This window comes from Egibacter rhizosphaerae, assembly GCF_004322855.1.
GTDB lineage: Bacteria > Actinomycetota > Nitriliruptoria > Euzebyales > Egibacteraceae > Egibacter > Egibacter rhizosphaerae.
The window spans coordinates 285,504-341,516 of record NZ_CP036402.1 but is presented as its reverse complement, the minus strand read 5'-3'; the positions used below and the strand labels follow the sequence as shown (position 1 = coordinate 341,516).

At 68.8% G+C, this 56,013-nt stretch carries 57 protein-coding genes and 2 pseudogenes (2 of these 59 running past the window's edge); 32 read left to right on the top strand and 27 right to left on the bottom strand.

Annotated features, from left to right (window positions below; all coding sequences use genetic code 11):
• Together ER308_RS01535 and ER308_RS01530 are read left to right on the top strand one after the other, a co-directional pair.
• On the top strand, positions 1–18 hold the end of the coding sequence (locus tag ER308_RS01535) for a hypothetical protein (protein WP_131153379.1). Its footprint begins 345 nt before the window's first position; 18 of the gene's 363 nt are visible here — the last part of the coding sequence; its start codon lies beyond the left edge, outside the window; it ends in the stop codon at positions 16–18.
• Positions 19–70: 52 nt separating this feature from the next.
• The gene (locus tag ER308_RS01530) at positions 71–430 is read left to right on the top strand and encodes a c-type cytochrome (protein WP_165491729.1); all 360 of its coding nucleotides are present in this window, start codon (positions 71–73) and stop codon (positions 428–430) included.
• Between the two features lie 62 nt (positions 431–492).
• Here the strand turns inward: ER308_RS01530 and ER308_RS22990 are convergent, their stop codons facing one another.
• The 5 genes and pseudogenes from ER308_RS22990 to ER308_RS01505 form a co-directional block, all read right to left on the bottom strand.
• Positions 493–894: a cupin domain-containing protein gene (locus ER308_RS22990; RefSeq protein WP_420826235.1), complete on the bottom strand. Its 402-nt coding sequence runs from the start codon at positions 892–894 to the stop codon at positions 493–495.
• A 278-nt stretch (positions 895–1,172) separates the two neighbouring features.
• Entirely contained in the window at positions 1,173–1,532 is a 360-nt protein-coding gene (locus ER308_RS22185) for a hypothetical protein (protein ID WP_131153376.1), read from the bottom strand.
• Positions 1,533–1,702: 170 nt separating this feature from the next.
• Positions 1,703–1,855 (bottom strand): annotated as a pseudogene (locus ER308_RS22985) (hypothetical protein); the annotation flags it as partial.
• A gap of 59 nt (positions 1,856–1,914) precedes the next feature.
• Positions 1,915–2,637 (bottom strand): hypothetical protein, encoded by a 723-nt coding sequence (locus tag ER308_RS01510; RefSeq protein ID WP_131153375.1) that lies wholly within the window; start codon positions 2,635–2,637, stop codon positions 1,915–1,917.
• A 10-nt stretch (positions 2,638–2,647) separates the two neighbouring features.
• Positions 2,648–4,273 carry a BCCT family transporter gene (locus ER308_RS01505; protein WP_205745829.1) on the bottom strand — a complete coding sequence of 542 codons (1,626 nt, stop codon included), beginning with the start codon at positions 4,271–4,273 and terminating at the stop codon, positions 2,648–2,650.
• A gap of 195 nt (positions 4,274–4,468) precedes the next feature.
• On the opposite strand from ER308_RS01505, the gene ER308_RS01500 reads away from it, so the two are divergent.
• Positions 4,469–5,488 (top strand): SDR family NAD(P)-dependent oxidoreductase, encoded by a 1,020-nt coding sequence (locus ER308_RS01500; protein WP_165491726.1) that lies wholly within the window; start codon positions 4,469–4,471, stop codon positions 5,486–5,488.
• A 147-nt stretch (positions 5,489–5,635) separates the two neighbouring features.
• Here ER308_RS01500 and ER308_RS01495 read toward each other — a convergent pair whose 3' ends face one another.
• The 3 genes from ER308_RS01495 to ER308_RS21255 all read right to left on the bottom strand — a co-directional run bounded on the left by ER308_RS01495 (position 5,636) and on the right by ER308_RS21255 (position 8,221).
• Entirely contained in the window at positions 5,636–6,064 is a 429-nt protein-coding gene (locus tag ER308_RS01495; protein ID WP_131153373.1) for a CBS domain-containing protein, read from the bottom strand.
• A 75-nt stretch (positions 6,065–6,139) separates the two neighbouring features.
• Positions 6,140–6,772, bottom strand: coding sequence for an HAD family hydrolase (locus tag ER308_RS01490; protein ID WP_131153372.1), 633 nt, complete (start codon positions 6,770–6,772; stop codon positions 6,140–6,142).
• Between the two features lie 36 nt (positions 6,773–6,808).
• Positions 6,809–8,221, bottom strand: a complete 1,413-nt coding sequence (locus ER308_RS21255) for a DUF2254 family protein (RefSeq protein ID WP_165491725.1) — start codon at positions 8,219–8,221, stop codon at positions 6,809–6,811.
• Between the two features lie 210 nt (positions 8,222–8,431).
• Between ER308_RS21255 and ER308_RS21250 the strand changes: the two genes are divergently transcribed.
• Both ER308_RS21250 and ER308_RS01480 read left to right on the top strand, forming a co-directional pair.
• Positions 8,432–9,226: a hypothetical protein gene (locus tag ER308_RS21250; RefSeq protein WP_165491724.1), complete on the top strand. Its 795-nt coding sequence runs from the start codon at positions 8,432–8,434 to the stop codon at positions 9,224–9,226.
• 81 nt (positions 9,227–9,307) lie between these two features.
• On the top strand, positions 9,308–9,757 hold the full coding sequence (locus ER308_RS01480; protein ID WP_131153370.1) for an SRPBCC family protein: 450 nt from the start codon (positions 9,308–9,310) through the stop codon (positions 9,755–9,757).
• A 100-nt stretch (positions 9,758–9,857) separates the two neighbouring features.
• On the opposite strand, the gene ER308_RS01475 is transcribed toward ER308_RS01480, so the two are convergent.
• From ER308_RS01475 to ER308_RS01460, 4 genes are all read right to left on the bottom strand, one after another.
• Complete coding sequence (locus tag ER308_RS01475) at positions 9,858–10,391, bottom strand: universal stress protein (protein WP_165491723.1); 534 nt, start codon at positions 10,389–10,391, stop codon at positions 9,858–9,860.
• Between the two features lie 214 nt (positions 10,392–10,605).
• Positions 10,606–10,806, bottom strand: a complete 201-nt coding sequence (locus ER308_RS01470) for a hypothetical protein (RefSeq protein WP_131153368.1) — start codon at positions 10,804–10,806, stop codon at positions 10,606–10,608.
• A 406-nt stretch (positions 10,807–11,212) separates the two neighbouring features.
• Positions 11,213–11,497 carry a hypothetical protein gene (locus ER308_RS01465; RefSeq protein ID WP_131153367.1) on the bottom strand — a complete coding sequence of 95 codons (285 nt, stop codon included), beginning with the start codon at positions 11,495–11,497 and terminating at the stop codon, positions 11,213–11,215.
• Positions 11,494–12,030: a hypothetical protein gene (locus tag ER308_RS01460; RefSeq protein ID WP_131153366.1), complete on the bottom strand. Its 537-nt coding sequence runs from the start codon at positions 12,028–12,030 to the stop codon at positions 11,494–11,496. The genes ER308_RS01465 and ER308_RS01460 overlap by 4 nt, the downstream gene beginning before the upstream one ends.
• Before the next feature lie 217 nt (positions 12,031–12,247).
• Here ER308_RS01460 and ER308_RS01455 point away from each other — a divergent pair, with 217 nt between their 5' ends.
• From ER308_RS01455 to ER308_RS22980, 6 genes and pseudogenes are all read left to right on the top strand, one after another.
• Positions 12,248–13,468: a glycosyltransferase gene (locus ER308_RS01455; protein WP_165491722.1), complete on the top strand. Its 1,221-nt coding sequence runs from the start codon at positions 12,248–12,250 to the stop codon at positions 13,466–13,468.
• Positions 13,469–13,526: 58 nt separating this feature from the next.
• Complete coding sequence (locus tag ER308_RS01450; protein WP_165491721.1) at positions 13,527–14,846, top strand: NAD(P)/FAD-dependent oxidoreductase; 1,320 nt, start codon at positions 13,527–13,529, stop codon at positions 14,844–14,846.
• A gap of 101 nt (positions 14,847–14,947) precedes the next feature.
• Positions 14,948–16,921, top strand: coding sequence for a hypothetical protein (locus ER308_RS01445; RefSeq protein ID WP_131153363.1), 1,974 nt, complete (start codon positions 14,948–14,950; stop codon positions 16,919–16,921).
• Positions 16,922–17,438: 517 nt separating this feature from the next.
• A complete protein-coding gene (locus ER308_RS01440) occupies positions 17,439–17,912 on the top strand; it encodes a transposase (RefSeq protein ID WP_165491720.1) in 474 nt (157 codons plus the stop codon).
• A pseudogene (locus ER308_RS01435) lies at positions 17,912–18,577 on the top strand (IS3 family transposase); the annotation flags it as partial. The gene ER308_RS01440 and the pseudogene ER308_RS01435, both read left to right, overlap by 1 nt.
• Before the next feature lie 34 nt (positions 18,578–18,611).
• Positions 18,612–18,827 carry an integrase core domain-containing protein gene (locus tag ER308_RS22980; protein ID WP_420826191.1) on the top strand — a complete coding sequence of 72 codons (216 nt, stop codon included), beginning with the start codon at positions 18,612–18,614 and terminating at the stop codon, positions 18,825–18,827.
• A gap of 15 nt (positions 18,828–18,842) precedes the next feature.
• On the opposite strand, the gene ER308_RS01430 is transcribed toward ER308_RS22980, so the two are convergent.
• On the bottom strand, positions 18,843–19,565 hold the full coding sequence (locus tag ER308_RS01430; protein WP_165491719.1) for a transposase: 723 nt from the start codon (positions 19,563–19,565) through the stop codon (positions 18,843–18,845).
• A 254-nt stretch (positions 19,566–19,819) separates the two neighbouring features.
• The gene (locus tag ER308_RS01425; RefSeq protein ID WP_205745828.1) at positions 19,820–19,972 is read right to left on the bottom strand and encodes a hypothetical protein; all 153 of its coding nucleotides are present in this window, start codon (positions 19,970–19,972) and stop codon (positions 19,820–19,822) included.
• A gap of 58 nt (positions 19,973–20,030) precedes the next feature.
• On the opposite strand from ER308_RS01425, the gene ER308_RS22975 reads away from it, so the two are divergent.
• A complete protein-coding gene (locus ER308_RS22975; RefSeq protein ID WP_420826234.1) occupies positions 20,031–20,369 on the top strand; it encodes a group II intron maturase-specific domain-containing protein in 339 nt (112 codons plus the stop codon).
• A 112-nt stretch (positions 20,370–20,481) separates the two neighbouring features.
• Here ER308_RS22975 and ltrA read toward each other — a convergent pair whose 3' ends face one another.
• Both ltrA and ER308_RS01410 read right to left on the bottom strand, forming a co-directional pair.
• On the bottom strand, positions 20,482–21,924 hold the full coding sequence (ltrA, locus tag ER308_RS01415; RefSeq protein WP_131153358.1) for a group II intron reverse transcriptase/maturase: 1,443 nt from the start codon (positions 21,922–21,924) through the stop codon (positions 20,482–20,484).
• A 261-nt stretch (positions 21,925–22,185) separates the two neighbouring features.
• Complete coding sequence (locus ER308_RS01410) at positions 22,186–23,133, bottom strand: reverse transcriptase domain-containing protein (RefSeq protein ID WP_131153357.1); 948 nt, start codon at positions 23,131–23,133, stop codon at positions 22,186–22,188.
• Positions 23,134–23,348: 215 nt separating this feature from the next.
• Between ER308_RS01410 and araB the strand changes: the two genes are divergently transcribed.
• The 12 genes from araB (at position 23,349) to ER308_RS01345 (ending at position 38,952) form a co-directional block, all read left to right on the top strand.
• Positions 23,349–25,091 (top strand): ribulokinase, encoded by a 1,743-nt coding sequence (araB, locus tag ER308_RS01405; RefSeq protein ID WP_131153356.1) that lies wholly within the window; start codon positions 23,349–23,351, stop codon positions 25,089–25,091.
• Positions 25,088–25,765, top strand: coding sequence for an L-ribulose-5-phosphate 4-epimerase (locus ER308_RS01400; protein ID WP_131153355.1), 678 nt, complete (start codon positions 25,088–25,090; stop codon positions 25,763–25,765). Before araB ends, ER308_RS01400 begins: the two co-directional genes overlap by 4 nt.
• 220 nt (positions 25,766–25,985) lie before the next feature.
• Positions 25,986–27,407 carry an ABC transporter substrate-binding protein gene (locus tag ER308_RS01395; RefSeq protein ID WP_131153354.1) on the top strand — a complete coding sequence of 474 codons (1,422 nt, stop codon included), beginning with the start codon at positions 25,986–25,988 and terminating at the stop codon, positions 27,405–27,407.
• Positions 27,408–27,547: 140 nt separating this feature from the next.
• Positions 27,548–28,501: a carbohydrate ABC transporter permease gene (locus ER308_RS01390; protein WP_131153353.1), complete on the top strand. Its 954-nt coding sequence runs from the start codon at positions 27,548–27,550 to the stop codon at positions 28,499–28,501.
• Positions 28,502–28,549: 48 nt separating this feature from the next.
• Positions 28,550–29,455, top strand: a complete 906-nt coding sequence (locus ER308_RS01385; protein WP_131153352.1) for a carbohydrate ABC transporter permease — start codon at positions 28,550–28,552, stop codon at positions 29,453–29,455.
• A 93-nt stretch (positions 29,456–29,548) separates the two neighbouring features.
• The gene (locus ER308_RS01380; RefSeq protein ID WP_131153351.1) at positions 29,549–30,607 is read left to right on the top strand and encodes an arabinan endo-1,5-alpha-L-arabinosidase; all 1,059 of its coding nucleotides are present in this window, start codon (positions 29,549–29,551) and stop codon (positions 30,605–30,607) included.
• Between the two features lie 171 nt (positions 30,608–30,778).
• A complete protein-coding gene (arfA, locus tag ER308_RS01375) occupies positions 30,779–32,287 on the top strand; it encodes an arabinosylfuranosidase ArfA (RefSeq protein WP_131153350.1) in 1,509 nt (502 codons plus the stop codon).
• A gap of 29 nt (positions 32,288–32,316) precedes the next feature.
• Entirely contained in the window at positions 32,317–33,408 is a 1,092-nt protein-coding gene (locus ER308_RS01370; RefSeq protein WP_131153349.1) for a LacI family DNA-binding transcriptional regulator, read from the top strand.
• 230 nt (positions 33,409–33,638) lie between these two features.
• Positions 33,639–35,150 (top strand): L-arabinose isomerase, encoded by a 1,512-nt coding sequence (araA, locus tag ER308_RS01365; protein ID WP_420826233.1) that lies wholly within the window; start codon positions 33,639–33,641, stop codon positions 35,148–35,150.
• A 60-nt stretch (positions 35,151–35,210) separates the two neighbouring features.
• Positions 35,211–35,780, top strand: a complete 570-nt coding sequence (locus ER308_RS01360; RefSeq protein ID WP_131153348.1) for an aldose epimerase family protein — start codon at positions 35,211–35,213, stop codon at positions 35,778–35,780.
• 365 nt (positions 35,781–36,145) lie between these two features.
• Positions 36,146–37,864, top strand: a complete 1,719-nt coding sequence (locus tag ER308_RS01350) for an IlvD/Edd family dehydratase (RefSeq protein ID WP_131156842.1) — start codon at positions 36,146–36,148, stop codon at positions 37,862–37,864.
• A 269-nt stretch (positions 37,865–38,133) separates the two neighbouring features.
• A complete protein-coding gene (locus ER308_RS01345) occupies positions 38,134–38,952 on the top strand; it encodes a cytochrome c oxidase assembly protein (protein ID WP_165491718.1) in 819 nt (272 codons plus the stop codon).
• 226 nt (positions 38,953–39,178) lie between these two features.
• Here ER308_RS01345 and ER308_RS01340 read toward each other — a convergent pair whose 3' ends face one another.
• Positions 39,179–39,985, bottom strand: a complete 807-nt coding sequence (locus ER308_RS01340; protein WP_205745822.1) for a hypothetical protein — start codon at positions 39,983–39,985, stop codon at positions 39,179–39,181.
• A 146-nt stretch (positions 39,986–40,131) separates the two neighbouring features.
• On the opposite strand from ER308_RS01340, the gene ER308_RS01335 reads away from it, so the two are divergent.
• From ER308_RS01335 to ligD, 4 genes are all read left to right on the top strand, one after another.
• Positions 40,132–41,139 carry an ABC transporter ATP-binding protein gene (locus ER308_RS01335; RefSeq protein ID WP_165491716.1) on the top strand — a complete coding sequence of 336 codons (1,008 nt, stop codon included), beginning with the start codon at positions 40,132–40,134 and terminating at the stop codon, positions 41,137–41,139.
• The gene (locus ER308_RS01330) at positions 41,136–42,338 is read left to right on the top strand and encodes an ABC transporter permease (RefSeq protein WP_131153344.1); all 1,203 of its coding nucleotides are present in this window, start codon (positions 41,136–41,138) and stop codon (positions 42,336–42,338) included. The genes ER308_RS01335 and ER308_RS01330 overlap by 4 nt, the downstream gene beginning before the upstream one ends.
• 118 nt (positions 42,339–42,456) lie before the next feature.
• Entirely contained in the window at positions 42,457–42,864 is a 408-nt protein-coding gene (locus ER308_RS01325; RefSeq protein WP_131153343.1) for a four-helix bundle copper-binding protein, read from the top strand.
• 77 nt (positions 42,865–42,941) lie between these two features.
• A complete protein-coding gene (ligD, locus tag ER308_RS01320; RefSeq protein WP_131153342.1) occupies positions 42,942–44,906 on the top strand; it encodes a non-homologous end-joining DNA ligase in 1,965 nt (654 codons plus the stop codon).
• A gap of 69 nt (positions 44,907–44,975) precedes the next feature.
• Here ligD and ER308_RS01315 read toward each other — a convergent pair whose 3' ends face one another.
• Complete coding sequence (locus tag ER308_RS01315; RefSeq protein WP_131153341.1) at positions 44,976–45,179, bottom strand: hypothetical protein; 204 nt, start codon at positions 45,177–45,179, stop codon at positions 44,976–44,978.
• Between the two features lie 223 nt (positions 45,180–45,402).
• Between ER308_RS01315 and ku the strand changes: the two genes are divergently transcribed.
• On the top strand, positions 45,403–46,362 hold the full coding sequence (gene ku / locus ER308_RS01310) for a non-homologous end joining protein Ku (RefSeq protein WP_131153340.1): 960 nt from the start codon (positions 45,403–45,405) through the stop codon (positions 46,360–46,362).
• A 24-nt stretch (positions 46,363–46,386) separates the two neighbouring features.
• Here ku and ER308_RS01305 read toward each other — a convergent pair whose 3' ends face one another.
• Positions 46,387–47,682, bottom strand: coding sequence for a GAF domain-containing protein (locus tag ER308_RS01305; RefSeq protein WP_131153339.1), 1,296 nt, complete (start codon positions 47,680–47,682; stop codon positions 46,387–46,389).
• 216 nt (positions 47,683–47,898) lie between these two features.
• A complete protein-coding gene (locus ER308_RS01300; protein WP_131153338.1) occupies positions 47,899–48,879 on the bottom strand; it encodes a YeeE/YedE thiosulfate transporter family protein in 981 nt (326 codons plus the stop codon).
• A 205-nt stretch (positions 48,880–49,084) separates the two neighbouring features.
• On the opposite strand from ER308_RS01300, the gene ER308_RS01295 reads away from it, so the two are divergent.
• Positions 49,085–49,801 carry a hypothetical protein gene (locus ER308_RS01295; protein WP_131153337.1) on the top strand — a complete coding sequence of 239 codons (717 nt, stop codon included), beginning with the start codon at positions 49,085–49,087 and terminating at the stop codon, positions 49,799–49,801.
• A 12-nt stretch (positions 49,802–49,813) separates the two neighbouring features.
• Here ER308_RS01295 and ER308_RS01290 read toward each other — a convergent pair whose 3' ends face one another.
• Entirely contained in the window at positions 49,814–50,008 is a 195-nt protein-coding gene (locus ER308_RS01290; RefSeq protein ID WP_131153336.1) for a DUF2795 domain-containing protein, read from the bottom strand.
• 230 nt (positions 50,009–50,238) lie between these two features.
• Between ER308_RS01290 and ER308_RS01285 the strand changes: the two genes are divergently transcribed.
• The gene (locus ER308_RS01285; protein WP_131153335.1) at positions 50,239–51,357 is read left to right on the top strand and encodes a baeRF10 domain-containing protein; all 1,119 of its coding nucleotides are present in this window, start codon (positions 50,239–50,241) and stop codon (positions 51,355–51,357) included.
• Positions 51,358–51,376: 19 nt separating this feature from the next.
• On the opposite strand, the gene ER308_RS01280 is transcribed toward ER308_RS01285, so the two are convergent.
• The 4 genes from ER308_RS01280 to ER308_RS01270 form a co-directional block, all read right to left on the bottom strand.
• Complete coding sequence (locus ER308_RS01280; RefSeq protein WP_131153334.1) at positions 51,377–52,483, bottom strand: IS630 family transposase; 1,107 nt, start codon at positions 52,481–52,483, stop codon at positions 51,377–51,379.
• 40 nt (positions 52,484–52,523) lie between these two features.
• A complete protein-coding gene (locus ER308_RS01275; protein WP_165491715.1) occupies positions 52,524–53,264 on the bottom strand; it encodes an ANTAR domain-containing protein in 741 nt (246 codons plus the stop codon).
• Between the two features lie 126 nt (positions 53,265–53,390).
• Positions 53,391–53,549 carry a DUF6131 family protein gene (locus tag ER308_RS21245; protein ID WP_165491714.1) on the bottom strand — a complete coding sequence of 53 codons (159 nt, stop codon included), beginning with the start codon at positions 53,547–53,549 and terminating at the stop codon, positions 53,391–53,393.
• 62 nt (positions 53,550–53,611) lie between these two features.
• Positions 53,612–53,911, bottom strand: coding sequence for a thiamine-binding protein (locus ER308_RS01270; protein WP_131153332.1), 300 nt, complete (start codon positions 53,909–53,911; stop codon positions 53,612–53,614).
• Positions 53,912–54,165: 254 nt separating this feature from the next.
• Here ER308_RS01270 and ER308_RS01265 point away from each other — a divergent pair, with 254 nt between their 5' ends.
• The gene (locus tag ER308_RS01265; protein WP_131153331.1) at positions 54,166–54,702 is read left to right on the top strand and encodes a hypothetical protein; all 537 of its coding nucleotides are present in this window, start codon (positions 54,166–54,168) and stop codon (positions 54,700–54,702) included.
• Positions 54,703–54,880: 178 nt separating this feature from the next.
• Here the strand turns inward: ER308_RS01265 and ER308_RS01260 are convergent, their stop codons facing one another.
• Positions 54,881–55,546, bottom strand: coding sequence for a LiaF domain-containing protein (locus ER308_RS01260; protein WP_131153330.1), 666 nt, complete (start codon positions 55,544–55,546; stop codon positions 54,881–54,883).
• Between the two features lie 8 nt (positions 55,547–55,554).
• Positions 55,555–56,013, bottom strand: partial view of a putative PEP-binding protein gene (locus ER308_RS01255; protein ID WP_131153329.1) — the 3' portion only. 240 nt of this gene lie beyond the right edge of the window; 459 of the gene's 699 nt are visible here — the last part of the coding sequence; its start codon lies off the right edge, out of view — the gene reads right to left on this strand; the stop codon is at positions 55,555–55,557.

The following is a 56,013-nucleotide window of genomic DNA, read 5'->3' as shown; positions in this document are numbered from 1 at the left end:
TGCCAGAACTGGGTGTAGCGCGATGCCCCCGCATCCACGACCGGCCCACCATCGGCAACGACTCGGTGCGGTGCTCTCCTGGGTCGGGCTCGCGGTGATCGTCGGGGTCGTGGCGGCCGCTTGCGATCCCGAGGAGGAGACGGGCGACGCCGCCTTGGCGGAGCGGGGCGAGGAGGCACTGATCGAGTACGGTTGCCTGTCGTGCCACGCGATCGACGATCTGCCCGGTCCCCAGGGTGGGGTCGGCCCGCCCCTGGACGGGATCGCCGAGCGTCGGGTGATCGCGGGCGAGCTCCCGAACACCCGTGAGAACCTCGCCGCGTGGATCGCGAACCCCCAGGAGATCGATCCGGGCAACGTGATGCCCGACGTGGGGGTCAGCGACGATGACGCGGAGGCGATCGCCGAGTACCTCCAGAGCCTCGACTGACGGATCGGTCCCACGGCCCGTCCCCGCCCAGCAGCTCCGGGCGCCAGCAGCTCAGTCCGTTGTCAGGGGAGGTGGTGCGAGGATCGTGCCGCCGTGCTCACGGAACGCGGCCTCGAGCGTCTCCGGTTCGAGCGTCCAACCGGCGGGCACCGGCGTCGCGAGATCGTGTCCCGCCCGGCGGAAGAAATCCTCGAGCCCGCCCGGGGTCGCGACGAACAGGAGGTCGGCGGTGTCGGACTCGATGCGATAGGCGTGCGGACGTCCCGCGGTATGAACGCGACGTCCCCGGCCCGGACGTGCTGTGGATGGGTCCGGTCCCCGATCCAGACGAGGGCCGCGCCGTGCAGCACGATCATGGTCTCGTCCTCGCGCCCGTGCACGTGCCAGGGCGCAGCGTCCCCGCCGACCTGGCGGCCCCGCAGGACCGCGAGCTGGCCGCCGCTTCCTGCGGCGTCGAGGAGCACATCGACCGTGGTCTCGCCCAGCCATTGCAGGGACTGGCGCTCTTCTGCGCTGACGATGCGGGGGTGTGCGCTCACGGCCTCGCTCACCTCCCACGGACCGCGATGGCGACCGCGGCGGCGCCGAGCAGCACGAGCGCGGGCGTGAGGAGCGCGGAGGCGCCCAGCTTGCGAGGGGTCATCGAGGGTTCCTTCCCACCGGGTTGCGGACGGTGGGAGGGTGGCTCGCCCCGCTGTTCGGGTACCAGACCGAACGATGCTCGGTCTTGTTCGCCGGATGCTCACCGGTGCCCGGCCGTGGGCACGACGGCGTCACCGACCTCCTGCGCCCACAGCCAGGCGCAGACTCTGGATACCCCCTGGGTGAGGTGGCGCCGGTAGGTGCTGAACGGCAGGCCGAGGGCCGCCGCGGCCGCTTCCTGGGTCGCGGCGGGGCGTGCGTAGGTGGTCTCGACCGCGCGCTGCAGCCGCTCGTCACGGGGGTGGCTGCCGAGCTGGGCGATCGCTCGACCGAGCAGGTCCTCGAGGGCGGCGGCGTCGGGCGGCCCGGAGCCGGTGTTCGAGGAGAGCAGTCGGGTGCCCAGCAATGGGTTTCGAGCGAGCAGGTCGGGGCGGCGCAGGTCGCGCAGCGCCTGGCGCACCGCGGCGCAGAACTCGTCCCGGTCGAGGATCCGTGGAGCGGGGCCCGGACCGGGACCAGCGTAGGGTCCTGCTGGAGCGCGCGCTCCACCTGCGAGGGCGCGGTCTGCCGTCCGTCGAGGCACGCCACGTGCGCCCCGGCGTGGGTGGCGCGGCGCGCCATCTCCTCGAGCAGGCTCGTCTTGCCGACGCCGCCGGGCCCGTGGATGTAGCGGACGGGCGAGGGGGGTTCCCGAGCCCCGAGCGTCCGTTGGAACGCCTCGAGCTCGGCTTCGCGCCCGACGAACCGGTGGCGACGCCGCGCTGTGAGCGACTCGGCCAGCATCGGGCTCCCCAGTGGTCGGGCAGCTCGACGGTGCCCCACCCGCCGACCGGATGCAAGGTCTACGCCGGCATGGCCGTGAGCATGGCCGTGTAGAGCACCACTCCGGCCACGAACCATCCGTACCGGCTCTGTGACTCGCTGGGGAGCTCTTCCTTGAGCGCCACGAGCACGACCCCGCCGGCGAGGAACGCGGTGAGGGCGCCGGTGAGCACCTCGGGCACGTCGAAGAGTGCTCCGACTCCCCACCCGGCGAGCACCATCGCGCTCAGGAGCGGCCGCGCGAACCGCCGGTACAGCCTCTGTCGGCGCCGCGCCAGGCCCCAGTCGATCACGAGGAAGTGCACGCCCACCGCGACCGTGAAGGTAACGAGCTCCGCGACGCCCTCGGTGGACTGTTCCCACAGCACGAGGCCGACGCTCGCGTAGTACGCGGCGAAGGCCAGGGTCTCGAACTGGACCGTCCGGCGCACCGTGTCGGACGTCCGGCGGGCGAGGCGCTCCATCCCGTAGAGGGCCACGAGGCCGCCGAGCGCGAGCAGGTGGGCATCGTGTGCGGCGAACCCGAGGTCGTCCTCGAGCGGGCCCGCCACGTGCTCACCGGCCTCCTCCAGCTCCGGCAGCAGGTGCAGGAACACGAAGGCGACGCTGAAGCCCCCGCCGATCGAGGTGAAACGACGCGTCCAGACGTTGCTGCGGTCCTCGGTCGGCAGGAGCCGTGGGGCGAGCTGCAGCGATGCGAGCAGCAGCGCCGCCGCCAGACTGAGCGCGGTCGGCTCCTCCACGGCCGTGGGATCACTCGACGCCCGAGGATTCGGGGGCGAGCGACTCGTGCCGGCCGGTGCGCGCCTCCTTCCTCAGCGACTTCGTGATCGAGACGCAGATCGCGAGCAGGAGGATCGCGAGCGGCACGCCGGTCGCGATCGACGCCTGCTGCAGGGCTTCGAGGCCGGTCTCACCCCCGGCGAGCAGCAGCACCCCCGCGACGGACCCCTCTGCGACCGCCCAGAACACGCGGGTGGCCTTGTGAGGAGCGAGGCTGCCCCCGGACGCGTGGATGTCGTCGACGAGCGACCCGGAGTCCGACGAGGTGATGAAGAACGCCGCGATGATGAGGATCGCGACGATGCTCGTGACGGTCGTGGCCGGCAGGCCCTCCAGCATCGCGAACAGGGCGACGTCCAACGTCTCCTCCGCGGCGGCGACGACCCCGCCCTCGCCGAAGAGCTCCCGGAAGAACGCCGTCTCGCCCAGGACGCTCAACACCACGGCCGTCACGGCGGTGGGCACCAGCACGACGCCGGCGATGAACTCGCGGATCGTCCGCCCTCGCGAGACGCGGGCGATGAACATGCCCACGAACGGGGACCACGAGATCCACCAGCCCCAGTAGAAGATCGTCCAGTCGGCTTGCCAGTCGCCCGCGGCGAAGGCCTCGGTCTCCAGGCTCATGCCGGGCAACGAAGCGACATAGGTACCGAGGTTCGACACGAGCCGCTCGAAGATGAAGACGCTGGGCCCGGCCAGCAGCACGAACAGCAACAGCAGGCCCCCGAGGCTGATCGTGGTGATGCTCAGCCGTCGGATGCCCCGGTCGAGCCCGAGCACGACCGATCCGGTGGCGATCGCGGTGATACCCGCGATCAGCCCCAACTGGATGGTCGGGGCCGTGCCCGTGCCCAGGACGGCGTCGAGGCCGGCGTTGATCTGGACCGCACCGATGCCGAGCGAGGTGGCGACACCGAAGAGCGTGCCGACGATCGCAAGCGTGTCGACCGCGTCGCCCATCCAGCCCTGGATGCGGTCCCCGAGCAGGGGATAGAAGGCCGAGCGAAGAGTCAGCGGCAGGTGCCGGCGATAGGCGAAGTAGCACAGGGCCAGACCAACGAGGGCGTAGACGCCCCACGCGTGCAGGCCCCAGTGGAAGAAGGTGCGGTTCATGGCCTCGGTCGCCGCACCCGCCGTGCCGGGCTCGGCCGCCGCGCCGGGGGGCTGGTCGATGCCGAAGTGGCTGATCGGTTCGGCGACGGCGAAGAACAGCAAGCCGATCCCCATGCCGGCGGCGAAGAGCATCGAGAACCACGACAGGTAGCTGTAATCGGGTTCGTCGTCGTCCTCGCCCAGTGGGGTCTTGCCGTACGGGCTCAGCGCCAACCAGCCGACGAAGACCAGGAACACCGTCATGGCCGTGAGATAGAACCAGCCCAAGCGATCGGCGATCTGCTCCTGGAGGGTGGTGAAGACGTCGGCGAGGACGTCCGGAAAGGCCGCGCCCAGGGCCACGAACAGGACGATCAGGCCCGCTGCCGGGCCGAACACCTGTGGGCGGATGTCGAAGCGGGTTGCCGTCGCGAGCTTCTGGGTGCCGGCCCCGGTCTCGCCGTCTTCCGAGCCTTCTTCGGGCTGGGTCTCCTGGCTCACCGGATCTCCTCCCGGTCGACCGTGTCGTGCTTTGCCGCCCGACCGATGCCCGTTGTCCGCTGCTGGAAACCGGTCCGCGCCGGGGTGGGTTGCGGCCGTCGGACAGCGTCCAACCCACGTGTGAAGCGGCTGGCGGCGGGTACCTGGCGGCGTCCGACGGAATGTCAACCGAAAGCCTTGGCCCCAGGGGGACGTATGATCCGATCCACGGTGGTGGCGGTGCTGTTGGCCGGGAGCGCACTGGCTGTGGGGCTGCGGATTCGTCGCCGAAGAACCCCCGCCGACGTCATGGGCTGCGTCGCGCTGGTCACCGGTGCATCGCGAGGACTGGGGCGGGAGGTCGCACGGGAGCTCACCGATCGCGGTGTGCACGTGGTGATATGCGCCCGCAACGGGGATCAGGTCCTCGACGCCGAACGTGAGCTGCAGGAGAGCGGCGGCGGAGAGGTCCGGGGCGAGGTATGCGACGTGACCGACCCGCGGGCCGTGGCGGAGCTCATCGACCGGGTCGTTCGCTGGCGGGGCCGGCTCGACATCGTCGTTGCCAATGCCGGCACGCTCATGGTCGGGCCGTTGTCGGCACAGGACACCGAGGAGGTCCAGCAGGCGTCCGACGTCATGCTCTGGGGGGTATGGCACGCGATCACCGCGGCCCTGCCCCACCTGCGCGAGAGCGAGATCCCGCGGGTGACGGTCGTCACTTCGATCGGTGGCAAGGTGCCCGCGCCACATCTGCTCGCCTACTCGGTCGCCAAGCACGCCGCGGTGGGGCTGTCCGAGGGCCTTCGTGTGGAGCTCGCCGACGAGGGGATTCCCGTCACGACGGTGGTCCCGGGACTGATGCGAACGGGGTCCCATCTGCACGCGCGGATGCGCGGGCGACCGGGGGCGGAGTTTCGCTGGTTCGGGCTCGCGGCCGTCGTACCCGGGCTCTCGATGCGCGCCGAGCGGGCGGCGCGCCGGGTGGTGGAGGCGACCATCCGCGGAGACGCGGAGCTCATCCTCGGTGCGCCCGCGCATGTGGCCGTACGAGCGCACGGGCTGGCCCCCGGTCTCGGAACCCGCGCCGCCGCACTCGTGCACCGGGTGCTGCCGCGCGGCGCCGACGCTCCGGAGCACGAGGGGGTGCGCGGGGTCGCGACCGAGCCGGGTCGGGGGATCGTCGGTGCGGCGGGCCGGCCGTCGGCGCGGCGCCACGGTCAGCACACCGATTGAGACGACCGGCGAGGCTCGATGGTGCCGGTCGCCACCACGTGAACGGCTGGTCGTCCGTCGCGTTCGACGCCGCTGGCCGTTCGCGACCCCGGTCGGCCAGCGGCGCCGAGACCCTTACGAGAAGCCCTGCCGAGTCGGCGGGCCGGGTCAGTTGTTCGGTGACTCCGCGCTGAGGTCGGCGAGTGCCGAGTCGGGATCACGTTCCCGGGCGAGGTCGCCGATGGTGACGATCCCCAGCACCTCGCCGTCCTCGACGACGGGGAGCCGACGAACCGATGAGCGGTGCACGATCGTGACGGCGTCGCTCACCTCGGTCTGGCGCTGCACCGTTACGAGCTCCGTGGTCATGATCTCCTGGAGCGTGATGGTGTCGGGGTCGCGACCCCCGCCCATGACCCGGACCGCCAGGTCCCGGTCGGTGACGATGCCGGAAGGCACGTCGTCGTCACCGCCGGTCACGATCACGTCCCCGATGCCGTGATCCCGCATGAGACGGGCGGCCTCGGCGGCACTTGCGTCCTGCGGGCACGCGCGCACGTCACTGGTCATGATCTCGCCGATGGTTCGGGCGGCCATGGAACCTCCGTTGATCGCTGGTCTGATCGGTCCGCCCCTCGATTCCCACGTCAATACGCTCGACACGTCGCGTCCTCACAGGCGCCCGATGAGGGCACGCGGATCGGGAACGACATCACGGGCGCCGTGGCGGAAGAGCAGCTCGTCCGAGAAGCCGCCGGTCCGGACCCCGATCATCCCGATACCGACCCGCTGAGCGGCCTCGGCGTCCCACGGGCTGTCGCCGACGAGCACGGCGCGCTCCGGGGCGATTTCGAGCTGCTCGCACCCGGCCAGCAACAGATCGGGGGCGGGCTTGGACGCGGACACCGCCTCGCTGTCGATCACGGGCGGCTCGGTGCCGAGTGCCTCGATCAGCGCGGTCGACTCCTCCCCGCTCGCCGAGCTCGCGACCACGTGCGCGACCCCGCGTCGGCGCAGGTCCTCGAGCAGGGCCGTGGCCCCGCGAGTCTCCCGAGCCCGGTCGACGAGTTCGAGGAACCGGGCGGTGTGCTCCGAGGACACGGCCTCGGCATCCGGGACCGTGCCGCCGACGAGCCAGGGAACCAAGCGGTCCGATCCCATGCCGACCGCGGAGTGCACGTCGGCGGTCGGGACCGTGTGACCGTGGCGCTGGAGGGCTTCCTGCCAGGCGATCACGTGCAGGTAGACCGAATCGACCAGCGTGCCGTCCAGATCGATCAGCACGCCGCTGCGGGCTTGGCTCATCACCGGTCCTCTCTCGGACGTGCTCAGCGGTGCGCGTCAGGACGACTCCGCTGCGTGCTGGGAGATGTCGTCCGGGCTGGTCGGTGGCGGGGCCTGCCCGTCCTGCTGTCCGTCCTGCTGCTCGTCCTCCTGGAGCTCGTGCACGTCCCATCCGTGCTGCGCCGCCAGGTGCAGCACGCCGCGACGCTCTTCGTCGGGCGCGTGCGTGTGGCGGACCGCGTCCAGCAGGCGGTGTGCCTCCCGGTCCACCGCGTCGATGCGCTCGTCCCGGGTCCCCTGAATGACGACCTCACGAAGGTCCCCGAGCGTGTCGAGCAGGACTCCGAGCATGGGGAGATCGGTCGCGATCTCCCGCAGGTGACCGAAGGTGCGGCGCAGGTAGTCCTCGTAGCCGAGGGCGGCCCGCAGCACGAGCTGCCGGTTCTCCTGTTGTGAGAAGTGGCTCGGTGCCAGGGGACGGGTGAACAGTTCCCGCAGCGCCACGCCGAGGTGGCGGACGGCCTCGTACGCACTGGTTCGATCCGCCGAGTGCGGGGCCATGGTGGCGACGGCGACATCGACGATCTTGCTCAGGGTGAACTCGACGTCCTGACCGGTGGTTCGGCGGGAGTCGATCGCGAAGGCGTCTCGCAATGCGCGGCGGACGTCGTGCAGTTCCTCAGCATCGGCGAGCGTCGCCTCCACGCTCAGGTGGGCGAGTGCATGGCCCTCGGGTACGAACGAGCCGGCGCGCACCTGTGCTTCGAGCATGGAGGAGTCCGGCATCTGGTCCAGAAGCCGAGGGACGTCGATGTCGTTGACCCACCCCGTCCGGGGGGCGATCAGAGACAGGCGGACGTGCTGCGAGAAGTACCTGGCGTCGGTCGGCTCCCTGCCCTCGGAGCTAAGCGCCGCTCGATCGTCCGGATGCGCCTCCTGGATCGCGGTGCGCGCCTCCTCGGCGAGGTTGTTCAGGATCACGCCAGTGTCCGTGGCATGGACGCTGTTGGTGATCGCCGCCACGATGTTCGCGAGGGCGGCGAGCGTGAGCAGGAACGCGAGGGCGGTGCCGACGGGGGGTGCGCCGCCTTCCGCGGGCGGCGGCAGCGCGAGCAACTGGAGTCCGGTGAACGTGAACACCGCGATGACGAAGCCGATGCTGTCCAACAAGAAGCGGTCCTCGAGGTACCAGCGCACCACCCGGTTCGACATCTGCCCTGCCGACAGCTGCACGAGCATGCCGCGGATCCAGAACAGCAAAGCGGTGACCGTGATCGTCGCCCCGACGACCGCCGACAGGAACGCCTGGGTCGCTTCGACCGTGAAGATCGCCGGTGGTGCGGGGCGGATGGCGGCGTCGACCGCGATGGCCGCGCCGGCGAGTGCGGCGCCACCCAGCATGCCCCCGATCGGGGGCGTCAGCGGGTTGCGGCGCACCTGTTCGAGACGTTGGGACCGCGGAGCGGGCATCGAAAGTTGACCTCGGTCGGGATCGGCCCCATCCGTGTTCCCGGTGGGGAGGTCGACAAACGCCTCGGTCGGCGGCTGTCCGTGGGCCGCCCTGGGACGGGTGGCTCCTCGGCGGTGACCTCCGACCTGAGTGGTTTCGACCGTTGCGAGGCGGGCATCCCGTGCTCCGCTCCGCTGTGGAGCGATTGCCCCGATGAGGAGGTGCTCGCCATGGCCGCGATGCACGAGACCCGCGAGAGAGTGACGACCGCGCCGCCGGCGGTGGCGTCCACGCCGCCCAGCCTGTTGCGTTGGAACGCGGTGCTGGGGGGAGCGGTACTCGGTCTGGCCCTCTTCGTGCTCTTGATGATGCTCTGGGCCGGCCTGGTGGTCGGCGCTGGCATCGACGACCTGCTGGCCGGTGCTGGTTGGTACATCGGCGCCGCAGCGGCGGCGTCGATGCTGGCCGGGGCCTACAGCAGCGGCCTGATGGCCGGGATTGGGAGCCCTGTGCCCGGGTTGCTCAACGGCTTGGGGGTGTGGGCCACGATGACCATCGTGGTCGCGATCGTCGGCCCCGGAGCGGCCGCGGCGTTCCTCCCGGCGATCGGGGACGTCACGATCGCGACCGACGGCTGGATGTGGTGGGCGCCCTTCATCGCCACGCTGTTGGGGGCCATCGTGGCAGCACTCGGCGGCATGGCGGGTGCGGCGTCCGTGCCGACCCACGTCGAGGAACGCGAGCTCCGCCTCGACCCACCACCCTCCGAGGCGTCGCCGGCCGATGGGCGCCCGGCGGACGTCGAGCGCCGCACGCGTGCCGCTCCCGAGGACGGCCATCCACGCGATCCGCAAGGGCTGGCCGCCCGCACCGACGAGCATCGCGAGAGTGCCCGCCGGGACGGCGAGCAGACGGGCGGCTGGGGGGTCGATCCGGCCGAAGAGCAGCATCAGCGTGCGCGGACCGGTGAACCGGACCCCGTGGAGCCGCGCGAGGACTTCACGGGTGACAAGCGACGCTCGTGATCGCAGTCCCGAGACCCGCATCGCTTCGACCTCGGGCCTGAGGCCCGACGGTGCCCGAACTTCGAAGGAAAGGAACGCGACGTGAGCCAGGTGAAGAAGTCCATTGAGGTCGAGAGCGACGTCACCACCGTGTACAACCAGTGGACCCAGTTCGAGGAGTTCCCGCAGTTCATGGAGGGCGTGCAGAGCGTCGAGCAGATCGACGACGCGCACCTGGCGTGGACCGCCCAGATCGGGCCGAGCACCCGCGAGTGGGAGGCCGAGATCACCGAGCAGGTGCCCGACCAGCTGATCGAGTGGCGGGCCCTCGGCGACGTGCGCCACGACGGTCACGTGCGTTTCGAGTCGCTCGACGGGGGACGCACGCGCGTGACGCTGCGCCTCGACTTCGAGCCCGAGTCCTTCGCCGAGAAGGCGGTGGATGCCTTGCACATCGTGGACAAGCGGGTCGAGGGCGATCTCGAGCGTTTCAAGGCGTTCATCGAGGAACGGCAGATCGCCACTGGATCCTACCGCCAGGAGATTCACTAAGCCGCAGACAACCCACGGTGCGGCGGCGCCCACGGGTGCCGCCGCACCGTTGTGTGCGGGGGCCGAGATCGCCGGAGCATCACCGCGAGCCCATGCGTCGCTATCCCCGCTCGTCGGTGCCGCCGCCCTCGCCCGCGGCTCGTGTCACGATCGTGCCCTCGCGCAGCGGTGGGGGATCCGAGACGACCGAGCGCGCGGCCTCCCGCACGAACCACACCGAGCACGGGATGTCGCGGGCGATGTCCACCGAGAGGCCCGCGTGCGGGCGGCGGCCGGCGGGGGAGCGCGCGCTGGTGCCCAGCACCAAGAGTCCCGCACCGATCTCGTTGGCCACCTGGACCACCTCGTTCTCGATCATGCGCCCCATGCGCAGGAGCGCCGATTCGATCGGCGCGCCGAGCTGATCCGCGTAGGCGATCTCGTCGTCGAGCAGCTGGCGGCCCTCCTGCTCGGCGCGCTCGTAGTCCGTCGGGCTCGGGGAGTCACCGGAGATCTGTGGCGAGAGCAGCTTCACGTGGAGCAGGTGCAAGGAGGAACCAGTGGCCGCGGACAACTCCGCGGCCGCGTCCACCGCGTTGCGGGCCTTCGGGGTCCCGTCGACCGCAACGAGCACCTTCGCTGGGAACATCCTCATGCCGCGCCCTTTCGGCGTCCTGTTCGGGTGAGACGGCAGTTGCTCGCTCGTGCTCCCGTGCCCGTGCGGGGGGACGCTCGAAACGTGTGCGGCGTGCCCCGGTGCTTGTCCGTGCGCCATGGGTCATCGAGGCACGGCCGGACCTGCACCGTGCGCACGACAGCGGGGTGGCCGATCGTCGACCACCCCGCTGCTCGCCGCACGCGCTCCGAAGTCAGTCGTGCCGACGCATGCGCCCGTCGCGCCAACCTTCGTGGAGACGGCAGGTCTCGGAGGGGTTGTAGCGGGACAGCCGCGTCTCGCAGCTCTCGACCCGGCACACCCGGCCCTCCTTCTGCGTCAGCTTGGGGCCGGACATGACCCGCTGATGCCGGGACTTGCGGAGCATGACGGTGTTGTTCGAATCGACGGACATCACGGACCCCCTCGCGCGTCGATCGAACCTGCAACTGCGTGCAGCCGGTTCGGGTGACCGGTGGTGTGGTGCACCCCGGGGTGCGGGGCCGACCCGGGCACCATGCGCCGCGGGGGACTCACGCAGACGGGGCAGGGCTGAACCGGGTTGCTCTCGTCCGAAGTCGAGTAGTACCAACGTGCGCACATTTCACAGAACGCCCAAGTAGAAGGCATCTCACGCTCGCTTGATCGCTTTACAGGTCAGGGGCAAGCGACAGCGACAGTCTGGGCTGCCGTGAACGAGCGACGGAGTCCGGGTCGCCGCAGTCCTCGGGGCGACAGGGAGTCTGGGCCGCGTGCACGCGCCGGACTTCGTAGCGACGGAGTCTGGGTCGCACCGGTACGCGTCGTGATGAGGACGGGCCTTACTGTGCCCGCGATCCCCGGCCGGTCAAACCCCGATCTCGTGCTCCGGACGAGGTCCGGCCGGACACTGGCTGCGGTCCCGCCGCGGGCGTTTCTACCTGAGCGCTGCGGTGACGCTCGATCCGGCCCCTCAGGGTCGCGATCCGGACCAGGGCTTCGGTCAGTTCGACATCGTCGGGTGGGCGGCCGGCGCAGAGGCCCTCCAGCGCCTTGGTCACCGCGCGCTGAGCCTCGCTCAGTTCGTACGTGGCATCTTCGAGCAGGGTGCGGGTGTGGTCGTTCACGTCGGTTCCCGAGGGACGGCTGGGCCTGATCCAGCGAGGGCGTCGGTTGCCGAGTGGCGGCGAAGCCCCTCGAGCTCGTCCCGCTGACGAGCTGCTCGTTCGGCCAGTGCCTCGAAATCGAAGGCCGACAGACCGGGCCGGGTGTCCTTGATGTGGTGCAGCGAGATCCAGAGATTGCCCTTGGCGTCGACGCCCGCGCAGAGACCCTCGAGTTCGACCAGTCGCGAGAGGGGCGACGCGCCGATCAGCTGGCCGTTGGGCTTCAAGCGGCCGAGGAGTTCGGCCGCGCCGGCCCCGATCTCCTTGGGTCGGGCACGCGGCAGCTTCAGGGCGTCGAAGATCTCGAGCAACGTGGCGCGGTCCGCTTCGATCTCGCCAGCCAGTCGGGAAACGGCCTCCCCGAGGGGCTCACCCTCGTTGGCCTTCGCGCAGCGGCGCGCCAGACGGGTGCCGGCGGTCGCCCCGGCGAGGTGATCGTTCAGGTACACGCGCAGCCGGACCTCGGGGTCCGCGGAAAGCGTGATGAGACGCATGAGGCGGGTCCGATCGTGTCGGCCGGAACGGTGTGATCCGTGTGCCGTTCGTGCGGCCCGACCCGGGTACCCCGGCGCCGGTTCACCAAACTCGGCGTCGACGCGTGAGCCTCTGGCTTCCGAGCGGCTCCATGCGTGCACCGCACGGCACGGTTATCGGCTCCGCGTCTGGAAAGGAGGGCGCGGTCACGCCCCCTGCGAGATCGAAAGGTCGACGATGCGAATCGCGATGGTCGCGGAGGGGGCGGAGCCGGAGCCTGCCCTGGGAGCCGGCGCGGCTCGAGGGCGTGAGGGCGACGTGTGTGCCTGGGCGACGCACCTTGCCCGCGCGGGGAACAGTGTCGAACTCAGCGTCGGGCGACAGGCGCCTGGTCTGGTCGAGCACTCGGAGCAGGAGGGCCTGGAAACGCGACGCCTGCCGAAGCCTCCGTCGAGCCCGGAGTCGTGGGATGCGGCGACGGAGCCCATCGCGGACGCGCTCGCCGAGCAATGGCGTGAGGAACCGCCCGACCTGATCCATACGTGGGGCATGCTGGCAGCGGCCGCCGCGCGGCGCGCGGTCGGCGACCGCCCGCTGGTCCACACCTTCACCGATCTGCGCTCGCTGCAGAGCGCGCACCGCATGGTCCGTGGCAGCCGGCCCGCCGAGTTGGCGCTCGAGCAGCAGTTGGCCTACTCGGCCACTCGCTGTGTCGTCCACTGTGGGGCGGTCCTCGCCAAGCTGCGCGCCCTCGAGGTCTCACGCTCCGACATCTCGAGCCTGCCGGTGGGCGTCGACACGAGGCGGTTCTCGACCGACGTGCCCGGCGTCGAGCGCTCTCCCGGCGGCCGGCTCGTGACCGTGGCCTCCCCGCCGTCACTGCACGACCTACAAGGGGTCCTGAGCGCGCTCCGCGAGGTACCCGAGACCGAGCTCCTCGTCGTCGGCGGTCCCCGGCCGGCCGAGCTGGACGGGGACGAGACGATCGGCGCTCTCCGAAAGCATGCCCGGCAGGTGGGGGTCGAGCACCGGGTCCGCTTCCTCGGCCAGGTGCCTCACCGGGAGGCGCCAGCGCTGCTGCGCTCCGCGGACCTGCTCGTTCAGTATCCGACGGTGCCGTCCCACGCCTCCATGGTGCCGGCGGCTCAGGCGCTCGCGTGCGGGGTACCGGTCGTCGCGGCCGATCTCGGCGGGCTCGGGCGGATCGCAGGCACGCGCAAGCCGTCGCCGGTCGCGACCGTGCCTCCGCGTGACGCGCGAGGGCTCGCCCGGTGCCTTCGGACGCTGCTCGACGAGCCCAAGCGTCGCCGCGAGATGGCGCGGCTCGCGCCGTCGGTCAAACACGGCTGGACGGATTGGACGACGGCGGCGGGGCATGCGGCAGACCTCTACCGCGAGGTGTTGGACGCGCGGGCGGCGCGTACCCCAGCCGCTGTGTCCGCCGCGCCGGGTCCGTGAGCCGCGGCGGGCGCTGCTGGTTCGTGCACATCGTCAATGTTCCGAGGAGGTCCGGGGAATGAACGCTGCTGAACCGACGGATGTCCCGCGGGTCGTGGTTGCCGGCGGGGGCTTCGCCGGCGTCTCGGTTGTGCAGGCGCTGCATCGACGCTTCCGGGGCGCGGTCGAGGTGGTCCTCGTCTCGCCGCGAAACCACATGCTGTTCCAGCCACTGTTGCCGGAAGTGGCGTCGGGCGCGATCGAACCCCGCCACGCGGTCGCTCCGATCCGGCAGGCCCTACCGAGGGTGCGCTTTCGCATGGGTGAGCTCGACGGGCTCGATCCGGCGCGGAAGACGGTGACCGTCCAACCGCCGGCGGGGGATCCCTACGAGCTGGCGTACACCCACGTCGTCATCGCGTTGGGTTCCGCTCCGAGGGCGCTGCTGATCCCCGGACTGGACGAGCACGCGGTCGCGTTTAGTACGGTCGCCGAGGCCCTCCACCTGCGCAACGCGATGCTCTCCCGACTCGAGATCGCCGAGTCGACCCAGGATCCCGACGCTCGTGAGTCCGCCCTGCGCGCGGTGTTCATCGGCGGTGGCTACACGGGTGTGGAGGCGTTGGCGGAGTTGCACTACCTCGCGCAGCGCGCGGCCGAGCGCTTCGAGAACGTGGAGCCCGAAGAGATCCAGTGGACCCTGGTGGAGGCCGCGGACCGCATACTGCCGAACCTGCCGCTGGAGCTCGCCGACCGTGCAGTGGTGAAGCTGCGACGGCGGGGCATCGACGTGCGTCTTGGGACGACCGTGGAGCGCATCGATGACGGGCGGTTGCAGTTGTCCACAGGCGAGGAGTTGTTGGCCGACACCGTCGTGTGGAGCGCAGGGGTGGAGCCCCACCCGTGTGTGCGCCGCCTCGGCCTCGACCTCGACGACGCCGGCCGCGTCGAGGTGGATCGCACGATGCGTGTGCCGGATCATGCGAACGTGTGGGCGCTGGGGGACTGTGCGGCAGTGCCGCGTCCCGACGGCGGTTCGTATCCACCCACCGCGGAGCAGGCGACTCGTCAGGGGAAGCAGCTCGGCAGCAACCTGGCGCGGGTCCTGCAGGGGCGGGCGCCGGAGGCCTACGCGCACGGCGAATCCGCCGAACTGGTCACCTTGGGCAGCCACACGGCGATGGGGACCGTGGCGGGTCGTCAGCTCGTCGGGAAGTTGCCGTGGCTCGCTCGCCGCGCGTACTACGTCGCACAGATGCCCTCGGTGAGCCGGCGCGTACGCCTGGCGCTGGAGTGGAGCCTGGGTACGGCGTTCCCCAACGATCCCACGCAGCTGGATGCGCTGGAACGTCCCGGCGGTCCGCTGCACCGCTCGCTGATGCGGGCCGAGTCGCGCTGAGGAGAGGCTTCCTCGCACCGACGGACAGGGGACGTCGCTGTTTCTGGACGGTGGTTCCGGGCATCCCGGGGGCTCCAACGAACAAGGGAGGAGCTACCCGAATGAGGAAGCTACGGAGTTGGAGCCTCGCCCTGGTCTTCGCGCTGGCGCTTGTCATTGCGGCCTGCGAGGTCGATGACGACACCGATGTCGAGGACGAGGGCGCCGAAGAGGAACCCACTGAACCGGAGGACACGGACGACGACCTCGACGACGAGGAACCCGAGGACGAGGAACCCGAGGAGGACGACGCCGCGGAGCGTGTCGAGACGGCGGCCGAGAACACCGAGGACGCTGGGACGGCTGCGCTCGAGCTCCAGCTTCATCCCGACGGCGCACCTGGCGAGGACGACGCCGGCGTCGGCAACGACGAGGACGACGACGCCCTCGACGACGATGACAACGGCCTCGATGACGACGAGAACGGCGTCGACGAGGACGAGAACGGTCTCGACGACGATGACAACGGCGTCGATGACGACGAGAACGGTCTCGACGACGATGACAACGGTCTCGACGACGAGAACGGCGTCGACGAGGACGACGACGCCCTCGACGACGACGACGTCGGTGACGAGGCCGCGCCGGAGAACGGCACGGCGGAGCAGGCCCTGGAGTTCGACGGCAGCGTCGACTTCGATGCCGACCAGGCCTGGCTGGAACAGGTGAACGACGACGCTCGCGCGATCGTCATCGATGGTGACCAGGCCTACCTCCGCTTCGCCGAGGACGCGGTTAACGGTCAGGCCGGTGACGAGAACGGTCTCGACGACGATGACAACGGCGTCGACGAGGACGAGAACGGTCTCGACGACGATGACAACGGCGTCGACGATGACGAGAACGGCCTCGACGAGGACGACGAGAACGGTCTCGACGACGAGAACGGCGTCGACGAGGACGACGAGAACGGCGTCGATGAGGACGACGACGCCCTCGACGATGACGAGGACGGCGTTGCCGACGACGAGGGCGTGTGGGTCGAGGTCGATCTCGAGGACCTACGGGACGCGCAAGCGGTCGGGGGCCCCGGCGGCGTTGCGTTCCAGAGCCCACAGGACGCCATCACCGAGCTGCAGGACGTCGTCGAGGCAACCGAGGTCGACGATGGTAACGGGGTCGATGACGAGGCCGGCGTCGAGGATGACGAGGACAACGGCGTCGATGGCGAGAACGGTCTCGACGACGAGGACAACGGCCTCGATGATGACGACGACGCCCTCGACGACGAGGACAACGGCGTCGAGGACGACGCGAACGGCGTCGACGAGGATGACAACGCTCTCGACGACGAGGACAACGGCGTCGATGACGAGAACGGTCTCGACGACGAGGGCACGGACGCCGAGGCCGGTCCCGAGGACACCACTGGTCTCACGCAGTACGAGGTTGTGATCGAGCGGGACAACGGTCTCGATGACGAGAACGGTCTCGATGACGAGAACGGTCTCGATGACGAGAACGGCGTCGATGACGAGAACGGCGTCGACGATGACGACAACGGCCTCGACGATGAGAACGGTGTCGACGATGACGACAACGGCCTCGACGATGAGAACGGCGTCGACGATGAGAACGGCGTCGAGGACGACGAGAACGGCGTCGATGATGACGACAACGGTCTCGACGATGAGGCCGAACAGGTCACCGCGCAAGTCTGGATCGATGAGGAGGACCTGGTCCAGGCCATCCAGTACGACCTGGACGAGCCCACCACCGAGGACGGTCTCGACGACGACAACGGCGTCGAGGACGACGAGAACGGCGTCGACGACGATGAGGGCGGTGTGACCGATGACCCGGGTCAGGAGCCCGGTGATGAGGATGCCGCCTTCCGCTACATGGTCATCGAGTTCGACGACTTCGGGGGCGAGGTCGACATCGAGATCCCGGACGACGACCAGGTCCAGGAGATCGACGAGGAGCAGCTGCGGCAGCTGCTGCGCCAGCCCGCCGGAGGCGATCGCGACGCCACCGATGAGCTCGGCACGACCGACGAGGACGACGAGGGTCTGGACGACGAAGCCGGGTCCTAGGGGCTCATCGGCTCAATGACAGGTGGCCGGGCCCCGCTGGGCCCGGCCACCTTCGTCGCCAGCCTCGATTAATCGTGTCGCTTCCGCGAGGGAGTGAGTCGGGGTTGGTGGGCGCTGTGGTTGTGCTCTCTTGCCTCTGGCGTGGTGTTGGCAGGTGTGGAGCGGGCGGGTCGTTGCGTTCGCGGACAGCACGAGGTCGCGGTCGGTGACCACGTCGTGGTGTTCGCGTGGGTTGTCAAGGTTCGCGGGGCCGGCGGGTCAGACAGGTGCGGGGGGTAGGGCGCGTAGTCGCTGGAAGGCGGCGAGCAGCTGGGGTGGACTTCCCCCGTGCAGCTGGACACCTCGATAGAGAGGATGGTCCGCATGTCAGCACCTCATGGGGCTTGACGCCCCGCCACTGAGGATGAGAATGGGGCCGGGCCGTCTCCTGACCTCGCTCGTCTGTAGCGCCTCGAGCCTGCAGTGTCAGCATGAGGCAGGGGGCCTGCCAGGTACCACCGATTGTTCCTACGAGGACGTGGCTCAGACTCTGGAGCCGGTACGGGCCCCTGGGACGGCCCACCTCTTCGTGCCCGGACCGGCGACCCAAGCAGCGATTTGCCCCGCCGCCGTCGTGCTCGCCACCGACAAGACCCCCTCCGGTGCCTCCGAGCCCTGGCATACCGCAGACTGCATTCACGGCTCAGACGGGCAACAGCACGGGGCGCAACGCACCCGACGGAAGTTCTCTGCCGAGTTCAAGCGTGAGGCCGTGGAGCTGGTGCGTACCAGCGGGAAGTCGATCGCCGACGTGGCCGCCGAGCTCGGCATCTCCGACACTTCGCTGGGCAACTGGGTTCGTCAGGCCCGGGTCGATGATGGTGAGCGTGACGGTGTCTCCAGCGACGAGCGCGAGCGGCTGCGGACGCTCGAGCAGGAGAACGCGCACCTGCGCATGGAGCGTGATCTGCTCAAACGAACAGTCGCCTTCTGGGTCAAGGAATCGACGTAGTGACGCGCTACCGCTGCGTGGACGCCCAGAAGGCAGCCGGGTTCGCCGCCACCGCGGCCTGTGAGGCCGTCGAGGTCTCCACCACGGCCTACTACCAGTGGGTCGCCGGTGAGACCCACGAGCCCGGCGACAAGGAGCGCGCCGACGCTGCCCTGCTGGCCGAGATCCGCGACATTCACGCCCACATGGATGAGACCTACGGGTCGCCGCGCATGACGTTCGAGCTGACCCGGCGCGGCTGGCAGGCAAACGAGAAACGCGTGGCCCGGTTGATGCGCGAGCACGGCCTGGTCGGCTACCGGCCGGTCAAGCGCGCCTCGACGACCCAGCGCGACACCGGCGAGCCGCCGATGCCCGACCTGGTCGGCCGCCACTTCGACCCGGCCTGGCCCGATCACGTGTGGTGCGGCGACCTGACGTATGTGCCCACCGGCGAGGGCTGGCTGTACGTGGCCACCGTCATCGATCTGGCCAGTCGCCGACTGATCGGCTGGTCGATGAGCGACACGCCCGACGCGCAGCTGATGATCGCCGCGCTCGACCATGCGGTCGCCGAGCGCGGGGTGGTCCGCATGAACGGCGTGATCTTCCATCACGACCGCGGCACCCAATACATGAGTGAGGCGTTCGCGCAAGCCTGCTGGCGGCTGGGCGTGACCCAGTCGGCCAGCCGGCACCGGCTCGTGCCTGGACAACGCCGTGGCCGAGAGCTTCTTCGCGACGTTGAAGGTCGAGCTCGTCAACCGCTGCCGCTACCAGACCCGACGCGAAGCGCGCACATCGATCTTCCGGTGGATCGCCCGGTACAACGACAGGAGGCTGCACTCGACGCTGAACTACTTGCCGCCGACCGAGTGGGAACAAGCACACAGCTGCCGCGCCCCCGATAGCGTGGCGACCCCCATCGCCGCATAGGCACGGTGTCCAGCCCTACGGGGGAGGCCCAGGGGGTCCAGGGCCAGTGGGCGTGGAGTCTGATGGTGACGCGGCGGGCGCTGCGGGCCACGCGCGCGGCGGTGTGGAAGAGCTGGTAGCGCAGGCGTTTGGTTCGGCGCGGGCGAGCTCGCCGTCGAGGGTCGGAGCTTGGGTCCAGACCTGCAGGTTGAGCGCGAGCAGCGCCAGCTGCAGCCACACGGCGTTGCCGTCAGAGTCGCCCCAGGGCAGGTTGCCGATGCCGAGGTCTTTCAGCGTGCGGATGCGGTCCTCGGCGCGAGCGCGGGCGCGGTGGCGCTGCTCGAGCACGGCGAGATCGTCGTCGGGTTGGTCGGTGAGCAGGGCGGTGAACCGGCACCCGTCGAGGTCGTCGATGGTTTGCTGCGCGCCGGGGTGCAAGGGTTCGCGGCGGATGATCAGCCGCGAGGCGGCCGGCCACCCCTCGCGCAGGTCGATGAGGCGGGTGAGTTCGGTGACCGCCGCGCCGGGGCGCAGCGTGTGGTCTTGGCGGATCGCCGGCTCCCAGGCGCGCTCGTCCAGCGCTTTGATGGCGGTCTTGACCGCCTCGGTGATCTCGAAGCTCGCCGAGAACCCGCAGCCCTGGCCGACGACTTGGGCGAGGAAGGCCCTGACCGCATAGCCCACACCGCCGCGGATGAGGACCTCGCGGTCGTCGTACGAACCCCTTGGTCTCGGATGCGTGTGCTGGACAAACCGCATCCTCGCAGGCCAAGCGGTCATCTCATTCCAGGCGCCCCACCCCGCGCCTAACCGGCGTGTAGGGTCGGGCGCTGGCGCGGTGCGCTTGTGAGTCGACGGTAGGTGGGCAGCGTACGTGCCGGTTGGTTTCCCGCTCGGCATACAGCGTGACGCCACCGTGGTCGCAAGCGTCCGTTTCCAGCGCCCGCCCGTCGAACCGTGCGTGCGGTTCTCCCGCACACGGCTCACCGACGTCTTTCACCGTCGGCGTTCGGCTATCCACGCCAGGCCTGGTGGGGCCTGGGAGCGACGACGATCCCGTCAAGGCGCATCAGGCCGAGTTGGTCGCCGGACTTGTAGGCGACCACCGACCAGCCGAACGCTCGCGAACGTTGATGCCGTTTGGCGATCACGCCCGCGAGTCGCATCAGCGCATAGTCCCTGATCTTGCCGAAGCTGCGGGTCAGGCTGCCCGACGAAGCGATCGTGCGGGACCTCAACCGGTTCTTGCGCGGCTGGGCCGAGTACTTCCGCTACGGCAACTCTCTTGGGCTTCGACCCAAGGCGTCGAAGACGGTGATCGTGCACCTGCACGAAGGCGGTGAGGGCCTGGACTTCCTCGGGTTCCACCACCGTTGGGTGCGCGCGAAGTCCCGCCGCAACCGGCACGTGTGCTTCTCCTCGCCCGCTGTCCCTCGGACAAGGCCATGCAGCACGCCCGCGACCGTCTTCGTGAGCTCACGCAGCGGCGGATCCGACAGAAGGTCAGAGAGCAACACGCGTGCGTGCTCGGCCTCCTGGCGGTTGCGACACATCACGACGTAGAAGTCGGACCGGAGCGCGTTGCCGTCGTTTCCGACGGTACGTTTCTCCGGCCCGCTCACCGAACCGGACGTGCGCGTCTCCGCGCATCCGGCTCTCCGCAAGACCCGGCTGTTCACGCGGCGTCCTTGTGTGCCGCAGGCCACGGCGAGGGGATGTCGCTGCCCCGGTAGCGGTAGCGCACGGTGCGCACCGTGGTGGGGTTGAGCAGTTCCACCTTGCCGTCCGTGGGCCACCAGCCTCCTGCGAGGTGGCGGCGTCGGAGCTGCTTCCAGGTCGCACGGGGGTGTTTGTCTCGCAGCCAGCCGATGACCCGCCGCCACGTGTAGGCGCGAAGGTATTCGAACGTGGCGTAGGACACCCCGTGCTTGAAGTAGTTGGCCCACCCGCGCAGGATCGCGTTGAGGCGATACAGCAGGGTGTCGTACGGCACGTCCGGTCCGAACCTGGAGCGCTGCCGCACCTTGTCCACGATCCGCAGCACGGACCGTTTGGACGGGTAGGTGTAGACGTAGCGCTTGGTGGTTCCCTTCTTGGTGTGACGCTGGATGCGCCAGCCGAGGAAGTCGAACCCCTCGTCGATGTGAGCGACGTTGGTCTTGGCTTCCGATAGGCGCAGGCCGATCGGAGCCAAGGCCTCAGCGAGTGTCTCCCGCAGCTGCTCGGCGTCGGCCTTCGTGCCCGAGACCATGAGCACGAGGTCGTCGGCGTACCGGACCAGCCGGTAGTTGGAGATCCCGTGTCGTTTCCGTCGGGCGCGGACCACACGGTCGCCCATGTGGGTCTCCCACGCCTCGACGAAATGGTCGTCGAGCATCGTCAGCGCGATGTTGGCCAGCAGCGGCGAGAGGATGCCCCCTTGCGGGGTGCCGGTGTGGGTGTCCCTGGTGACCTGGTCCTCGGAGAGGATCCCGGCTTTCAGGAACGCCTTGACCAGCGCCAGGACGCGTTTGTCCCCGACCCGTCGACGCACCCGGCCCATCAGGGCCACATGGTCGATCTCGTCGAAGCACGCCTCGATGTCGGCGTCGATCACCCACTCATAGGAGTTGGCGGCCAGCAGCCTGATCTCAGCCACAGCGTCCATCGCTCGCCTGCCGGGCCGGAACCCATACGAGCACGGCGCGAAGTCCGCCTCGAAGATCGGTTCCAGCACCAGTTTCAACGCCGCCTGCACCACCCGGTCGGTCACGGTCGGGATGCCCAGCCGGCGACGCTTGCGCGTGCCCGGCTTGGGGATCATCCGCTCCCGCACCGCCAGCGGCCCGAACGCCCGCGTCTTGAGCTGCTCACGAACGGTCGCGAGAAACGCTGCTGGTCCCGGGTCGGCTTCGATGTCGCGGGCGGAGTAGCCGTCCACGCCCGCCGTCCGGGCACCGGTGTTGTGGCGCACCCGATCCCACGCCACCACGAGGAACGCGGGATCGGCGACGAGGTTTGCCAGGTCATCGAACCGGCACGCAGGACCGTTGCGTGCCCATCGGTGCAGCTTCGTCTGGATCTCCAGTACCCGCGCCCGAGCCTCATCGAGGTCCGGCCACGACGCGCCCGTCTTCACCGGCGACCTCCTGGCATTCCAGTCCACAAGCTGCGGTCTTGCTGCCTTCCTTCGCCATGTGCCGGGCTTTCCCCGGCTCGGACTACTACGAAGGCTCCGCCCCACCCGGCGGCCATCAGCCGACGGTGAGCCTTGCCGCCGCCGCGGGAGGCCACGTCGAAGGACTGCGGCGTTTCCCCGAGAAGTCGTGTGGGGGGGCGACGCGCACTGCCAACCGGCCCCTATCCGCCAGATTTGAGCCGGCACGCCGCTTACGGGGCGTCAACGCTGGTTCCTCTCGTACACCCTCTCACCTCGCTTGCCGGACCCGAGCCGTCTGGCGATCCCGACCCGTCCCGTCGTTGTCAGGGCGGCTTCCCACCCTCGGCTGCACCTCCAGCCTCGGGCTGCCCCGGGCTTCAAACGGCCCGCTGCGACAGGCCGCCGGTGGAGCCCTTTCATCTCCACCCGGTCAAACAGCGCCTCGTGGCGCACGAGATCGTCGGCGTAGCGCACCATCACTCCCACGCCGTTGGCCTGCCACCACCGGTCGAGCCGGTGCAGGTAGACATTGGCCAACAGCGGCGACACCACGCCGCCTTGCGGGGTGCCGGACACGCTGCCTTCGACCACGCCGTGCTCCATCACTCCCGCGCGCAGCATCACGCGCAAGAGCTTGAGCACCTGACGGTCGCAGATGCGCTCCTCGACCGCTTCGATCAAACCAGAGTGCGGAATCTCCTCGAAACACGAGGCGATATCGGTCTCCACGACCCACCGGTTGCCGTCCCAGGCCTCGTCGATGAGGACCTGCAACGCATCGTACGCCCCACGCTTGGGTCGGAACCCAAACGAGCAAGGCAAGAAGTCGGCTTCGAAGACCGGCTCAATGACGATCCTCACCGCCGTCTGCACGATCCGGTCCCGAACCGCCGGGACCGACAGCGGGCGCTGCTCCGACGAGCCGGGCTTGGGAATCCACACCCGGCGTGCCGGCAACGGCCGATAGCCGCCGCCCTTGAGCTCGACGGCCAACTCATCGAGCAACGCGCCCCGATTGGCGCGCACCTGTTCCCACGCGCGCTGCAGCACGTCCCTGCGATAGACCTTGTCGTACAGCGCGTGGAACCGTCGCCCGGGATCGGCCTTGGCCGCCCGGTACAGCGTGCGTTGAGCTCCCCGGACTGGACTCCCACCGGCAGGCGACGACGAGCTTGTCGCGGTGGTCAACTACACATCACCTCCGCTGTGCTGGGCGCACGAATAGCCAGGGCTAGCCCCGGCGGCTTCAACCATTGACAGGGGGGACGTTTGCGTTACCATCCTGACCCTAATTGGGGGCACGAGCGTTGATGTCGGCATCCCCCGACCCCGGTGGGCTAGCAACACACCAAGTGATTTGCGGGGAAGAAGGGGACGTCTGCTGAGGGACGGGAGGGTTAGCGGTGGGCCAGGGGAACCCGTTCGATGTCGCGGGACGTGATAGCGCCACCGGTCACGCGTTTGGACAATCCGGAGGTGCAGACGCCGAGCACGCCTACGCGGTCGGCATCGACTTTGGCACGCTGTCCGGGCGTGCCCTCATCGTACGGATCTCCGACGGTGCCGAGGTCGGCACCGCTGTACATGAGTACACGCACGGAGTCATGGACGAGACCCTTGCTACCTCAGGCGCCCCGTTGCCGCCCGAGTGGGCACTCCAAGTGCCCTCCGACTACGTCGATGTCCTCAAGAACGCGGTGCCGAAGGCGTTGGCGGCAAGTGGTGTGCCCGTCGAGCAGGTCGTGGGTATCGGCACGGCCTTCACCGCCTGCACGGTGCTGCCGACCGCCGATGATGGCACCCCCCTCAACGAGCTGGAGGCGTTTCGCGATCGCCCGCACGCGTACGTCAAGCTGTGGAGGCACCACGCCGCACAGCCGCATGCCGATCGGATCAACGCTCTGGCGCACGAGCGCGGTGAGCCGTGGATCAACCGCTACGGCGGCAAGCTGTCGTCGGAATGGGAGTTCGCCAAGGGACTTCAGCTTTTTGAAGAGGACCCGGAGACCTACGGCCGCATGGACCACTGGGTCGAGGCTGCAGACTGGATCGTGTGGCAGCTCACCGGTGTGTATGTCCGCAACGCCTGCACGGCGGGGTACAAGGCCGTGCGGCAGGACGGCCAGTACCCGGACGAGGACTTCTTGTCCGCCCTCGGTTCGGGGTTCGGCGGCTTCGTGCGGGACAAGGTCGAGCGACCGATTGTCGATCTCGGTGAACGTGTCGGTTCGCTGACCGCCGAAGCCGCCGGCTGGACGGGCCTGCCCCAAGGCATCGCGGTGTGCGCCGGCAACGTGGACGCTCACGTCACCGCGCCGGCTGCGCGCGTGGTCGAGCCCGGACGGATGTTGGCGGTCATGGGCACCTCCACCTGCCACGTGATGAGCAGCGACGTGCTCGCCGGTGACGTACCTGGAATGTGCGGGGTTGTCGACGGCGGCATCGTGCCGGGGTTGTGGGGATATGAGGCTGGCCAGAGCGGCGTCGGCGACATCTTCGCCTGGTTTGTCGACCACTCCGTGCCGCCCTACGTCTACGACGAGGCGGAGCGCGCCGGGGTCGGCGTCCACGAACTGCTCACCGACCAGGCGTCGCGTTTGGCCGTCGGCGAGGCGGGCCTCGTGGCCCTCGACTGGCACTCCGGCAACCGCTCGGTGCTGGTCGACCACGAGCTCTCCGGCCTGATCGTCGGCACCACGCTGGCAACCCAGCCTCACGAGGTGTACCGGACTCTGCTGGAGGCCACGGCGTTCGGCACGCGGCGCATCATCGCGGGGTTCGAGGACTCGGGGGTGCCGGTCAACGAGCTGGTAATCGCTGGCGGGCTGCTCAAGAACGAGTTGCTCATGCAGATCTACGCCGATGTCACCGGCAAGGCCTTGAGCATCATCGACTCCGAGCAAGGTCCCGCGCTCGGCTCCGCCATGCACGCCGCCGTCGCGGCAGGCGCCTACCCAGACATCCACGCCGCAGCCCATGCAATGGGCAAGGCCCGCGAGGCGGTGTACACGCCGGACGAGGACGCGGCCGCCGCCTACGACGAACTGTACGCCGAGTACGAGAGGCTCCATGACCACTTCGGGCAGGGGGAGAACAACGTGATGCGACGGTTGAAGGCCATGCGCCGCCGGGTGGTCAGCGCATGAGCGTCGATGTCTCCCCCCAACTGCTCGGGGATCTACGCGCCGAGCTGGTCGAGCGCCACCAGCAGCTGGTGCGATACGGCCTCGTGGTCTGGACTGCCGGCAATGTCTCCGCGCGTGTGCCCGGACGCGAGTTGTTCCTGATCAAAGCCAGCGGCGTCGAGTACGAGCGGCTGGAGCCAGCGTCAATGGTGCTGTGCGACCTCAATGGCGAACGCGCTGAGCAGTCTGGTCTCAAGGCCTCCAGCGACACCGCGGCCCATGCTTATGTCTACCGCGCGATGCCTGAGGTCGGCGGGGTCGTGCACACGCACAGCAACTACGCGTGCGCGTTCGCGGCAGCTGGGGAGCCTGTGCCGTGCGTGCTCACCGGGATCGCCGACGAGTTCGGCGGGGAGATTCCCGTCGGTCCGTTTGCGCGCGTCGGCAACGACGACATCGGCGAGGGCATCGTGTCGACGCTGGCCGGTCACCGCTCTCGCGCGGTGCTGATGCAGAACCACGGGGTGTTCACGGTCGGCGCCAACGCCGAGGCGGCCGTCAAGACCGCGGTGCTATGCGAGGACTCGGCGAAGTCTGTGCACCTCGCCCGCAGCCTCGGCGAGCCGCTGTCTATTGCCAGCGCAGACATCGATGCGCTGCACGATCGCTACCGGAACGTCTACGGCCAGCAGTGAGCTCGCAAGGAGTGCCCCGAGCTGCTCAGCACGATCGGCGAGGGAGGGAGGTCGAGGGACGGAGTCGAGGGAGGTACCAGGGCGCCCGGGGACGTGACCGATAGCAGGACGGGCTAGTCCCACCGACGGCTCTGGGTGCGTGGCGCAGGAGTGCAACGCACCAGTGCGGGCTCCAACCCAGCAGCCAAGTGTGCCAGACGATCGTAAGAAGGGGGAAACGATGCGGGTGAAGTCGAGCCGGAAGGTAAGCGTGATCGCTCTGCTCATGGCGGTAGGTCTGTTCGCGGCCGCGTGCGGCGAGGACCTCACCGACGAGGTTGCCGACGCTGACGACGCCGAGGCGGACCCGGAGGCCGAAGGTGAGGAAGAGACCGAGGGTGAGGAGGAGGTCGAGGAAGAGACCTTCGAGATGGAGCAGCCCGACACCCCAGGTGAAGACATCGAGCTCGAGTTCTGGACGTTCGTTGACCTGCACGCGGAGTTCCTGATCGCGCAGGCGGAGCGGTTCAACGAAGAGAACGAGGATTACAACATCATCCTCGACGCGACGTCGATCAGCTTCGACGAGATGCACGACCGAACCCTGATCGCGTTGGAGTCCGGGACCGGCGCGCCGGACCTGGTCGATCTGGAGATCCAGCGGTTCGCGACCTTTACTCGTGGTGAAGTGCAACTGCTCCCCCTCGACGACGTGCTCGACCCTTACCGTGACGACCTTGTTGAGGAACGCATGGCGCCATATGAGGTCGACGGCACGCCGTACGGCATCGACTACCACCTCGGCGCTTTCGTCACCTACTACAACCAGGACATCATGGACGAGGCGGGGGTCGACGTTGACGACATCGAGACGTGGGACGACTACGTCGACGTTGGCCTCGAGGTCCAGGAGAACACCGACATTACCGCGTTCGCCTCGGTGGAGACCCTGAATCGATTGTCCCTCCTCGGCCCGATGCTCCAGAACGATGGCGGACTCTACGACGCGAGCAACGAGTCGATCATTGACAGCCCTGAGAACGTTGAGGCCGTGGAGATGGTCTCCGATATGGTGCACGAGCACGGTGTCGCCGACCTGGCGCCGGGCGGTGGGCACGCGGAGCCGGAGTTCTACGAGGCGTTCAACAATGGCGAGTTCGCGTCGGTGTGGATGCCGCAGTGGTATATGAGCAGGTTCCCCGACCTCATGCCGGACCTCGAAGGCTCGATGGTCGTTCGGCCCATGCCCGCTTTTGAGGAGGGCGGCACCATCAGCACCATGGGCGGCGGTACCGGGACGGCGATCACCAACCAGATCGACGATGACAAGGTCCAGGCCGCGCAGGAGTTCATCGGCTATGCCAAGTTGAGCTACGACGCGCAAGTCCGCGTCTGGACGGACCTGGATTTCGACCCATTCCGCATGGACGTCTATGAGGACCCGGCGCTTTCGGAGCCGGAGCCGTTCTTCGCGGACGAGCCGGTGCTCACCATGATTGAGGAGACGCTGGATCGGCTCGCACCCGAGTACACCGGACCGCGCTATCCCGAGTCGATCCTCGCGCTCGAGGAGGAAGTGGTTTTCCCGGTGCTCTCTGACGGTGAAGACCCCGCCGAGACACTGGCGGACACCCAGGCCGAGATCGACGCATACGACGACTGACGACGCTCGGCGTACAAGGCCGCAGTGGCGTCATGCAGGGTGGCGGCTTCGAAGGGTGAGGGTCCCGCGCCGCCCGTGGACAAACGCTTATTGAAGGGCGTCGGTGCGCCCCAAAACAGCCCCCGATCAGAGGGGACGCCGTGTCTGAGTCCACGAAGAAGAAGCCCGAGCGCGACGAATCGTCGAAGCCGCCTGCACCGCCGAAACGCTCTGTGATCCACCGCAAGTGGTTCGTGGTTACGATCTTCCTTCTGCCCTTCGTACTCCTGTTTGTCGTGTTCCGCGTCTATGCGATCGGTCACGCCGTCGTCATGAGCTTCCAGGACATTCAGGGTGTTGGGGGGCAATCGGAGTGGATAGGGCTCGGTAACTACCTCCAACTGGCCACCGACAGCACGTTCTACCTCGCGCTGCGCAATACGGCCGCGTATGTCGCCGGGACGTTGGCGGTGCTTATTCCGTTTCCCTTCGTCCTCGCCGCGCTGCTTCACACCGGCCTCGTCCGACGAACCACGATGTTCCGAACGGCGATATTTCTACCGGTGCTGACGTCGCTCGTTGTGGTGGGTGTGATCTTCTCGTTGCTCCTGAGCACCAATGGATTACTTAATCAAGTCCTTGCGACATTCGGGTTTGAGCCGCAGGCATGGCTACAGACACAACACCTCGCGGTGCCGGCGTTGGTGATAATGGCTACCTGGCGGTGGACCGGCCTGAACGTCATCTACTTCACAACGGGTTTGTCGAACATCGACAACGATCTTTACGAATCGGCCGCGGTCGACGGCGCGGGGATCTTTCGAAGGTTCTGGTACCTGTCGGTGCCATTGTCCAAACCGATTATCCTCTTCGTGACCGTTCTGACACTGTTCAACGGCTTCCAGCTGTTTGTAGAGCCCTTCATCATCTGGGGGACCGGTGCCGGGCCCGGCCAAGGAGGTCTGAGCATCGTCATGCTGCTGTACCGCGAGGCGTTCACATCGTTCCGTCTGGGCTACGCGTCTTCCATCGGAGTGGTGCTCGCTGCGATCATCATGATGGTCTCGATCGTGCAACTGAAGCTCTTCGGGTTCTTCAAGAAGGACGAGGATTAACCTCCTGCCGCAGCACCCAGCCAGTAGATCCTGGGGAGGTACGAGCCGATGACCGACCGTCATCTGGACGAGCAGCACGAGGCGTCTACCCCCTCGGCGTCCAAGGCTGCGGCGGGGCTGGGGGGTAAGGAGCGTCGGCGACGTCAGCAGCTCATCGCCACGGCCATTATGTCGCTAGTCGCGCTCGCCTTCCTCATCCCGCTCTACTGGCTGGTGATCAGCGCAGTCCGTGCCCCCGACCGAATCTTTGCCGATGCCGGTGACCTGTTCCCCTCGACGTTCACGTTGCAGAACTTTGCCGCCCTGTTCGAAGAGACCCTGATCATCAGTTGGTTTACAAACTCAGTGATTTTGGCAGCAGGTTCCACGATCGGGTCTTTGATCGTCGTCACCATGGCGGCCTATCCACTGGCGCGGATGCAGTTCCGGGGCCGCAACGTACTCTTTATAGGCGTTCTCGCCTCGCACATGTTGCCGTTCCATTTACTTCTCATTCCACTGTTTGTGCTCATGGTCGATTTGAACCTTATGGACACCCACCTCGGCGTTATCGTGCCGTTGCTCGCCCACCCGTTCGGGCTGTTCTACATGCGCCAGTACATGCTCGGCCTCCCGCAGGACCTGCTCGATGCCGCACGGGTGGACGGCGCATCCGAATACCAGATCTTCCTCCGGGTCGTCGTCCCAATGGTCAAGCCAGCGCTGGCGACGCTCGCGGTGCTGTTCGCACTCGAGCAGTGGAACGACCTACTCTGGCCGTTGATCGTGATGCGCAGCGAAGACAACTTCCCGCTGTCCGTCGGTATCTCCTCACTTATCGGACTGTACCGGCCCCGCTGGGATCTCGTCCTCACCGCATCGTTCCTGTCGGTACTGCCGGTCGCGCTGCTGTTCATGAAGCTGCGTAACGTGTTCATCAGTGGCCTCGGGCGACTCGGCACGGGGGGCAAGTAGCAACCCCCTTAGCTGACCAGGGGCAGAGCTAGGAAGCCCTGATCCAACAGCCAGTCACAGCGCTGTGATCGATCCAACAAGGAGGAGGAGCTGATGAGACACACGACGGTTGACCGCCCGCGCAACGGACGTTGGAATGTCCTACGCATCGTGCTGCTGGGCTGTCTAGGCGTCTCGGTGATGGGATTCACCGACTCCAACCCGGACGGCCGCGCGCAAGGACCGCCTCCTCAGGGCAACCTAGAAATGGAGGGCGACTACGGCTCGAGCACGCCGGTCGACGATCCCACTCACGATCCCTCGATCGTTAAGGCGCCGAACGAGCAGAGTTACTACGTCTTCTCGACCGGCGTTGAGCGCTCTCCGGAGGACCCGGGCGGGGTGTTCGTTCGTCAATCCGAGGGCACGCTAGCCGGTCCGTGGGAGTCCATGGGCGAGATCGACGTTCCGGAATGGACCCTCGACTACGAGCACTCCCATATCTGGGCACCACAGGTAGCCCGAGAGGGCAACACGTACTGGCTGTACTACGCAGCGTCGACCTGGGGGAGCAACACCTCCGGGATCGGGGTCATGAGCACCCAGACTCCCGGGGACCTCGACAGTTGGGTCGACCACGGTCCAGTGATCACGTCGGACGGCGACGACCAGTACAACGCGATCGACCCACACGTGTTCCGCGACGAGGGGACCTGGTACCTCGTGTTTGGCTCTTACTGGGACGGGATCTTCCTGTATGAGTTGGAGGACATGACCTCGGTCACGGGAGAGCCGGTGAATCTTGCCCAGCAGCCCGGTGAAGGTCCGGATGTCGAAGCACCCACGATCTTCGAGCGTGCCGGGTACTACTACCTTGTAACGTCCAGGGATGTGGCCGTGACAGACGAGTACCACATAACCGTTGGACGATCTGACGACTTGGCCGGACCTTACATCGACTCAGAAGGGGTACCGCTGCTCGGCGGTGGCGGGACGGTGCTGCTGGACGGTTACGACGAGCAGGACGGTGTCGGGGGCCAAGACGTCGCGTTCGAGTTCGGCCGGCATTACCTGGTCCACCACTACTACGAGTGGTCTCCCTTCAACATCCGGATGCAGATCCGTGAGTTGCAGTGGGAAGAAGGCTGGCCCTACATCGACCGAGAGGAGTAGCTCCGCTCATCCCTGTTGCGGCAGCCGGGCACTTGGTCCTCAGGGCGTCCCGCTGCCTTGTGCCACCGGAGCTGGTTTCGACCCCTTCGGTCGGTCGGCGTCATCCCACCAGCAGCGGCGACAGCAATGACTCGGGGGGTGTCCCGCTCCATCCAACATAAGGTGAAGCACATGATGAAGGCGCAGCTCTCGCTAGATCCCGCGTTCGTCGTCGCGGACGTGCGGAGGCGGACGTTCGGTTCGTTCGTGGAGCACATGGGTCGGTGCGTGTACACGGGAATCTTCGAACCGAGACACGAGACGGCAGATGAGGACGGTCATCGTCGTGACGTGCTGGATTTGGCCCGGGAGATGGGGGTAACGATGGTGCGTTACCCAGGGGGGAACTTCGTGTCAGGCTACCGGTGGGAGGATGGGATTGGTCCGGTGATGCATCGTCCGCGACGGTTGGATGCGGCGTGGCATTCGGCCGAGACGAACGAGCACGGCATCGGGGAGTTCATCCTTTGGACGCGCAAGGCGGGAGTAGAGCCGAACTACGCGATCAACCTGGGCACACGTGGGGTACAAGAGGCGTTGGACCTGTTGGAGTACGCCAACCATCCGGGGGGGACGTACTGGTCGGACCTGCGGATCGCGCATGGGCACGCCGAGCCGTTCGGCATCAAGATGTGGTGTCTGGGCAACGAGATGGACGGTCCGTGGCAGACCGGGCATAAGACGCCTTACGAGTACGGGCGGCTGGCGGCAGAGACCGCTCGGGCGATGCGCCAACGCCAAAGCGGTCTGGAGTTGGTCGCCTGCGGCAGTTCCAACTCGTCGATGCCTACATTCGGCACGTGGGAGGCCACAGTGCTCCAGGAGTGTTACGACCAGGTCGATTTCATCTCCGCACACGCGTACTACAACGAACGGGCGGCGGGTGACCTGGCCAGCTTCCTCGCGTCCGCGGTGGACATGGAGTCGTTCATCGAGGACGTGGCGTCGACGGCGGACCACATCGGGGCGAAGCTGCGAAGCCGCAAGCGGATCAACATTTCCTTCGATGAGTGGAACGTCTGGGACAATGCAGCCACCGGAACACCGACCGTCGACTGGCCGTCCGCGCCGCGGGTGGGCGAGGATACCTACACACTCGCGGACGCGGTCGTGGTGGGCAGCCTGTTGATCACGCTCTTGCGGCATAGCGACCGTGTGACTGCAGCGTGTCAGGCACAGCTGGTTAACGCGTTGGCGCCACTGCGCAGCGAGGCGCAAGGGATGGCGTGGCGGCAGGCAAGTTTCTGGCCGTTTGCGCACGCGTCACGGTTGGCCAAAGGCAAGGTGCTGGATACCCACGTAGTGGGGCCGAACTACCCGAACGAGCGGTTCGGTGACACTCCAGTGATTCACTCGGTGGTTACGCACGACGAGGAATCGAGTGAGCTGGTAGTCTTCGTGGTGAACCGTCATCTCGAGGAGCCGGTGGAGCTATCAGTGGGCCTGCGCGCGTTCCCCGGCTACCGGGTGGTCGAGCACGTTATCCTCGACGATGAGGACGTTCACGCGATGAACACCGAACAAGAGCCCGACCGGGTCCAGCCTCGCCGTGCGGAGTCCAGCCAAGTCGATGGTGAGGACGCGCAGGTGCTGCTGCCGCCAGTGTCCTGGAGCTTCGTCCGTCTCCGCCCCAACGGTTGACCCCTGGACGAGCGCATAGAGAGGACACCATGAACGAGAAGCTGGCGGCGGGCGAATCGGAGGCGCCGGCCCAGCCACGTGGTAAGAACCGCGATCGTCGGTACGCGGTGATGGGGGACGTGGCGGCACTCGCCGGCGTCTCGCAGATGACCGTCTCACGCGTGATCAACGAGCGTGCGGGAGTGCGAGCCGAGACCCGCGCGCGAGTGCTCGCCGCCATGCAGGAGCTGCACTACCGGCCCAATGCGGCGGCCCGCGTCTTGGTGACCGGCCGCTCGAAGACGTTGGGTGTGGTCAGCTTCGACACTACCTTGTACGGGCCGGCGTCGACGTTGTACCACCTCGAACTGGCCGCCCGCGCCGCCGATTACTTCGTCAGCGTTGCCCCTATGCGAACTCTCGATTCGCAGTCCGTGAATGAAGCCGTTGAGTATCTGCGCCGGCAGGCCGTCGACGGCATCGTGCTCATCGCTCCCCAGAGAGCTACCGTGGAAGCACTGCGCAAGCTCGCGATCGACCTGCCCGTCGTTGTGGTCGAGGGGGGTGCCGGTGGCGGTTCCCCCGTGGCTGCCGTGGACCAATACGCGGGCGGCACGCGGGTGACCCAGCACCTGCTCTCGCTGGGGCACGAGACGGTGTGGCACATCTCCGGACCTGAGGACTGGCTGGAAGCTCAAGGACGGCGTCGAGCTTGGCAGGACACCCTAGTGGCTGCGGATCGGGAGGTCCCCCCGCCCCTCGTCGGGGACTGGGGCGCGCGCTCGGGCTACGAGCACGGCCGGGCCCTGGCAGCCGCAAGAGCGACGGCCATCTTCGTCGGCAACGACCAGATGGCGTTGGGGGTGTTGCGTGCCTTGCGTGAGGCCGACCTGCAGGTCCCCGACGACGTAAGCGTGGTCGGCTTCGACGACGTCCCCGAGGCCGCGTACTTCTCCCCGCCCCTGACTACTGTTCGCCAGGATTTCGGTGAGTTGGGACGCGTCAGCCTGGACCTTCTGATCCGGCAGGTGGAGGGCGAGCAACTCGACTCCCACTACGCGATGATCGAGCCCGACTTAGTGCTACGTGAAAGTAGCGGTCCACCACCGACCCACCTCGGCTCGGCTCGCAACCGCGGGTAACACGGCTAGGCTTGGAGCCCGCAAAGTGCTTGACGTTCAGGCCGCCGTCGACGCCGGAGGCAGCGCCCAGCCCCGGGAAGCCACCCCCGACTCTTGCTCGCCGATTCGGGGTAGATAGCGTTAATATGCGGCGCGGGCGCCCCCCAACGCGGCGCGTTGGGGGGCGCCCGCGGTGCAACGAAGTTACTTCATCGTAGACCCGCTCAGTGGCGGGAGGTGGGAGGGCGTTGATCCAGCCCAGGCTCCACGACGAGCTCGAGGTGTGGTTCCTCACGGGGAGCCAGTCCCTCTACGGCGAGCAGACGTTGCAGGAGGTAGCTGAGCAGTCCCAGCGGATCTCGGAAACGATCGACGAGGTGCTCGGATGCAAGCTGCGCATGGTGGCCAAACCCCTCCTGACCACCAGCGACGCCATCCGGCGTCAGTGCATCGACGCGACGTCGACTGATGCGTGCGTCGGAGTTATTGCCTGGATGCACACCTTCTCGCCCGCCAAGATGTGGATCGCGGGCCTCAACCGCTTGCAGAAGCCACTGTTGCATCTGCACACCCAGGCCAACGAGTCGTTGCCTTGGTCCGCGATCGATATGGACTTCATGAACCTGAACCAGGCAGCCCACGGCGACCGAGAGTTCGGGTACATCCAGACCCGTATGGGTCTCGCCCGCAAGATCGTGGCCGGGCACGTCGCCGACCCCACCGTCGCGTCCCGCCTGGAATCCTGGGGACGCGCTGCCATCGGCTGGCATACGTCTCAGAGCCTGCGGCTAGCACGCTTCGGTGACAACATGCGCGGTGTGGCGGTGACCGAGGGCGACAAGGTCGGTGCGGAGATGCAGTTCGGTGTCTCGGTCCAGGCCTATGGCGTCAACGACTTGGTCGAGGCCGTCGAGGCAGCCCCTGCCGTCGAGATCGATGCGTTGGTCTCCGAGTACGACGAGCGTTACAGCGTCGCATCCGAGCTGCGCGGCGGCGGCGAGCGACACGAGTCGCTGCGCTACGCTGCCCGGCAGGAGCTCGGCCTGCGCTCGTTCCTCGAAGGCGGTGGCTTCACCGCCTTTACCACCAACTTCGAGGACCTTGGCGCCTTGCGCCAGCTGCCCGGGCTGGCCGTCCAGCGGCTCATGGCCGATGGGTATGGCTTCGGCGGCGAAGGGGACTGGAAGACGTCCGTGCTGCTACGGATCCTGAAGGCGATGTCGGTCGGACGCGATGGCGGCACGTCGTTCATGGAGGACTACACCTACCACCTGGGTCCGGGGGAGCAGAAAATCCTCGGTGCCCACATGCTCGAGGTCTGCCCCTCGATCACCGACGAGACACCGAGCCTGGAGATCCACCCGCTGAGCATCGGCGGCCGTGAGGATCCGGTCCGATTGGTATTCAACGCGCGGCCCGCCCCCGCTTTCGTGGTCGGCCTTGCCGACCTGGGGGACCGCTTCCGGCTCACCGCGAACGAGATCGAGGTCATCGAGCCCGACGAGCCCCTGCCCAAGCTGCCAGTCGCGCGAGCAGTCTGGAAACCGCAACCGGACCTGGCGACCTCGGCCGAGTCGTGGCTGCTCGCGGGAGCGCCTCACCATACCGTGCTCAGCTCGGCGGTCGGCAGGGAAGCGCTGAATGACTTCGCGGAGATGGTCGGCGCCGAGCTTGTGATGATCGACGCCGACACAAGCGTGCAGCGCATCGCCAAGGAGCTGCGATGGAACCAGGCCTACCATCGGCTGGCGCAGGGCCTCTGAGTGCACCGTTCGGGACTGGCGCCACCGGCGAGCCCGCTCAGCTGTTCACGCTGAGCAGAGGTGCAGGACTCGCGCTATCAGGTGGCGGCGAACAAGCCACCCCATCACCTACACGGCGGCGCGAGCCGGTCATTCGACAAGGTGCACTGGACGGTTGCGGACTCCGACACAGATACGCTCACACTGACCTACGTCTCACCGACCGGCCAAGAGGGCTACCCCGGTCGCGTCGAGGCAGAGGCGATCTACCGCGTGACCGGCGACACCCTCCGCGTCACCTACCGGGCCACGACTGACGCCCCCAGCCCGGTGAACATGACGAACCACAGCTACTTCAACCTGTCGGGCGCTGGGAGCGGCTCGGTGCTCGAGCACGAGCTCGCGATCTTCGCCGACCATTTCACCCAAGGCGACGAAGACCTCATCCCGACGGGGGAGGTGGTCGAGGTTGCTGGAACCGCGCTGGACCTGCGCTCTCCCGTGCCCATCAGCGCATCGAAGCGGTTCGAGGATGGGACGGCCTCGAGGGTTGAGATCCCTAGCGTCGAAGGCCCGGAGGGCTTTCAAGCCGTGCTCGACGAAGCGCAACGGCCCGCTCCTTCAACTCCTCGGGGTACCTGCATGGTGTAGCCATAGAGCCCACTGTCCTTTCCAAGCTCCACGCTCTCCACCATCTCCGGAAGGAGGCTTCGCGGGCCACCAGGAAGGCCCCGGTGAGAAGCCAGTCGCGGTTGTCATCGGAGGCGGCAGCCGAAAGCAGGAGGGCACGTTCGATGCCGTTCACGTCGGTCCGGCGGTCCTGTACATAGCGCAGCTGCCGCTAGAGGCGAACGTCCAGCACACGACGCTCATGGCCACGAACATGCCGCTGGTCGGACGAGGGTGAGCGACGAACCGGCCGCGAGATCCGCGGAGCGGCATCCGGTTTGTGGTCCCTGTACGGTGCCCTCGGCGGAGCCGTGGGCGCGCGAAGATCGACGCGATGGGTGGGCGATATGGTGAACGAGTTGCGTAGCAGGGGATGGTTCGGGCTCTCGGGGAAGAACGGGTTCATCCACCGTTCCTGGCTGAAGAACCACGGAACTCCCCACGAAATGTTCGACGGGCGTCCCGTCATCGGCATCGCCAACAGTTGGTCCGAGCTGACGCCGTGCAATGCGCACCTTCGTCAGCTGGCTGAGAAGGTGAAGCACGGCGTGTACCAGGCGAGCGGATACCCGCTCGAGTTTCCGACGATGTCGCTGGGCGAGACGATCATGCGCCCCACGACCATGCTCTACCGCAATCTCATGAGCATGGACGTGGAGGAGTCGATCCGAGCGAACCCGCTCGACGGTGTCGTTCTCCTCGCAGGATGCGACAAGACCACGCCGGCACAGCTCATGGGCGCTGCGAGCGTGGACGTGCCCTCGCTCATGGTCACCGGCGGGCCGATGCTCAACGGGAAGTTCCGCGGGGGTGAGCTCGGCTCTGGGACCGACGTGTGGCGGTTCAGCGAGGAGGTTCGCGCGGGCCGCATGTCGGCGGAGGACTTCGTCGATGCGGAGGCCTGCATGTCGAGGAGCAACGGGCACTGCATGACGATGGGCACCGCATCGACGATGGCCTGTCTCGTGGAGGCGCTCGGGATGCAGCTCCCGGGGTCGGCGGCCATCCCGGCCGTGGACGCGCGTCGCTACACGCTGGCCGAGATGGCGGGTCGACGCATCGTCGACATGGTCCACGAGGACCTGCGGCCATCCGACGTGATGGTTCGCGAGGCGTTCGAGAACGCGATCAAGGTGAACGCGGCCATCGGAGGATCGACCAATGCGATCGTGCACCTAGCGGCGCTCGCGGGTCGGCTCGGGGTTCCGCTCGAGATGGAGGACTTCGATGTCCTGCCCCGGGACATCCCCACGTTGGTCAACCTCATGCCGAGCGGTGACTACCTGATGGAGGACTTCTACTACGCCGGTGGCCTGCCCGCGGTCATGCGAGAGCTGCTCGACAGCCTGCACCGCGAAGTGATCACCGTATCGGGCGCCACGGTGGAAGCGAACGTCGGTGACGCTGACTGCTGGGATCAGCGCGTGATCAAGGACTTCAATCAGCCGCTGCAGCCTGCCGACACGGGGACCGCCGTCCTGCGCGGGAACTTGGCGCCGGACGGGGCGCTCCTGAAGCAGTCGGCCGCCTCACCCGCGCTCATGAAGCACCGGGGTCCGGCCCTCGTGTTCGACAGCATCGAGGAGTACGACGCGGCCATCGAGGACCCGGACCTGGACGCAACCGCCGACACGGTGCTGATCGTGCGGTATGCGGGGCCTCGGGGATACCCGGGAATGCCGGAGATCGGCAATCTGGCCTTGCCTCGCAAGCTTCTCGAGCAAGGCGTGCAGGACATGGTGCGGATCTCGGACGCGCGGATGAGCGGGACCTCGTACGGGACGGTCGTCCTGCACGCGGCCCCGGAAGCCGCCGTGGGTGGTGGGCTCGCGTTCGTTCGCACCGGCGACATGGTCGAGCTCGACGTCCCGGCGCGCACGTTGCTGCTCGACGTGGGGGACGGCGAGCTCGACCGTCGGCGTGCGAGCTGGTCGGCACCGCCCTCGCCCCACCAGCGGGGCTACGCCCATCTGTATGCCGAGCACGTCCTGCAGGCCGACAAGGGCGCCGACCTCGACTTCCTCGTGGGTGCTAGCGGGCGCGAGGTGCCGCGCCGTCCGTTCTGACCGGGGGGAGCGGGATCTGTGGAGCCTCGACACCGGACCCGGCGCCGAGTACGTCGACGACCTCGTCGCCCCTGCTCGAGATCGTCTCGCTGTGACACCGGCGCACAACCCGCCGACCAGCCGGGCAGCCAGGGAGTGTCGGACGCTCCCGGTAGCCAACCCGGCAGTGCCTTAGCCTGCCCCTGTCCAATGAGTTGCTGGCCGTTCAAGGGGTCGGGTGAGAGGATCCCACCGCAGGCCGATCGATGAGCTGCGAGCCGGGGAGGGGCATGCACGCGCACTGGGACGAGGCAGGTCTGGCCTTCGCACTCGTGGTCGCCGTCTTGGTGGTCGCTGGCCTCGTGCGCGGTGTCGGCAGTCGATCGCTGCGCCGCGGGATCGTGTTCGCGGTGGGGTGGGGACTGTTGACGCTCGCGTTGTGGTCCCCGTTGCACGAATACGGACACGTGTCGTTCGCGCTGCACATGGTGCAGCACGTGCTCATGATCGCGATCGTGCCCCCCCTGCTGTTGTACGCGCGTGTCGGGCACGCGCTTCGTGATGTGCTCCCACGCGCCCTGATCCGGCGGAGCGGCGGCGCGTTGCGCGTGGGCAGCCGCATCCGCGGTGGCATGTTGAGCGGGCCGGGACGAGTCGTCATCGCCTTGACCCACGCGGTCGTGCTGTGGACGGTCCATACCCCGGCGCTCTACGAAGCGGCGCTGTTCTCGTCCACGGTGCACCACATCGAGCACCTCGCGTTGCTCGCGAGTGCCTACGCGGTCTGGTGGGCGGTCATGACAGGGCCGGCGTCCCGCATCGGTGGCAGCGTGCTCGGGCTCGCGGTGAGCGGGGCGGCCGGCGGGGTGCTCGCGACTTTGATCATCGTGTCCCCGGAACCGTGGACGGAGGCCCACAACCCGCATGTGGTCGGGTTCGCGATCTCCCTGCTCGAGGATCAGCAGCTCGGTGGTGGGGTCATGGTGCTGGTCGGCAGCGTCGTCTGGACGTTGGCGGCGGCTGTCTGTTTCGTCCGCTGGTTACGGGCGATCGAGCGGCGGCAGGCGGCGCGTGATCGCGTCGACCGCCGTGAGGTCCCGTCGCCGTGAGCGCGTGAGGCCCGGGCCGGGCCTGCGCGTGCAGCTGCGCCGGAGTTTCGAGCGATTCGCACCGGGAATCGAGGGCTCGTGCTGCGCCCGTCGGACGGGAGCAACCAGCCACGACCCAGCCCAGCGGTTCGGGCTGACATGGGGGTGAGTCCGGACCGTGCGGGGCATCGCCGGGGTTGGCCACCCGCTGCACGCGGGGGGCCAACCCCGGCACAGCATGCGCCCGCTACGGGCCCGGTGGCGGGCCGTCGCGATCGTGCAGCACGGGACCGCCACGCATGAGCGTGCCGCCGATGTAGAGCGGCACGAACTGCATCAGCGCGAACGCGATGCCGGCGAGGACCACGGCCCACTGGGCGCGCCGCGTGGTCGTGGCGAGAGCGTCACGCTGCTGGGTGAGGAGCTCCTGGCCTTCGGCGGTCCGTTCGGCGTAGTCGTCGATCAAGTCCGCCGCCTCGACGAGTTGCTCGTTCAGGGACGCGAGCGCTTCCGCAGAAGCCTGTGTTCGTTCGGCGGCTTCCGCGAGCTCCTCGCTCGCGCGTTCCGTCTGTGCGGCCTGACCGCGAAGGTCGCCCGGCAGGTCCTCGAGGGCCTCGCGCAGCTCGCCCACCGAGTCGCCGAGCGGTTGGTCGGCGTCGTACGGCACACCGATCGCGAGTCGATCGAGCGCTGTCAGCGTCTGGTCCATCGCCTCGGCGGCTTGCTCCACCTGCGGTAGCGTCCGGTCGACCGACTCGAGCGCATCCGCCACGTCCTCGCCGGTGAGTCGCGTCGCGGATTCGAGGGCCCCTTGTCCCTCGTGCATGCTCCGGGCCAGGGCGTCGGTTGCCTGCTCGGACTCGGCGAGACCCTCCGCGAGCAACTGCATGGTCTCGTCGGCAACGACGAACGACTCGTCGACGGTCTCCAGGACCTCCGCGGAGAGAGCGAGGCTACGAGCCACCCCCGCGTCGACATCGGCCACCAGCTGCCGGCCGATCAGCGTGCCCACGATGCTGGCAACCAGGCCCAGGACCGCGATCGCGACCATCACTCGACCGGCGAGGGTGGCGCTCAGGTCGGACTCCTCGAGTGGCCTGCCATGGTTTCCCGTCGTGGTCGCCGGGTAGAAGGGCGCGGCCATCCTATCGGCGCGCGCAGTGGCCGATCGTCACGCCCGCGAGGGACCGAGGACGTCACGTGACCAGTCAGGAGCACTCGTTCCCCGACGCGGACACGAGGCCTCCCCCGGCGATCGTGGCTCGGGGCCTGCGGCGGGTGTTCGGCGACGAGGTGGCGCTGGATCGGCTCGACCTCGAGATCGAGCCAGCCACGATCTTCGGCTTCGTGGGACCCAGCGGCTCGGGCAAGACCACGGCCGTTCGGCTCTTGACCGGCATCGACCAGCCCACGGAGGGGCAGGTGGAGGTGCTGGGTCGCCCGTCGTCGGGCTTCGACGGGGCGCTGCGCAAGCGCATCGGCTACATGCCCCAGCAGTCGGTGCTGTTCCCGAACCTGTCGGTGCGCGAGAACCTGACCTTCGTGGCGTCGCTCTACGGTCTCCCCATCCGTCGTCGGGCGCTGCTGCGTCAGGCCCTGGAGCAGACCGAGCTCTACGAGCATCGCCGCAAGCCGGTGCGCGCACTGTCGGGCGGGATGCAGCGGCGGTTGGCGCTCAGCGCCGCCCTGGTGCACCACCCCGACGTCCTGTTCCTCGACGAGCCCACCGCCGGCATCGACCCCGTCCTGCGGCGCCAGGTCTGGGATCGGTTCAAAGCCCTGCGGGACGAGGGGCACACGCTGTTCGTGACGACGCAGTACGTCGGCGAGGCGGCCTACTGTGACCGGGTGGGCGTGCTCTCCGCTGGCCGCCTCGTGGCCGACGACACCCCCGATCGACTGCGGCGCCGGGCCTTGGGCGGGGACGTGCTCGAGCTCGTGCCGCGCGAGGCGATGGGCACGGAGGCCGCGTGGCGGCTCAGCGAGGTCGAGGGTGTGCGGGATGTGCGCCTGCTCGAACAGGGACGGCGTGTGCACGTGATAGTCGACGCCGCGGAACAACAGCTCGCCACGGTGCAGGCATGGTGCACCGAGCGCGGAATCGGGATCACGTCGCTCGGCGAGCATCTCCCCCCGTTCGACGACGTATTCGCCGCCCTCATGCAGGAGGGCGATGACGAGCCGGTGGCGGCGGGGTCCGACCGATGATGCGAGCTGCGGTGCGCGCGCTCGCATTCGTGCGCAAGGAGGTCGTCGACGTCGGCCGACAGCCGCTCCTTCTGTTGGCGCTGGTGGTCGGTCCGTTCCTGATCCTGCTCGTCTTCGGCGCGGGACTGCGGGAGGAGGACCCGCCGATGCGCACGGCGATCGTCGCCCCCGACGACACGGAGATCCGAGAGCAGGTGGAGGAGTTCGCGGCCGACGAGCGAGAGCGGGATCGCCTCATCGTCGAGGACGTCGGCAGCGACGAAGAGGCCGCGATGCGCGGGCTCGCCGATCGGGACCTCGACCTCGTCGTCGTGTTTCCCGAGGAGGTCGCGGGGCGAGTGCAGGAGGGCGAGCAGGCCGTCATCGAGCTCCACCACAACGAGATCGACCCGATCGAGGACCAGGCGATCACGCTGCTGAGCCGTTCCGCGGTCCAGGAAGTCAACAATCGGCTGCTCGCCGACGTCATCGCCGACGTCCAGGACGACCTGCCCTCGGAGACCGAGGCTGCGCAGCAATACCAGGAGCTCCCGCCGGAGGTGCTGGTGAGCCCCTTCCGGGGCGAGCCGTCCGCGCTGGGCGGCGAGGTCGAGCTGACCGACTTCTATGCGCCGGCCGTCGTCGTGGTCCTGCTCCAGCACTTCGCCGTGACGCTGCTCGCGCTCTCGATCGTCCGGGAGCGGGCGATCGGGGCGACGGAGTTGTTCAAGGTCGCGCCTCTGCGGACGTCGGAGTACGTGGTCGGCAAGTTCCTCGCCTACCTCCTGCTCGGTGCCCTCGTCGGCGTCGTGCTCGTCTCGCTGCTGGTGTTCGGCCTCGGGGTACCGATATCCGGCAGTTGGGTGCAACTGGGCCTCGCTCTCGGGATGCTCGTGCTCGCCTCCACCGCGGTCGGCATCGTGGTCGGGCTGGTGGCGAATTCCGACAGCCAGGCGGTCCAGTACGCGATGCTGCTCCTGCTCGCCACGATCTTTCTCAGCGGCTTCCTGCTGTCGCTCGATCGGTTCCTGCCGTTCGCCCAGCCCATTGCATGGCTGTTGCCGGCGACGTACGGCACCGAGATGGCCCGGACGGTCATGTTGCGTGGGGAGGCGGCGTCTCCGGGCCTGCTCGTGGCACTGGCGGTGTACGGCGCGGTGTTCGCCGCGGCCGGCGTCGTGCTGGCACGCCGACGGGTGACCACGCCGGGCGGCAGCTGACGTCGCTGATTCCCTGGCATCGCGGACGAGGATCGGGTCGTGGGGCCCGGGTTTGCAATGGTGACGAGCGAGCATGCCGTCACCCCGGTGAACGGCCGGGGACGACGAGGAGGCCCAGATGAGCTACGCCCGGCAGATGCTCGACACACACCCTGGCACACTCAGCCTCGATGCGGATCTCGTGGCGAACGTCGTGGACGCGCTCTCCGACTGTGCACAAGCTTGCACGGCCTGTGCGGATGCGTGCCTGTCCGAGGGCGAGGTGGGGATGCTGCGCGACTGCATCCGCCTCGACCTCGACTGTGCCGATCAATGCGCGACCGCGGGACGTGTCCTGTCACGTCACACCGACTACGACAAAGGCGTGGTGCAAGCGGTTCTCTGGGCGTGTGCCCAACTCTGCGCGGCCTGCGCCGACGAGTGCGAGCGGCACGCCAGCAGCCACGACCATTGTCGGGTGTGCGCCGAGGCGTGTCGACGCTGCGAGGAGGCCTGCCGGCAGGTGCTGCACGCCGTGGCCGCATGACACCGAGCGGTCGCCGTGACGCGGGTGGGACGTCCGGCTGCTGACGTCAGCCCGTTCGGGCTTCGGGGGTGACGGGTGTGCCCACCGGCCCGCTGACGGTCCCCATGCCGGCGGAGTTGCCGCTCGAGCCGCGCGGCCGTGGTTGGGTGGTGGCGTTGCCCGACGGTGACCTCGAGGTCTCCAACCCCGACAAGCCGTACTGGGTGGAGGAGGGGTACACGAAGGGCGACCTGCTCGGCTACTTCTACAACATCGCCGAGTACCTGCTGCCCTACGTGCGCGACCGCCCCCTGATGCTGCGCCGGATGCCGGACGGGGTCGAGGGGGAGGGGTTCTTCGCGAAGCAGGCCCCGCCGCACACACCGACCTGGATGTCGACCGCCACCGTCACGTCGGTGAGCGACGACCACACCGTCGAGTACCTGCTCGCGCAGGACACGCGCAGCCTGCTGTGGTTGGCGAACCTGGGAGCGATCGAACTGCATCCCTGGCACTCGCGGGTCGACGACCCGGGGCGACCCGACTACGCGTTCTTCGATCTCGACCCCGTGGGGGCCGACTTCGACGTGGTGCGAGAGGTCGCCCTCCTGGTGCGGGCGGCCCTCGACCACCTCGGCCTCGTCGGCGTTCCGCGGACGTCGGGCGCGAGGGGGATGCAGGTGTTCGTGCCGTTGCGTCGGGCGCATTCGGCGGCCGCCGTGCGCGCCTTCGTCCACGCGGTGTGCCAGCACATCCATCGCGTCGCCCCCGAGCGGACCACGCTGCGCTGGCGCGTCGCGGAGCGCCCCGAGGCGGTGTACCTCGACTACGGGATGAACGCCGAGGGCAAGAGCCTTGCCGCGACCTACTCGCCGCGCCCCGAGCCGCACGCACCCGTGGCGACCCCGCTCACCTGGGGGGAGGTCGAGGAGGGGATCCGCCCGCAGGACTTCACGATCGCCTCGATCTGGTCACGGCTCGACGCCCTGGGGGGCGATCCGGGGACGGGCATCGTCGAGGGCGACCAAGACCTGCGCGCGGCGATGTCGATCCTCGGAGTCGCGGACGCGGAGGCGCCCGCGCGCCATCGCGTCAAGGCTCGACGCGGCGAGGACCCGTCACCCCGGTTCGCCCCGATGCTGGCGACCGCGTGGAACGGCGGCGGGTTCGACGATCCCGAGTGGCGCTTCGAGGTGAAGTGGGACGGCGTGCGCGCCCTCGCGACGGTGGTCGCGGGAGTCTCGGGCGAGGTGCGGTTGCACACGCGGGCCGGGAACGACGTGACGGCCACCTACCCGGAGGCGGCGGAGCTGGCGCAGCAGGTGCGGGCATCCTCCGCGGTGCTGGACGGCGAGCTCGTCGCGCTGGACGACGACGGGCTCCCATCGTTCCAACGGCTCCAGCACCGGATGCATCGCCGGCTCCCTCCACCCGGGGCGCAGGCCGACGTGCCGGTCACCTACGTCGTCTTCGACCTGCTCGCGGTCGACGGGTCGTCCCTCCTCGAGCGTCCGTTGCACGAGCGCCTCGCCCGCTTGGACGACGTGCTGGAACCGCGGCCCCCGATCGTGCGCAGCGAGGGGGTGCACGAGCACGGTACGGCGATGCTCTCGTCCGTCGCGGAGCGCGGACTGGAAGGGTTGATCGCGAAACGCCTCGCGTCGCCGTACCGACCCGGTAGACGCAGCCACGACTGGCTCAAGCTCAAGGTACGTCGACGGGCACGCTGCGTCATCGGCGGCTGGACACCCGGTCAGGGAGCCCGTGCGGGGAGCTTCGCCAGCTTGCTCCTCGGGGTGTGGGACTCGGGGAGCCTGCGCTTCGTCGGCCGTGTCGGCACGGGCTTCACCGACCGCGAACTCGACCGGCTCTCCGCGATGCTCGGCGAACGCACGATCGACCGGTGCCCGTTCGATGACGGTCCGGTACCGCCGAGGGACGGGCGGTGGGTCCGCCCCGACCTGGCGTGTTGGGTGGAGTACGCCGAAGTGACCGATGACGGGCGGCTGCGCGCCCCCGCCTACAAGGGCTTGGTCACCTCGCCCACCGCTGGGGAGGTGTAGCCGGCGCGGTCGGCGATGCGGCCCACGCGTACCGCCCCGCCGTTGGCGCCGTCTCCGGTTGCCGCGGGGCTAGGCTGCCGGTTGGAAGGCCCAACCCTCACGGGTGGGCGCGTCCTCGCGGCACGCGCAGTGGGACCATTCGGCCTCGCACCACACGACCCAGGGATGGGCGTCGATGTGCAGGTCCACACAGCCGGGCTCGGTGCACTCGAGCCAGCCATCCGCGTGGACGAGCAACTCTCCGCGGCAGAGGTCCAAAGCTTGGGCGTCCATGCGCATTCCTTTGGGAGGCCACGTTCCTTCGCCGGATGACACCCTCAGGGTAACTCACAAGTTTGTGGTTTACGCTTTCACGAGTCTGACACGGTGGCGCAACCTGGTCAGTAGGCCTCGCGTAAGGTGGGCCTCACGGGGTAAGCAGGGGACAAACATGTGTCGGCACCCCGAGCGAGGGCCACGCACCCGGCTCGCGGGCCGCACCGGGAGGTGAGGCACGATGCCGCGCGCGGTCTGGACCGGGGTCATCGCCTTCGGGCTGGTCAATGTGCCGGTCAAGCTCTACACGGCGGTGCAGGAACGCTCCGTCAAGTTCCATCAGCGGGAGCAGGAGACCGGTTCGCGGATCCGCTATCGCCGTGTCTCGGAGGACACCGGCGAGGAGGTGCCCAACGAGCGCATCGCCCGCGCCTACGAGCTCGAGGACGGCCGCTACGTCACGATCGAGGATCACGAGCTCGAGGCGGCCGCTCCGGAGAGCGTCCGAACGATCGCGGTCGAGGAGTTCGTCGACGTCGCGGACGTCGACCCGCGCTACTTCAACCGGACCTACTACGCGGGCCCCAGTGGCGACGCGGCGGGGCGGCCGTACGCCCTGTTGGTGCGAGCGATGGAGGAGAGCGGTCGCGCGGCGGTCGGGCGGCTCGTCCTTCGCTCCAAGGAGCATCTCGTCCTGGCACGCCCGGTCGAGGGCCGGCTCACCCTGCACACGATGCACTTCGCGGACGAGGTGGTGGCGCCGACGTCGATCGAGGCACCGTCGATCGAGCCCGAGCAGCGTGAGCTCGCCGCGGCCACCCAGTTGATCGACGCGTGGACCGAGGAGTGGGAGCCCACCCGCCACGAGGACCGCTACCGCGAGCACCTCCTCCAGGTCATCGACCAGAAGGTGCGTGGCGAGGAGATCGCTGCCGCCCCCACCGCCGAGGAGCCGAGCGGGGTGATCGACCTGGTCGCCGCCCTGCAGGAGAGCGCCCGCCGCCAGGGCAGCCCCCCGCCGCAGGCCGAGGCGGGAGAGGCTTCCGCGGACGAGAGCCCGCCGCTCGAGGAGCGCTCCCGTGACGAGCTGTACGAGCTCGCGCAGACGCGCCAGCTGCCCGGGCGCTCCCGCATGACGAAGGAGCAGCTCATCGAGGCGCTCCGCGCGGCGGAGGAGCCGCACCACGCCAAGAGTGCCTGACGTGCAGGAACACGTGAGCGCTCGTCAGGGCCGGACGCGTCCCGCCAGCACCGCTTCGGCGGTGACGTGGATGCTCTCGTGGGAGCTGCGCGCGGCGTGTCGCAAGCGATCGAACGCCGTCTCGGGGTCCTCGCCGTAGCGCTCGGCCAGCACGCCCTTCGCTTGCTCGATCACCACCCGGGAGTCCAACGCGCCTTCGAGCTGTTCGCTGAGCTCGCGGACGTGGCCGTGCGCCCGGGCGTTGCTGATCGCCAGGGCGGCCTGGCTGGCGACGCTGTCGACGAGCGACACGTCCTCGTCGGTGAGCTGGCGGTCCTCGCTCGTGTTAACCACGACCAGGACCCCGTGGGTCTCGTCGTGGGCGCGTAGGGGTGCCGCGATCGCCGAGGTGGCCCCGAAGCGGTCGAGCAGCTCGCGATGCTCCGCGCTCAACGTCACGTCGTCCAGTGTGTGTGGGTGGACCGTCGGCAGGACCACTGCTTCCCCGGCTTCGATGGCCTTGAGCAGATACGGGTTGCGCACCGGTTCCTGGAGGGCCACGAGTTGGTCGAGGAGCGCGCGCTTGGTCGGGTCGCGGTGCGCGGACGCGACGGGGTGGAGCTGCCCCTCCTCCCCGACGGTGGCGATCACGCACGCGTCGGCCAGGGAGGGTCCGGCCATCTCGGCGAGCTGCTTGATGAGCTGTTGCTCGTCCAACGAGCGAACGAGCACCTGCCCCACTCCGGCGCGGAACTCCGCGCGCTCGCGCTCCGTGGTGAGGCGCTCGTGCAGGTGCGCCCGGTGGAGCGCCTGCGCGCACTGGCCCGCGACCGCACGCATGAACTCGCGTTGCTCCGGGTCGAACGTGCGCGGCTCGGCGAAGCCGAAGACGATGCCCCCCAGATCCCTACCCTGAACTGCGAGCGGCGCGACGAGGTGTGCCTCGTGCCGAATCGAGTCCTCCGGCACGGCGGGGAATCGCGTCCGCCGTTCCTCGCGGTCGCTCCACTCCACGAGCTCGTGGTGGTGCAGGGCCCATGCGAGAGGCCAGCGCTCGTCGTCGGCGACCGCGTCCCAGTCGGCCATGACATCGCTGGGCACGCCGACGTCACGCACTCGACGAAGGGTACGGGGATCGGGGCCCTCGAGGAGCCACACGGAAACGAAGTCCGCGGCCAGCTCCTCCCCGACCGTGGTGACCATCACCTCCAGGACATCCTCGACCGACAGCGCCTGGCCGAGCTGGAGGGTCAACCGCTGCAGGCGAGTGAGCAACGCACGGGCCCGTCCCGAGTCCGCGCGAGCCGGCCCGTCATCGGTGATGGCCCCCTCGGCTGCCACGGGTTACCTCGCAGACTCGCTCGATACGGCTCGCCCCTGCACGTCAGTCCGACTGACCGCCAGCAAAGTAGCACGGTCGGTCGCGAGCGTGAAGTGGCGGTTCACGGTGCCGGGTCGGCGTGTCCGTGGTCGGCGGCATCCCCGTGTTCTGTGAGCAGCCGATGCCGTTCGACGCGGTCGCCGGCACGATCCGCGCGACCGCGAACGACGTCCGGTCTACGCCGAAGCCCGTGGCTGGTCCGAGGGGTCGGGCGCTCTGCGCTGCAGTCGTCGAACCCCCGCGATCCCGGAGGTCATCGCGGCGACGACGACCAGCGACGAGACGTTCATCTGGGCGACACCGGAGAGGGCGTGGCCCAAGTTGCAGCCCCCCGCCACCTGTGCCCCGAGGCCGAGGAGGAATCCGCCCGCCAACAGGCCCGCGTAGCGTGACCGGTGCTCGCTCCGCAGCCACCAGCCACCCGCCGTCCCGGCGGCGAGGGCCGCCCCGACGACGATGGCGACGAGGAACGCGATCCGCCACCAGGCCGGGCTGCCGGCGACGAGCCCCGACGCCGCTCCCGTGGTGCTGGCACCGAACCCCGTGCCGGCCGCCCCGGCAGCGAGCCATGTCACTACGAGCCCGAGCCCCAGGGCCGAGCCCGCGAGCGGCCAGGACCACTGCCACGAACGGGTGGGAGCGTCCCGCCGGGTCCGCGCGAGGAGCACGAGGACCACGAGCAGCAACAGGCCGGCAACGGCGAGCCTGGGCAGGCCAAGCACACCCGGGACGGTCGCGGCGTCGCCTCCAGGCAGCAGGGTGGGTCCGAGCGCGGGAAGCCCCGAGCCCACCACGTCACCCACCGCCCATGCGGCGAGACCGACCCCGGCCCCGATCATGCCGGCCCCCAGCTTGTACCAGAGCCCGGAGACGCACGACGCTGCCACCGCCATCCCCGCGCCGAAGACGAGCCCACCAACGACGTTGTCCACCGGCCGGAAGGCGAGCCCGCGGCTCAGCTGGTCCCAGGGCGACAGGGTGTAGACGAGGGCGAGCCCCACCGCGCCGATGGCGACCGCCAGCAGCCAGGCCTTGGCGAGGCCCCAGCGATGCTCGAGTGCACCACGGAACGTGGCGTGGAAGCAGTGCTGCCCGCGTTGCAGCACGTACCCGAAGACCCCACCGGCCAGCGCGCCGGCGGCGAGTTCCGCTGCCATCCTCTCGCGCCTCCTGCGGGATCACGCTGGAGCGGCAGGCCCATCGGACCCGGGTCGGCCAGCGCTCACCTCGTCCCCTCCTCCGATAGCCCGTGTCGGGCCCTCGCGTGGTGGTGCGATCGCTATTGTCCCGCTCTCAGGAAGGGATCGCTGCGGTGACCGTCACCGACGTTGCGCATCCGACGCCGGCACGCAGGGGAGTGACATGCTCGAGACCGTGCGGTCGCACGAACGCGTCAGCTCGGAGCTGCTCACGGTGCTCGCGGAACCGGGATGTCCGATCTGCACCGGGATCGCCCGCGTGGCTCACGCGGAAGCGACCCGTTTGCTCGGCGAGTCCGTCACCGATCCGGGGACACGCGAACGGTGGCGCGCGGCCAGGGGACCGTGCCGGGACCACGCCCGCACCCTGCTCGCGGCGGCGGAACGCGCCAACGAGGGACACGCGGTCGCCCGGTTGTACGTCGACCTCGTCCCCAGCGTGCAACAGCGGTTGGCCCGGGAAGCCTCACGGCCAAACCTGCCGGGTCGAGGTCGCCGCCAGCGGGCCGGGCTCGCTCGCTGCCCGCTGTGCGGCGTGACCGAGGTCTGGGCCCGGCGGGCGCTGCACGCACTCGCCGCGGCCACTCCTAAGGGCGAACTGGACCGGGCGGCGCGGGTCGAGGGCCGCGAGATCTGTGCACCGCACCTCGCCTTCGGTATCCGCAGCGTGCCTCGTCGGCGGGAGCGGGTCCGGCTCGCGGAACTGGGCGAGCTGGCCGCCCAGCGCCACCGGGAGGCGCTCGACGGGCTCATCGACGAGCTGCGCGGCGGCTCGCCCCCGAGGCCGCATGTGCTGGCCGCGTGGCGCGGGGCCGTCGAGTGGCTCGCCGGGTTGGCGACGTCGCGCGGGGGGCGCGGCCGGACGTCGACCGACACCTAGCCCCGCCGTGCCTCAGGCGATCTGGTCCTCGATGGTCGCCATCACGGCGTCGGCGTCGTCGTACTGCTCCGGGGGCAAGGAGCGCAGCGTCTCGCAGATGTCGGGATGCGCGCCGCGCGCCTCGGCGGAGGCGGCGAGCTCGTCGGGTGTGGCCGGGAACTCCGCGTCGGCGATCGCCCGCTGCACCTTCGTGGGATCGTGTTCCATTCTCGGTCGTCTCCGTCCGCGCGGTTCGAGCTTGCCGGCCCTGCCATGCCCGGTGTGGGCGGTTCGAAACCGCACGCGGACCCCCCGCGCGGGTCCGATCGGTGGTGCTCGTCCCCTCGGACGAGGACCGGGCCAGGGTGATCCTCGGAGCGGACGTTTCTGCGCGCCGCGGCTGGTGATCACTGTGGTTGCGGGTCGCGCACGGCGATCGCGGACAACGAGGGGTTTCGATGAGGCTGACCCACGACGACGTGCGCTCCCTGGCGGGCTACGAGGGGCAGGGCGCGCCCGTGACGAGCGTGTACGTCGATGTCGACGGCGAGCGCTACCCCCGTGTCGAGGACGCCCTCGCCCGCCTGGAGTCGTTGTTCGACGCCGCGGAGCGGGCCGCCGACCGGCAGGGGCACGCGCCCGACGACACCGTGCAGCGGGATCGGCAGGCCGTCAGCGAGTGGCTGCGCGCGATGGAGCGCACCGAGACCGCCGGGGTGGCGCTGTTCGTCTCGCGGGGTGAGATTATCGCCGAGCTGCGCACTGCCGTGCCGTTGCGCAACCGGGTGCGCGTGGGTGGCGAGCCGTTCGTGCTGCCGCTGCAGGTCCTCCTGGACCGGGCGCACCACGTCGCGTTGGTGCTCGTGCAGCGTGACGAAGCGGAGATCTACCGCTATCACCTGGGCCGGACCTGGCGTCACGAGGAGCGCGAGGCCGACGAGGTGCCGGGGTACCGGACCCACCAGGGCAACAGCGATCTGCGGGCGCAGAAGCACGATCAGCACTGGGTCCAGCGGCACTACGACGAGACCGCCGAGCGGCTCCGACTGCTGCACGCGCAGGCGCCGTTGGACGCCGTCGTGGTCGCCGGTCCCCACGAGGAGGCCCAACAACTCCGTCAGCACCTAGCGGGCGAGGTCGATCACCTGGTGCGCGGCGAGCCGGTCAACCTCCCTGTCGAAGCCGGCGCGCACGAGGCGGGCCAGGTGCTGGAGGACGTGGAACACGAATTGGCACGCGAGCGCAGGTCGGCGCTGCTCGACCGACTGGAAGCGTCAGCCGGGCAGCCCGAGAGCGCCGCATTCGGGCTGCGGCACACGATCGATGCCTTCAACGCGGGGCAGGTCGAGACGCTACTGGCGGCGGAGACGGCGATGGCGCCCGGTTACCGCGCCGACACCGGAGCGCTCGCGGTCGAGCCGGGCGAGGCGCGCGCGTACGGCGACAGCGAGCCCACACCGGTGGACCTCGTGGACGAGTTGCTCGAGCTCGCGTACGCGAGCAGCAGCCACGTCGAGCTCGTGGGGGACCCGGAGGCGCTCGGGGGCCATCCCGTCGCGGCACTGCTGCGCTACTGACGCGACCGCACGTTCGGCCCTAGTGGTCTGTCGATGATTTGGTGTGGTGGTCGAGGGCGGCTCGTCCTCGGCGGACTTTGGCGATGATCTCTTCGGCGGTCTTGTGCCACACGAAGGGCTTGGGGTCGTGGTTCCAGTGGTTGACCCAGGTCGCGATCGCGTCGGTGAGTTCGCGGACGCTGGTGAACACCCCTCGGCGGAGGCGCTTGTCGGTCAGTTCGCGGAACCAGCGCTCGACGAGGTTGAGCCACGACGCCGAGGTGGGGGTGAAATGAGCGTGGAAGCGGGGGTGGTTGGCCAGCCACTTGTTGACTTCGGCGTGCTTGTGCACCGAGAGGTTGTCCAGGACCAGGTGCACGTCGAGGTCAGCGGGCACCTCGCGGTCGATGCGTCGCAGGAACGCCAGGAAGTCAGTGTGGGTGTGGCTGCGCCGGCACTCGGTCAGCACCTGGCCGGTGGCGGCATTCAACGCGGCGAACAGGTCGGTGGTGCCGTGCCGCTTGTAGTCGTGGGTCATCGTTCCTGCCCGGCCGGGCTTGATCGGCAGCGACGGCTGGGTGCGGTCCAGCGCCTGGGTCTGGGTCTTCTCGTCCACGCACAGCACCACCGCGTGCTCGGGGGGATCCAAGTAGAGCCCGACGATGTCGACCAGCTTGGCCTCGAAGTCGGGATCGTTGGACAGCTTGAACGTCGCCACTTGCCAGGGCTTGAGGTTGCGCGCTTTCCAGATACGCGCGACCAGGTCCTTGCTGACCCCATGACGGGCCGCCATCGACCGGGTCGTCCAGTGCGTCGACCCGTCCGGCGGCCGCGCATGCAACGTGTCAGCCACGATCGCCTCGACCGTGGCGGCCGGCACCTGGGGCTTGCGGCCCCGGCCCGCCGCGATCACCCCCACCCCGGCGACCCCGGACTCGCCGAACCGAGCCCGCCACCGGCGCACCGTGTCCGAGGTCGTCTCACACCGCCGCGCGATCTCCTCGTTGGCCACCCCATCGCCAGCCAGCAGCAGCGCCCTGGCCTGCACCACCTTGCGGTGCGGCAACGACGACGAGCGAGCTATCACCTCAAGCTCGCCACGCTGCTCGTCGGACATGGACAACGCGGGCGCGGTAGCGACAGGCATGCCACATCCTAACCCACCTTGCTATTTGTGCGACAGACCACTAGCGGTCTCCGAGCTCGGGCTTCAGGCGCAGCTTGCCCACGATGACCTGCTCGGCCACCTCGCGCAGCGGCCGGCGATGCGCCCGGGCGTAGTCGCGCAGTACCTCGAAGGCCTCGCCGGTATCGATCTCCAGCCACGCGCTGAGCCGTCCCTTCGCCTGCTCGATCACGACACGGCTGTTCAGCGCCTCCTGGAGCTGCTTCGACAACTCGGCCTGCTCCGTGTAGGCCCGGCTGTTCACGACGTAGGCGACGGCGATGTCGGCCAACATCTGGGCGGTGGCCAGGTCGGTGTCCCCGAGCTGCGCCGGCTGACTGGCGACCAGATCGACGACCCCGAGGGTTTGGTCGCGAAGGTGCAGCGGGACCGCGTAGATCGCCTTGAGTCCCGCAGCGACCGCTCGCTCGTTGAACGCGGGATAGGACGTGTCTTCGGTGAGGTCCGGGATCGCGATCTGCTGCCCGCGGTTCAGGGCTTCCAGGCACGGACCTTCCCGCAACTCGAGCTCGATCTCCTCGATGGCGCACCCGAGCTCGTCGTTGGCGGTGGCGAACCTCGCGACGCCCTCGCTGTCACGCAGCAGGACGCCTGCCCCCTCGACCGGCAACAGCATGGTGCAGTAGCGAGCGAGCCGGTGGAGGATCTCGGTGGGTGTCTCGGGGTGCGCGACCGCGCTCGCGAAGTCCACGAGCACGCTGCCCAGCGCACTGGGGGAGGTCGGATCCTCGGGCGACGCCATGGCCGCCCCTTCATCGCCGGATTGCATCATCCGATCATGCCACGGGGCGACATCGCCGCAGCGAAACCGAACGGGGCCCGGCGCGAGTTGGCAGCGCGGTGCCCGTCGGGGCGGGGGAGAGGGGACCTACCAGTAGTGGCGGCGGGGACCGACGGCGCGTCCCACCGACCCGAGGATCCAGAGGATCACGCCCACCACGACCAGGACGATCCCGATCGTCGAGAGGATGGGTGGGACGTCGAGCAGGGCCGTGAGGATGATGAGCAGGATGCCCAGAATGATCATCGGGAGCTTCCTTCTTCACGTGGAGGGGTCCTTCTGATGTGGGCGACGCGGCGAGACGTGGCTCACGCCCCGTGATGTGCGACCCGCTCCGCGAAGTCGTCGCCGTCCCGTCGGGTCTCGACGCGCACGTTGGTGACGACTCGCTCCGCGTACGGCTGGACCGCGGTGTGGGCAGTGTGGACCGCGTCCCAGACCTGTCCGAGCGGGGCACGGAGCAACGTGCTCGCGGCGCCGGGAACGATCTCCAGGCCGCTGCGCCTGAGCGCGTCGATCGCTTCCTGGACCGCTCGCTCGTGATCCTCGCTTTGTCCCATCGGCTCGATCGAGACCTCGGCGAGCGCCGGAATGTCTGTGGTGTTCATCGACCGCCCCTTCGTGGGTCTGTGTCCGTCGCAGACCGCCCCGGCATGCCCATCTCGAGGACGTCGAAACCTCGTTCCGCCGGATCGTTCGTTTGACCGGTCGTCAGCGTGCCGGGGAGTGGGGATCCTCCCCGACAAGGCGCTCGGCGCCGGACGAACGATGGCGAGCGGCCATGGTTCGACAGATCGTGACTGGGTATCGAAGAGGGCCCACACGAAGCGATCCGACCCGGCAGGGGATGTGGAGGACCACGATGGCACTGCGGCACTCAGGCCCGGTCGCCCACGGGGAGTTCCCCGACAAGGAGCGGGCGACCGAAGCGATCGAGGAGCTCACCGAGTCGGGGGTCGATGCGTCCCGGATCTGGATGGACGCGCACGCGCCGCGACAGAGCGGTACGCCCCGGGACGTGTCCCAGGCCGATCAACGCGACCTGCGGCGCTCGGTGGTTCTCGGCGGATCGGGGATGGTCCTCGGCGCGGTGACCGGTGCCGTGCTCGGCGCGGTGATCGGGATCTTCGCGCTCGGCCACGTGCCCGGCATCCTCACCCTGGCGCTGGCCCTCGGGGCGTTCGGGATCGGCGTCGGGTTCCTCGTCACGATGCTCGGCCGCGTCAAGGAGGGCGTGCACTCCGGCACCGTCACGGACGAGCCGGCCGCGGACATGCCCGTCCACATCGCCGTGGCGTGCACGGACGAGCGCGAGCGCGAGGAACTGGACGAGCGGCTCGCGGAGATCGGCGCGCGACTCCGTGACCCCGAGGAGCCGATCGACTACCCCGATCGGTAGACCGCGGTTCGGTAGACCGCGGTCGGTTGCCGCAGCAGCCACCGGGTAGTTTGACCCCAAACGGCGTCCCAGCCACCACCCGCTCGAGGGCGCGAGTCGATGTGGGGATCGGCTCGCAGCACCCTCTGAGCACGGCGGCGGGGTAGACCCCCCGGGGGTGGGCCTACCCCGCCGTCCTTCAGCGGTCGGCGTCGATGCGTCCCACCCCGACCGAGACGTCGAGGACAAGCCGTCCGTCCACGCCGCTCACGACGATGTCACGGTTGACGCCGAGGCCTCCGCCACGTTCGCCGAGCAGCGCGGCCTCGCCGATGCCGACCGATGCGCTCCCCTCCACTTCGACGTCCTCGGGGACCAGGATCTCGAGCTCTCCGACCCCGACGCTGGCCTCCACGTGTGCCTCGGCGCCGTCGAGGTCGAGATCCCGCAGGTCCAGCGTCAAGCTGCCGATCCCGAGCTCGTAGGGAGAGGCCAGCTCGGCGACAGCGGTCGGTCGGTGAGTCTGTTCACCGAGCGCTCCCGGGATGGGGGCCTCCCCGGCCACGCCGAACAGCAGGACGACGCTCAACACCACGCCGGCGGCTGTGAGCGTGCCGCTCCCCCCGCGTCGCGCGGTGGCCATTATCCCGAAGCCGACGACGACGAGCGCGAGCGCGCCGGCCAGCGGCCACGGGAGCGTGAGGACCTCGAGCCGGTCGAGGAGCCAGCCGACCCCGAGGCCGATGAGCAGGATGCCGGCCACCAGCGCCTCGATGCGGCCCCCCGGCTCAGGTGCCGGGGAGCCGCGCGGGGCGGGAGGGTCCGGTGCCTCGTGTGGCGGTGACGGGGCCGCCGGTGCGTTCATGTCCTCTCCTACGCGCTGGCGTCGTCGGCTTCGCCCCCGAGGGCGGCGTGTGCCGCGGCGAGGCGCGCAACGGGTATGCGGAAGGGGGAGCAGGATACGTAGTCGAGGCCTGCCTCGTGGGCGAGCCGGATCGACGCGGGGTCGCCCCCGTGCTCACCGCACATCCCCGCCTCCAGCTCGGGCCGGGTCGCCCGTCCCTCCGCGACGGAAATGACGACGAGGCGGCCCACCCCCTCCTGGTCGAGGGTGCCGAAGGGATTCACCGGGATGATCCCCTCCTCGAGGTACCGAGGGATCACCGCCCGCTCGAGGTCGTCGCGGCTGAACCCCCAGGTCATCTGGACCAGATCGTTGGTGCCGAACGAGAAGAACGTCGCGCGACTAGCGATGGCCCCGGAAGTGAGTGCCGCGCGCGGTGTCTCGATCATCGTGCCGATCCGGTAGGAGACCGCCGGCCCGCCCTCGAG

What these genes read in the sequence shown, in the direction of transcription:
- ER308_RS01500 (WP_165491726.1), top strand. Translation starts at nt 4,469, where the DNA reads ATGATCCGATCCACGGTGGTGGCGGTGCTGTTGGCCGGGAGCGCACTG.
- ER308_RS01495 (WP_131153373.1), bottom strand. Translation starts at nt 6,064, where the DNA reads ATGGCCGCCCGAACCATCGGCGAGATCATGACCAGTGACGTGCGCGCG.
- ER308_RS01490 (WP_131153372.1), bottom strand. Translation starts at nt 6,772, where the DNA reads ATGAGCCAAGCCCGCAGCGGCGTGCTGATCGATCTGGACGGCACGCTG.
- ER308_RS21255 (WP_165491725.1), bottom strand. Translation starts at nt 8,221, where the DNA reads ATGCCCGCTCCGCGGTCCCAACGTCTCGAACAGGTGCGCCGCAACCCG.
- ER308_RS21250 (WP_165491724.1), top strand. Translation starts at nt 8,432, where the DNA reads ATGGCCGCGATGCACGAGACCCGCGAGAGAGTGACGACCGCGCCGCCG.
- ER308_RS01475 (WP_165491723.1), bottom strand. Translation starts at nt 10,391, where the DNA reads ATGAGGATGTTCCCAGCGAAGGTGCTCGTTGCGGTCGACGGGACCCCG.
- ER308_RS01470 (WP_131153368.1), bottom strand. Translation starts at nt 10,806, where the DNA reads ATGTCCGTCGATTCGAACAACACCGTCATGCTCCGCAAGTCCCGGCAT.
- ER308_RS01460 (WP_131153366.1), bottom strand. Translation starts at nt 12,030, where the DNA reads ATGCGTCTCATCACGCTTTCCGCGGACCCCGAGGTCCGGCTGCGCGTG.
- ER308_RS01455 (WP_165491722.1), top strand. Translation starts at nt 12,248, where the DNA reads ATGCGAATCGCGATGGTCGCGGAGGGGGCGGAGCCGGAGCCTGCCCTG.
- ER308_RS01450 (WP_165491721.1), top strand. Translation starts at nt 13,527, where the DNA reads ATGAACGCTGCTGAACCGACGGATGTCCCGCGGGTCGTGGTTGCCGGC.
- ER308_RS01445 (WP_131153363.1), top strand. Translation starts at nt 14,948, where the DNA reads ATGAGGAAGCTACGGAGTTGGAGCCTCGCCCTGGTCTTCGCGCTGGCG.
- ER308_RS01430 (WP_165491719.1), bottom strand. Translation starts at nt 19,565, where the DNA reads ATGCGGTTTGTCCAGCACACGCATCCGAGACCAAGGGGTTCGTACGAC.
- ER308_RS01425 (WP_205745828.1), bottom strand. Translation starts at nt 19,972, where the DNA reads ATGCGACTCGCGGGCGTGATCGCCAAACGGCATCAACGTTCGCGAGCG.
- ER308_RS01400 (WP_131153355.1), top strand. Translation starts at nt 25,088, where the DNA reads ATGAGCGTCGATGTCTCCCCCCAACTGCTCGGGGATCTACGCGCCGAG.
- ER308_RS01395 (WP_131153354.1), top strand. Translation starts at nt 25,986, where the DNA reads ATGCGGGTGAAGTCGAGCCGGAAGGTAAGCGTGATCGCTCTGCTCATG.
- ER308_RS01385 (WP_131153352.1), top strand. Translation starts at nt 28,550, where the DNA reads ATGACCGACCGTCATCTGGACGAGCAGCACGAGGCGTCTACCCCCTCG.
- ER308_RS01380 (WP_131153351.1), top strand. Translation starts at nt 29,549, where the DNA reads ATGAGACACACGACGGTTGACCGCCCGCGCAACGGACGTTGGAATGTC.
- arfA (WP_131153350.1), top strand. Translation starts at nt 30,779, where the DNA reads ATGATGAAGGCGCAGCTCTCGCTAGATCCCGCGTTCGTCGTCGCGGAC.
- ER308_RS01370 (WP_131153349.1), top strand. Translation starts at nt 32,317, where the DNA reads ATGAACGAGAAGCTGGCGGCGGGCGAATCGGAGGCGCCGGCCCAGCCA.
- ER308_RS01350 (WP_131156842.1), top strand. Translation starts at nt 36,146, where the DNA reads ATGGTGAACGAGTTGCGTAGCAGGGGATGGTTCGGGCTCTCGGGGAAG.
- ER308_RS01345 (WP_165491718.1), top strand. Translation starts at nt 38,134, where the DNA reads ATGCACGCGCACTGGGACGAGGCAGGTCTGGCCTTCGCACTCGTGGTC.
- ER308_RS01330 (WP_131153344.1), top strand. Translation starts at nt 41,136, where the DNA reads ATGATGCGAGCTGCGGTGCGCGCGCTCGCATTCGTGCGCAAGGAGGTC.
- ER308_RS01325 (WP_131153343.1), top strand. Translation starts at nt 42,457, where the DNA reads ATGAGCTACGCCCGGCAGATGCTCGACACACACCCTGGCACACTCAGC.
- ER308_RS01315 (WP_131153341.1), bottom strand. Translation starts at nt 45,179, where the DNA reads ATGGACGCCCAAGCTTTGGACCTCTGCCGCGGAGAGTTGCTCGTCCAC.
- ku (WP_131153340.1), top strand. Translation starts at nt 45,403, where the DNA reads ATGCCGCGCGCGGTCTGGACCGGGGTCATCGCCTTCGGGCTGGTCAAT.
- ER308_RS01300 (WP_131153338.1), bottom strand. Translation starts at nt 48,879, where the DNA reads ATGGCAGCGGAACTCGCCGCCGGCGCGCTGGCCGGTGGGGTCTTCGGG.
- ER308_RS01295 (WP_131153337.1), top strand. Translation starts at nt 49,085, where the DNA reads ATGCTCGAGACCGTGCGGTCGCACGAACGCGTCAGCTCGGAGCTGCTC.
- ER308_RS01290 (WP_131153336.1), bottom strand. Translation starts at nt 50,008, where the DNA reads ATGGAACACGATCCCACGAAGGTGCAGCGGGCGATCGCCGACGCGGAG.
- ER308_RS01285 (WP_131153335.1), top strand. Translation starts at nt 50,239, where the DNA reads ATGAGGCTGACCCACGACGACGTGCGCTCCCTGGCGGGCTACGAGGGG.
- ER308_RS01280 (WP_131153334.1), bottom strand. Translation starts at nt 52,483, where the DNA reads ATGCCTGTCGCTACCGCGCCCGCGTTGTCCATGTCCGACGAGCAGCGT.
- ER308_RS01275 (WP_165491715.1), bottom strand. Translation starts at nt 53,264, where the DNA reads ATGGCGTCGCCCGAGGATCCGACCTCCCCCAGTGCGCTGGGCAGCGTG.
- ER308_RS21245 (WP_165491714.1), bottom strand. Translation starts at nt 53,549, where the DNA reads ATGATCATTCTGGGCATCCTGCTCATCATCCTCACGGCCCTGCTCGAC.
- ER308_RS01270 (WP_131153332.1), bottom strand. Translation starts at nt 53,911, where the DNA reads ATGAACACCACAGACATTCCGGCGCTCGCCGAGGTCTCGATCGAGCCG.
- ER308_RS01265 (WP_131153331.1), top strand. Translation starts at nt 54,166, where the DNA reads ATGGCACTGCGGCACTCAGGCCCGGTCGCCCACGGGGAGTTCCCCGAC.
- ER308_RS01260 (WP_131153330.1), bottom strand. Translation starts at nt 55,546, where the DNA reads ATGAACGCACCGGCGGCCCCGTCACCGCCACACGAGGCACCGGACCCT.